This is a genomic window from Pseudomonas monachiensis (assembly GCF_047345015.1).
Lineage (GTDB): Bacteria > Pseudomonadota > Gammaproteobacteria > Pseudomonadales > Pseudomonadaceae > Aquipseudomonas > Aquipseudomonas monachiensis.
The window spans coordinates 1,858,464-1,916,134 of sequence record NZ_CP178857.1 but is presented as its reverse complement, the minus strand read 5'-3'; the positions used below and the strand labels follow the sequence as shown (position 1 = coordinate 1,916,134).

Here is a 57,671-nt window from a genome sequence, read left to right as displayed (position 1 = left end):
GCCCATAGGCCAGCCGAATTTTTCCATGACCTTGTCGATACGGACGAAGTCCACACCGGCGCTGACCAGCTTGGCGAAACCGCCGAAGTACGGGAACAGGACACGGTTGACCAGGAAGCCCGGGCAGTCGTTGACGACGATCGGGTTCTTGCCCATTTTCTTGGCGTAGGCAACGGTGGTGGCAACCGCCAACTCGCTGGACTTCTCGCCACGGATCACTTCCACCAGCGGCATCATGTGCACCGGGTTGAAGAAGTGCATGCCGACGAAGTTTTCCGGACGCTTGAGGGCCTTGGCCAGCAAGGTGATGGAAATGGTCGAGGTGTTGGACGCCAGAATGGTGTCCTCCTTGACCTTGTCTTCGACTTCAGCCAGTACCGCTTGCTTGACCTTGGGGTTCTCGACGACCGCTTCCACCACCAGGTCCACGTGACCGAAATCACCGTAGGACAGGGTTGGACGAATGCCGTTGAGCACTTCAGCCATTTTCGCGGCGGTCATGCGACCTTTATCAACGCGGCCAACCAGCAGTTTGGCGGCTTCGGCCAGACCCTGCTCGATACCGTGCTCGTTGATGTCCTTCATCAGGATCGGCGTGCCTTTGGAAGCCGACTGATAGGCGATACCGCCGCCCATGATGCCGGCGCCCAGTACGGCGGCCTGCTTCACGTCCTTGGCGATTTCGTCGTAGGCCTTGGCCTTTTTCTTCAGTTCCTGATCGTTCAGGAACAAGCCGATCAAGCTCTGCGCGGCAGAGGTCTTGGCCAGCTTGACGAAACCGGCAGCCTCGATTTCCAGCGCCTTGTCGCGACCGAAGTTCGCGGCTTTCTGGATGGTCTTGATCGCTTCAACCGGCGCCGGGTAGTTCGGGCCAGCCTGGCCAGCAACGAAACCCTTGGCGGTTTCGAAAGCCATCATTTGTTCGATGGCGTTCAGCTTGAGTTTTTCCAGCTTCGGCTGGCGCTTGGCCTTGTAGTCGAACTCGCCGGAGATGGCGCGCTTGATCAGTTCCAGCGCGGCGTTCTGCAGCTGCTCAGGAGCTACCACTGCGTCGACGGCGCCGACTTTCAGCGCGTCCTCAGGACGGTTTTCCTTGCCGGCGGCAATCCACTCGATGGCGTTGTCGGCACCGATCAGGCGCGGCAGGCGCACAGTACCGCCGAAGCCCGGGTAGATGCCCAGCTTGACTTCCGGCAGACCGATCTTGGCCTTGGTGGACATGACGCGGTAGTCCGCCGCCAGGCACATTTCCAGACCGCCACCCAACGCGATGCCGTTGATGGCAACAACAGTCGGGACGTTGAGGTCTTCGAAATCGCTGAAAATCTTGTTGGCTTCGAGGTTGCCAGCAACAAGTTCTGCATCCGGCAGCTTGAAGTTGTCGACAAATTCGGTGATGTCGGCGCCGACGATGAACACGTCCTTGCCACTGCTGACGATCACGCCCTTGATCGAAGCATCTGCCTTGATGGTGTCTACGGCCTGACGCAGTTCGTTCAGGGTTAGACGGTTGAACTTGTTGACGGACTCACCCTTGAGGTCGAACTTCAGTTCGACGATGCCACTTTCAAGAGCCTTAACCGTGATGGCTTTACCTTCGTAAATCATCAACTGATCTCCACGATATGGAAGCTGAACAGTACACGTCGGACGCAGGCGAACGGCTTGGCAGGGACGTTGATCGTCAATGCTACGCCCATTCCCCCGGCACACCCGCCAACGCGATAGTCGGGATTCTGTAGGAGCGGTCTGAAATACAAACGCTCAATTCATACGCCCGTTTGATTTGGGTACGTCACCTTCACGGAATTTCCGACAATTGTCAATCGCCCAAAACACGGGTTGAAACGCGACTTTCCGGTCATATCCGTACTGCGAAGACCTTAAACACGCCGAAACATGCAAGGTCATTCATAGAATCAATTGTTAGAAAATTCGCCCTAATTCGCTGCAGCCCGTGTTTAACAAGCTACGCTGGCGAAACCTGGAGGAAAATTGTGAACGCTTTTGGCGAATGCCCAGCGTAAGATCAGCCAACACCGATTACCGGCCTGCCTGGCCAACCCGCCCGATGATTTTGTCGGGCTTTTTATTGCCTGATGATTTTTACTGGCTGCGGTGTCAGGCCAGCGCCTTGAGGGTGGCATCGATCCGTTGCAAAACCTCGGCCTCGCCCTTCTCGCCCCAATACAAGGCGATTATTTGCTTGTCGGCCTCGACCTTGAAGACATTGCCTGGCAATTTTTCGAAATGATCGAGCAACGAACGATCTTCACAGATTTCCTGCCACTGATTGACCCAGACACCCGGTGATTTTTGCCAGTAACTCCAGCACGCCGGCTGACGGCCGCGCCGCGGACGATGGTACTGGGCGCAAGGGCTCGGCGGCTCCTGGCTGAGCCAGTGTGGCCACTCCTGAGGTGCCAATTGCATGGCCAGTCCGATGCGCCGGGCCTCCATCCGCAAGGCTATGCGCCCGCTCTGAACTCGCGACGGCCGCAACCATGCCAGTGGGCTCAGCACCACCAACAGGATTGACACCACTATCCAGACCGTCATATCTGTACTCCCGAATTTGAATGAGCCCATTGTGTCACTTTGGAACCAATGCGCTTGAAACCAGCCATACTTACCAATATTGCATCCCTCAGGAGGAGCACCTCATGCCCTACAACCATATTCTGGTCGCTGTAGATCTGACCGAAGAGTGCGACCCTGTGATTCACCGCGCTCGCGAACTGTCGGTGAGCAACGGTGCGAAATTGTCGCTGGTGCACATTGTCGAGCCGATGGCGATGGCCTTCGGCGGCGACGTGCCGATGGACCTGTCACAACTGCAACAACAGCAGTTCGATCAGGCCAAGGAGCGTCTTGACCGCCTGATCCTGAAATATCCGGAGCTCTCCAGGGAATACAGCCACCTGACCTACGGCCAGCCACGCCAGGAGATCCACCACCTGGCCAAGGAGCAAACCTGCGACCTGATCGTGGTGGGCAGCCATGGCCGGCACGGCCTGGCACTGCTGCTGGGCTCCACCGCCAATGACGTGTTGCATGGCGCGCCTTGCGATGTGCTGGCGGTGCGTCTGCAAAACAAAAGCTGACAACACAAATCATTGTGGGAGCGGGCTTGCTCCCACATTGGATCTACGGCAGCCCGCAGATCGCATTGCATATGAAAAGCCCGGCGTTCATCACTGAGCGCCGGGCTTTTTTATTGCAGGATCAATCAGGCATCCAGCTCGGCCCAACGCTCGACCATGATGTCGAGCTCAGCCTGCAATTGCTCCAACTGAGCAATCACCGCTGCCGTTTCGGCCGCAGGACGCTGGTAGAAACCGGCATCCGCCATCTGCGCTTCAACGGCGGCAATCTGCTGCTCCATGGCTTCGATCTGCCCCGGCAACGCTTCCAGCTCGCGCTGCAACTTGTAGCTGAGCTTTTTCTTCGCCACTGGCGCTTCGACGACTGCTGCAACCGGCGCAGGCTCGGCCTTCACCACGGCGGAGTTCAGGTCGGCCTTGCCGGACTTGCTCTCGGTCACGCCCAGCAGGCGCGGCGAGCCGCCCTGGCGCAGCCAGTCCTGGTAGCCACCGACGTACTCGCGAACCTTGCCTTCACCTTCGAAGACCAGGGTGCTGGTGACCACGTTGTCGAGGAATGCCCGGTCGTGGCTGACCATCAGTACGGTGCCGTTGAAGGTCAGCAAGACCTCTTCGAGCAATTCGAGGGTTTCGACGTCGAGGTCGTTGGTCGGTTCGTCGAGTACCAGCAGGTTCGCCGGCTTGCTGAACAGCTTGGCCAGCAACAGACGGGCACGCTCACCACCGGACAGCGCCTTGACCGGCGTGCGGGCACGCTGCGGGCTGAACAGGAAGTCGCCGAGATAGCTCAGCACGTGGCGGCTCTGACCATCGATATCGATGAAGTCGCGACCTTCGGCCACGTTGTCGATCACGGTTTTTTCCAGGTCCAGTTGATGGCGCAACTGGTCGAAGTAGGCAACATCGATCCTGGTGCCCTCTTCCACTTTGCCGCTGGTCGGCTGCAAGCCGCTGAGCATCAGCTTCAGCAGGGTGGTCTTGCCGGTACCGTTGGCGCCGAGCAGACCGATACGGTCGCCGCGCTGCAGCACCATGGAGAAGTCCTTGATCAGGAACGGCCCGCCCGGGTGAGCGAAGCTCACGTTATCGAGCACCATGACCTGCTTACCGGACTTGTCGGCGGTATCCAGCTGAATGTTGGCCTTGCCGGTACGCTCACGACGCTCGCTGCGCTCGACACGCAAGGCTTTGAGCGCACGTACGCGGCCTTCGTTACGGGTACGACGGGCCTTGATGCCCTGGCGAATCCACACTTCTTCCTGGGCCAGGCGCTTGTCGAACAGCGCATTAGCAGTGGCTTCGGCAGCGAGTTCAGCTTCCTTGTGCACGAGGAAACTGGCGTAGTCGCCGTTCCAGTCGATCAGGCCGCCGCGATCCAGTTCGAGGATGCGGGTTGCCAGGTTCTGCAGGAAAGAACGGTCGTGCGTGATGAACAGCACGGCGCCCTGGAAATCCTTCAGCGCTTCTTCAAGCCAGGCGATGGCACCGATGTCCAGGTGGTTGGTCGGTTCGTCGAGCAGCAGCAGGTCCGGCTCGGACACCAGGGCCTGGGCCAGCAGGACGCGACGACGCCAGCCGCCGGACAACTCGGCGAGGGTCTTGTCGGCCGGCAGTTGCAGGCGGCTCAGGGTGCTGTCAACGAGGGTCTGCAAGCGCCAGCCATCGCGGGCTTCGAGGTCGTGCTGGACGTGCATCAGTTTGTCCAGATCGGCGTCGGTGACGCAGTTCTGGCTCAGGTGGTGATACTCGGCGAGCAAGGCACCGACACCGTCCAGGCCTTCGGCCACCACGTCGAACACTGTCCGCTCGTCGGCCACCGGCAATTCTTGCGGCAATTCGCCGATCTTGAGCCCGGGTGCGCGCCAAACGGAGCCGTCATCGGGCTTCTGGTCGCCCTTGACGAGCTTCATCATGCTGGACTTGCCAGTGCCATTGCGGCCGATGATGCACACCCGCTCACCACGGGCGATCTGCCAGGACACCTTGTCCAACAACGGCATAGCGCCGAAAGCAAGGGACACATCGCTGAATTTGAGCAGGGTCATGAGCTTCTCCAAAAACCGGGCGCGCATTCTACCTGACTTGAGGCTCCAGAAGGCCGGCAATTTCACTCTCGTAGCACTCTGCATGACAAATGTTGCGAACTGACGCGGGAAGACCCGCAAAGCTTTCACCGGCTGCTGGCAAAAGGCTAAGCTACAGACAATTCAGCGCGGGCCTGGCCCGCGCTTGTCATGATTTTTCTCTGCCCGGACGTCTCATGCGCAGTCGCCTTTTCAATCTTTTATCTGCTTTTTTACTGTCTGCCGCTGCCGTCCAATCCGCCCAGGCGGTGGACCTGTCCACCCAACGCCAGTATTACGATGAAGCCAAACGCGCCCTGGCCAAGGGCGATAGCGGCCCGTACTTCCGTTACAGCCAGGCCCTCGCCGATTATCCGCTGGAACCCTACCTGGCGTACGACGAACTGACCGCACGCCTGAAAACCGCGAGCAACGCCGAAATCGAGAAATTCCTTGCCGAGCATGGCGACCTGCCGCAAGCGAACTGGATGAAACTGCGCTGGTTGCGCTGGCTGGCGGACCGGGGCGACTGGGCGACCTTCGTCAAGTATTACGACCCGAAAATGAACTTCACCGAACTGGACTGCCTGAATGCGCAGTACCAGATCAGCCACAACCTCAAGGCCGAAGGTTATGCCAACGCTGAAAAGCTCTGGTTGACCGGAAAATCCCAGCCCGAAGCCTGCGATGCCCTGTTCGGCATGTGGGCCGCCGATGGCCAGCTGACCGAGCAAAAACGCTGGGAACGCGCGAAACTCGCCGCCCAGGCGCGCAACTACCCGCTGGCCAACAGCCTGGTCAACGGCCTGACCACTCTCGCCCCGCGCGGTCGCTTGCTGATCGACGTGGCGCAGAAACCGGAACTGCTCAACCAGCCGTCACGCTTCACGCCGGCCGATGAAGCCATGTCCGACGTGGTCAGCCTCGGCCTGCGCCGCCTGGCTCGCCAGGACCCGGACAGGGCCATGAATCTGCTCGACGGTTACGCCAGCAGCATGCATTTCTCCCGGGATGAAAAAGTCGCGATCGCCCGGGAAATCGGGCTGAGCCTCGCCAAACGTTTCGACGGTCGTGCCCTGGACGTCATGACCAAATACGATCCGGAACTGCGCGACAACACGGTTTCCGAATGGCGCTTGCGCCTGCTCCTGCGCCTGGCGCGCTGGGACGATGCCTATCAGTTGACCCGCCGCCTGCCCCAGGACCTGGCCAACACCAACCGCTGGCGTTACTGGCAGGCCCGCAGCCTGGAGCTGGCGCAACCGCAGAATCCGGAAGCTCTGACACTCTATAAAAACCTGGCCCGCGAACGCGACTTCTATGGCTTCCTCGCCGCCGATCGCTCGCAGTCACCCTATTCGCTGAACAACAAGCCGCTGGTGATGAGCCAGGCGCTGATCAACAAAGTGCGCAACACCCCCGGCATACGTCGCGCCCTGGAGTTCCACGCTCGCGGACAAATCGTCGACGGTCGTCGCGAGTGGTACCACGTCAGCCGCCACTTCAGCCGTGACGAGATGGTTGCCCAGGCGAAACTGGCTTACGACCTGAAATGGTATTTCCCGGCCATTCGCACCATCAGCCAGGCGCAGTATTGGGACGATCTGGATATCCGTTTCCCGATGGCCCACCGCAACACGCTGGTGCGTGAAGCGAAGAATCGCGGCCTGCATCCGAGCTGGGCGTTCGCCATCACTCGCCAGGAAAGCGCCTTCATGGAAGATGCCCGCTCCGGGGTCGGTGCCTCGGGCCTGATGCAACTGATGCCCGCCACCGCCAAGGAAACCGCACGCAAGTTCAGCATTCCCTATAGCTCGCCACAGCAACTGTTCAACCCGGACAAGAACATCCAGCTCGGCGCCGCGTACCTGAGCCAGGTGCACAGCCAGTTCAACGGCAACCGCGTCCTCGCCTCCGCCGCCTACAACGCCGGCCCGGGCCGCGTTCGCCAATGGCTGCGCGGTGCCGATCACTTGAGTTTCGACGTGTGGGTGGAAAGTATCCCGTTCGACGAAACCCGCCAGTACGTGCAAAACGTGCTGTCGTATTCGGTGATCTATGGCGAGAAGCTCAACTCACCGCAGCCGATCGTGGATTGGCATGAGCGGTATTTCGACGATCAATGATTCAAATCGACCCGCAAAAAAAGCCCGCATCACAGCTGCGGGCTTTTTTATTGCTCAGAATTTCTTTGCCGACTTGAGCCGTGCGAAGACCTGTTTTCCAAGTTGGGTCAGGCGATACTTTTGTGCCGGACTACTTGGCGACTCGGGATGGGTCATTTCTATCCATTCGACCGCTAATGCAGGCCTGAGATAGTTAGCCCGAAAGGTCGCCTTGTGCACCAATCCGATGTCAGCCATCAATTCGCTGATCTTTCGCGGACCGTTAAGATGCAGCGCAGAAAGCAACTTCTCTACTGGGTCGGTTACTGGGTCGGTTACTGGGTCGATTTCTGGCTCACCCTGTACCGCCTCCGATAGTGCAAGGCTCATGGCTCGCAACATGAACTCTACGAAAGGCGTTGATTCGGCCAAAAGATCGGCCGCCGACAATGCCGCGTAGTACGCCTCCTGCTGATCCCGAATCACGGCCTCAACCGGCAAATAAGATAATACCGGGCGCCACTGACTGAGTATCAGGGTTTGCCAAAGGCGTCCCATACGTCCGTTACCGTCAGCGAAGGGATGGATGAACTCAAATTCATAATGAAAGACGCAGCTGGTAATCAGCGGATGCCAGTCCGAGGCACCAAGCCACGCCAACAAGTCATCAATCAAGTGCACAACGCGACTCGGCGGCGGCGCCATATGGATCAACTTATCGCCACGATAGATACCCACGCCGGTTCGACGAAACTGCCCGTATTCATCAATCAATCCGCCCACCAGCAATTCATGGGCGCGCAGTAAATCGGTCCGGCTGCTTGGCTGCCAATCAGGCATGGCTTCGTAAGCAGCAAACGCATTTCGTACTTCCTGGATTTCCCGAGGCAACCCCAGCACACGCTGCCCTGCCAGAACGGCAGTCACCTGTTCGATGCTCAGCGTATTGTTTTCGATGGCCAAAGAAGCCTGAATCGTTCGAATCCGATTGCCACGACGTAACTGAGGTGTCTGCAGGCGTTCGTCCATAGCCGTAAGCTGACCGATCTGTTCGCTGATATCGGCGATCAGCGACAACATTTTCGTCGTCAAGGTCAGCGGTGGTTGATAACGGCTCATATCCTCATCCGGGCTCATAACAGAGGACGACATAATGCCCGAACCGGGCGTCATTCATCAGTAGTCATTCATGCCGCTTCATGTCCATCACTAAACTGCAACGCCGCCAACCGCGCATACAACGCATTACTGGCGATAAGCTCCTGATGCGTGCCCACCGCTACCAGCTTCCCCTGATCCATCACTGCGATGCGATCGGCGTTTTTCACCGTGGCCAGGCGATGGGCTATCACCAGGGTGGTGCGGTTTTTCATCAGGCTTGGCAGCGCCTGCTGGATCAGGTGTTCGCTCTGGGCATCGAGGGCGCTGGTGGCTTCGTCCAGGAGCAGGATCGGCGCGTCCACCAGCAACGCGCGGGCGATGGCCAGGCGTTGGCGCTGGCCACCGGACAAGCCGAGACCGCCGTCCCCCAGATGAGTCTGGTAACCGTTGGGCATGGCTTCGATAAAGTCATGGGCGTAAGCGATTTTTGCCGCCTCCTGCACCTCGGCCAAGGTCGCCTGTGGATTGCCGTAGCGAATGTTTTCTTCAATGCTGCCGAAAAACAGCGCCGGGGTTTGCGACACCAGGGCGAAACAGCGGCGCAGGTCCAGCGGGTCGAGTTGAGTCAATGGCACGCCATCGAGCAGGATGCGCCCTTCGGCCGGGTCGTAAAATCGCAGCAGCAAGTCATACACCGTGGATTTACCGGCCCCTGATGGCCCGACCAGCGCCAGCGTCTCACCAGCATTGACGGTCAGGCTCAAGCCGTCGACAGCATAGCTTTGCGGCCGCGACGGGTAGGAAAAACGCACATTGTGCAGTTGCAACTGGCCTTCGACACGCTCGGGCAGTTTCACCGCGCCCGCCACTGGCGCCAGGATGATGTTTTCTGAGCGCAGCAACTCGGCAATCCGCTCGGCCGCGCCGGCTGCCCGCTGCAACTCGCCAATCACTTCGCTCAAGGTACCGAACGCGCTGCCGACGATCAGGCTGTAGAACACGAACGCCGCCAGCTCGCCGGCGGAAATCCGCCCGGCGATGACGTCCATGCCGCCGACCCAGAGCATCACCCCGACCGCGCCCAATACCAGCACGATCACCAGGGTAATCAGCCAGGCCCGCTGGAAGATGCGCTTGCGTGCGGTGTTGAACGCCTCTTCCACGGTCACGGCAAACCGGCGCTCGTCCTGGGCCTGATGGTTGTAGGCCTGCACGGTCTTGATCTGGCCCAGGGTTTCGGACACATAGCTGCCGATATCGGCAATCCGGTCCTGGCTCAGGCGTGAGAGGTTACGCACCCGGCGCCCGAAGATCAGGATCGGCGCGATCACCAGGGGCAAGGCAACCACCACGATGCTGGTGAGCTTGGGGTTGGTGATGAACAACAGGATGATCCCGCCGATCACCATCAACAGATTGCGCAGGAACAACGACAGCGAAGAGCCGATGACCGATTGCAGCAGCGTGGTGTCGGCGGTCAGGCGGGACTGGATTTCCGAGCTGCGATTGTCTTCGTAAAACCCCGGATGCAGGTAAATCAGGTGATTGAACACGTTGCGGCGGATGTCGGCGACGCAGCGCTCGCCGATCCACGACACCAGGTAAAACCGTGCAAAGGTTCCGATCGCCAACCCCGCCACCAGCACCATGAACAGACCGATGGACTGATTGAGCAGGTGCGGTGACTGGGTCATGAACCCCTTGTCCACCAGCAGGCGGATGCCCTGCCCCATGGACAAGGTGATGCCGGCGGTGGCGATCAACGCCAGCAAGGCGCCAATGGCCTGCCAGCGATACGGCGCAATGAAACGGCTGGCCAGGCGAATGGCACGGCGGTGACGGGCAGAGAGCATCGTAATTATCCTGGACAAGGCAGTCATTAGGGTCAGCCTATACCGCTCAATGGGGTGGCTCGCTGCAAATCACAATGAGTCCGGTTGATTATGTCCACCAACACTAGAGGCTAGACGCTATTGGTCTAAAGTTCGGGTAGCCAGGCGAAGGCATTTCTGCTGGACTGGTTCTGTCCCCCCGGAAAGATCGCAGGGAGTTGTCATAGCCCGGTCACCTGGCGGTTCTACAGTGAGCTAACAACCTGATGAGGAGACAGGCCATGTCCTTGCAACACAGCAGCGATGACAAGATTCAAGTGATCCGCACGCAACCAGACCAGTCTCTGGGTTGCTCGATTATTGACGAGCAGGGTCGCGAAGTACCGATCACTGAAGAAATGATCCAGAAAGCTTGCAGCGAACTGGAAAAGCGATTGGTCAAACCTGCCGAACAAAAGTGATATAGCCACCGTCTTCTTGACCCGGCCCATTGTTGGCCGGGTTTTTTATGCCTGCTTATCCAATCCGGGACTGTGGCGCGCCCTTCGCGAGCAAGCCCGCTCCCACAGGGGATCCGGGTCGTACACAACATTTGTATCCAACGCGGCTCCTGTGGGAGCGGGCTTGCCCGCGATAAGGCCAATGCGGTCTTTAAACCAGTGTCGCCCCCAACGCCGCCACAATACGCTGCAACTGCGGCGCATCCCCCTCGATCCGCACCTGCAACCCGTCGATCTCGCGGCGCGACGGGTATTGCTTGCGCAACACATCGAATGCCGCACGCTGCTCGCTGACACTGCCGACAAGACTGCGACGGAAATCGGCATCGTCACGACGCGGGTCATACACGCCACGGCACAGCATCGCCAACGCCCAGGCCGGGTCGCTTTGGGCATTGAGGGTCACGTGCGAAAGCCACGGTGCCGGTAGCAAATCGCCCAGGCTGACGCGGGCCGGTTGCCCGAGGAAATCGCAATACGCCTGATAAATCTGCGCGGTGCCCCGCTGCTTGCCGTCGAGGCTGTAACCGGCAATGTGTGGCGTTGCCAGCACGCAGAGCTCGGCCAGCGCCACGTCGACCTCAGGCTCGCCTTCCCAGACATCGAGCACTGCTTGCAGGTCTTCGCGCTCCAGCAGCACATCGCGCAGTGCCGCGTTGTTGACCACCGGCCCGCGACTGGCGTTGATCAGCCAGGTGCCGGACCGGAGCTGATTCAGACGTTGTTCATCGAACAAGTGCCAGGTCGATTGCTGGCCCTGCTTAGTCAATGGCGTGTGCAGGCTGATGACGTCGCACTCATCGATGATCTGCTCGAGGTTGACGTAATCCCCTCCTTGCGCCGCTTGCCGAGGTGGATCGCACACCAGCACTTTCCAGCCCAGGCCTTGCAGGACCTTGACCAGCCGCCCACCCACTTCGCCAGCACCAACCACCCCGTAAGTACGCCGGGTCAGGTCGACGCCTTCGATTTCGGCCAGGGTCAGCAGGCTGCCGAGCACATAGTCGACCACGCCACGGGCATTGCAGCCCGGTGCGCTGGACCAGGTGATGCCGGCCTGTTTGAAGTAATTCAGGTCCAGATGATCGGTGCCGATGGTGCACGTACCGACAAAGCGCACCTTGCTGCCCTCGAGCAGAGCGCGATTGACGTTGGTCACCGAACGCACCAACAGAACATCGGCCTGCTCGACCGTGGCGCGGTCGATGGCACGACCCGGTACCCGGCGGATTTCGCCGAAACCCTCGAAGAAGGCATCGAGCAGGGGGATATTTTCGTCGGCAACAATCAGCATGGCAGGCTCCTTTGGCGGATCGGCAGTTTAGGCGTAGATGCGGGTGGTGGGCCAGCGGGCATTGTTCACTTGTGTCTGAAGCGCAAGTTACTTTGTGGGAGCGGGCTTGCTCGCGAAAGCAGTGTGCCAGGCAACATTAATGGTGACTGACACTCCCCCTTCGCGAGCAAACCCGCTCCCACAGGTTTTGATTACAAATCGGTAACACGGGTCTTTTCCTGACTGCCGCGTCAACGCGTAGAATGCGCGCCTGTGCATCAATACCTTTTGGACGTTTCGCCATTGAATCCTGTAATTGAGAATACCGCCGCCATTGCTCCGGCGCGGACGACCCCCGTTCGCCTGGAGCTAAAAGGCCTGCTCAGCCTGGCCCTGCCGATCATGATCGCGCAACTGGCCACCACGGCCATGGGCTTCGTCGATGCGGTGATGGCCGGCCGCGTCAGCCCACGGGACCTGGCCTCGGTGGCCTTGGGCAATTCGATCTGGATTCCGGTCTACCTGTTGATGTCCGGCGTCCTGCTGGCCACCACCCCCAAGGTCGCGCAACGCTTTGGCGCCGGGCAACTTGACGAAATCGGCCCGCTGGTACGCCAGGCGCTGTGGCTGGCACTGTGTGTCGGGTTGATCGGCAGTGGCCTGCTGCTCGGCGCCGAGCCAATCCTGCACTGGATGAAAGTCGATCCGCAATTGATCGAGCCGAGCATGGGGTACCTGCACGGGATCGCCTTCGGCTTGCCGGGCATGGCGTTTTATTACGTGCTGCGCTGCTACAGCGATGGCATGGGCCGTACCCGCCCGAGCATGGTCATCGGCTTGTGCGGGCTACTGCTGAACATCCCGTTGAACTACACGTTGATCTATGGCCATTTCGGCGCACCGGCCCTGGGCGGCGTCGGGTGCGGCTGGGCCAGCGGCATTGTGATGTGGTTCATGGCGTTGAGCATGGCCGGCTGGACCTTCTGGGCCCCCTTCTATGCCCGCACCCGTGTGCTGGTACGCTTCGACCGCCCGAAATGGGCCGTGATCAAGCGTCTGGTCAGCATTGGCCTGCCGATCGGTATCGCCGTGTTCGCCGAGTCCAGCATCTTCGCGGTCATTGCCCTGTTGATCGGCAGTCTTGGCTCCACCGTGGTGGCCGGGCATCAAATCGCCCTGAATATCAGCTCGTTGCTGTTCATGATTCCTTATTCGCTGGGCATGGCGGTGACCGTGCGCGTCGGCCAGGCACTGGGAGCCGGTAATCCCTGGCAGGCGCGCTTCGCGGCGAAGGTCGGGCTCGGCGCGGCACTGGTGTTCGCGGCGTTCTCGGCGGCCCTGATCCTGCTCCTGCGCGAACCTATCGCGTCGATCTACACGCCTGACAAGGCCGTGATCCAGATTGCGTCGATGTTGATTGTGTACGCCGCGCTGTACCAGTTTTCCGATGCCATCCAGGTGATCTGCGCGGGTGCGCTGCGTGGATACCAGGACACCCGGGTGACGATGATCCTGACCTTGTTCGCCTATTGGGGCATCGGCCTGCCGGTCGGCTACGTGCTGGGACTGACCGACTTGTTCGGTCCGGCCAGCGGCCCGAGCGGGCTGTGGGAAGGTTTGATTGCCGGTTTGAGCTGTGCGGCGCTGATGCTGTCGATCCGCCTGACGCTCAGTGCGCGCCGACGGATTCGTAACAGCCGCTCGGCGGGTTGATTGCACAAACAAAAAGACCTGCTTTTGCAGGTCTTTTTTTGGCTACCGTTAAACAGACTTCTTGCGAATCCAGTAGAGGTAGGTGCCCTCATCTTCGTGCTGCGCCACCAGTTCATGGTCGAGAAACACGCAGAACTTGGGAATGTCGCGACGGGTCGAGGGGTCAGTGGCGATTACTTTGAGCAGGCCGCCGGGCACCAGGTCACGGATGTGCTGGTGCAGCATCATCACCGGCTCGGGGCAGTTGAGGCCGGTGGCGTCGAGGGTGCCGTCTACCGGCGTATCAAGCATTTCACTCATGATTCACTCCTGAAACTGGCCGGCATTGTCGCGCATTGCCGGGTGTAACGTCATCTATGGCATAACGCCGTACCCTGTGGGAGCGAGCTTGCTCGCGATGGCGTCAGGTCAGTCAACATTGATTTCAACTGACCCACCGCTATCGCGAGCAAGCTCGCTCCCACAGGGACTTGCGTGATCAGCGGGTTTTCGGCTTCTTCACATCCAGCCGGCGCAAATGGCAGGTCACTTCCTCGCGGTCGTGGTACAGCTGCTTGCAGCCGATCTCCACCTTGATGCCCCGGGCCTTGAAGCCATCGGCAATGCGCTCGAGCAAGCGCTTCACTTCGGCATAGCGCTGTTTCATCGGCAGCTTGAGGTTGACCACCGCCTCGCGGCAGTGGCCGTCGCCGATCCACTCTTCCAGCATCGCAGCGTTGCGCGCCGGCTTCTCGACGATGTCGCAGACCATCCAGTCCACCGGTTGCTTGGGCTTGAAGGTGAAACCGTCAGCCATCAAGTGCTGCACCAGACCGGTGTCCATCAGGCTTTCGGCCATCGGGCCGTTGTCGATGGCGGTCACCAGCATGCCGCGGTTGACCAGTTGCCAGGTCCAGCCACCGGGGGCGGCACCCAGGTCAACGCCGGTCATGTCGCCATGCAGGCGTTCGTCCCACTGGTCACGCGGGATGAAGTGGTGCCAGGCCTCTTCCAGCTTCAGCGTCGAGCGGCTCGGGGCCTCGCGGGGGAACTTCAAACGGGGAATGCCCATCGGCCACATCGCCGAGTTGTTCGACTCCGCCAGGCCCATGAACACTTCGCGGCCGCTCTTGAACGTCAACAGCAAACGCGGTTTGTGGGCATCTTCCACCAGCTTGCCGGCCGCCATCAGTGCCTTGCGCAGATGCACTTCGAATTTCTTGCAGAAGTTCGACAGTTCCTTGCCGTCGTTGGTGTCGACCATTTCCAGCCACAGGCTGCCGCACAGAGGAAAGTCCGCCATATGCGCAAGGATCACACTGATGCGGTCGGTTTCCGGCAGATCGATGAAGATCCCCCGAGCCCACTGGCGCGGAAAGATCAGCTCGGCGAAACGCTGCCCGCGCATCAGGCGCTCGGCGCCGTCTTCTTCGGTGCAGACAAACTCGGCGCAGGCAGTTGCCGCCTTGGCCTTGGCATATCCGGCCACGTTCAAGCGCGCGGCGAGGTCGGAAATCTCGGAACAGACTTCGCCTTCGAAGCCCGGCCGGCAATGCATAAAGAGGGTGTTCATTCTTACTCCTGGGCAATGGCGAGGAATTTCGGCCACTGCGCGATGCCCAGGCTTGCGTTGAAGCAAAGCCTGTCACGAAAACCCGCGCATGATAGCCGACTTCGGAACCCCGGACTCAGCGATAGAGTCCAGTTATTAGCCTTAAGCAGCAAAGAGGACTAGGTTTAGTCCTCTGCCCGTCCCCTCTGTCCGTAGCCGTGCGGACTCAAAGGAGTGATCGCAATGCCGTCCCTCGATAGCCTGAATACGCTCAAGACCCTGCAAGTCGGCAACAAGACCTACCACTACTTCAGCCTGCCCGATGCCGCCAAAAGCCTGGGCGACCTGGACAAGCTGCCGATGTCGTTGAAAGTCCTGCTGGAAAACCTGCTGCGCTGGGAGGACGAAAAAACCGTCACCGGCGCCGACCTCAAGGCACTGGCCGCGTGGCTCAAGGAGCGTCGCTCCGACCGCGAAATCCAGTACCGCCCGGCGCGGGTGCTGATGCAGGACTTCACCGGTGTACCGGCGGTGGTCGACCTGGCCGCCATGCGTGCGGCGATGGCCAAGGCCGGCGGCAATCCGCAGCGGATCAACCCGCTGTCGCCGGTGGACCTGGTGATCGACCACTCGGTGATGGTCGACAAGTTCGCCAGCAGCAGCGCCTTCGAGCAGAACGTCGACATTGAAATGCAACGCAATGGCGAACGTTATGCGTTCCTGCGCTGGGGCCAGAGTGCCTTCGACAATTTCAGCGTAGTGCCGCCGGGCACCGGGATCTGCCACCAGGTGAATCTTGAATACCTCGCCCGCACCGTCTGGACCAAGGACGAGGACGGCCGCACCTATGCCTTCCCCGACACCCTGGTGGGCACCGATTCCCACACCACCATGATCAACGGCCTCGGCGTGCTTGGCTGGGGCGTCGGCGGTATCGAGGCGGAAGCGGCGATGCTCGGGCAACCCGTATCGATGCTGATTCCCGAAGTCATCGGTTTCAAACTCACCGGCAGACTCAAGGAAGGCATCACCGCCACCGACCTGGTGCTGACTGTGACCCAGATGCTGCGCAAGAAAGGCGTGGTGGGCAAATTCGTCGAATTCTACGGCGATGGCCTTGCCGACCTGCCCCTGGCCGACCGCGCGACCATCGCCAACATGGCCCCGGAATACGGCGCCACCTGCGGTTTCTTCCCGGTGGACGACATTACGCTGGAATACCTTCGCCTGTCCGGCCGGCCCCTGGAATCGGTGCAACTGGTGGAGGCCTACAGCAAGGCCCAGGGCCTGTGGCGCCTGCCCGGCCAGGAACCCGCCTTCACCGACAGCCTGGCGCTGGACATGGCCAGCGTTGAAGCCAGCCTCGCCGGACCAAAACGTCCACAGGACCGGGTGTCGCTGCCCAACGTCGCGCAAGCATTCAGCGACTTCACCGACCTGCAATTCAAGCCCACCAGCAAGGAAGAAGGCCGCCTGGAAAGCGAAGGCGGTGGCGGTGTTGCCGTCGGCAATGCCGATATGGCCGGCGAAGCGGATTACGACTACGAAGGCCAGACCTATCGCCTGAAAAACGGCGCCGTAGTCATCGCCGCGATCACCTCCTGCACCAACACCTCCAACCCCAGCGTGATGATGGCGGCCGGGCTGGTGGCGAAGAAGGCTGTGGAAAAAGGCCTGAAACGCAAACCCTGGGTGAAGAGCTCGCTGGCCCCCGGCTCGAAAGTGGTGACCGACTACTATAAGGCGGCCGGCCTGACCCAATACCTCGATGAATTGGGCTTTGCCCTGGTCGGCTATGGCTGCACCACCTGCATCGGCAACTCCGGGCCGCTGTCGGAGCCCATCGAGAAAGCCATCCAGCAAGCCGACCTCACCGTGGCCTCCGTACTCTCGGGCAATCGCAACTTCGAAGGCCGGGTGCATCCGCTGGTGAAAACCAACTGGCTGGCCTCCCCGCCGCTGGTGGTCGCCTACGCGCTGGCCGGCACGGTGCGCACCGACCTCACCCGCGAGCCGCTAGGCGATGACAAGGATGGCAACCCGGTTTACCTGCGGGACATCTGGCCAAGCAGCAAGGAAATTGCCGACGCCGTGAATCAGGTGAGCACTGCCATGTTCCACAAGGAATACGCCGAAGTGTTTGCCGGTGACGCACAATGGCAGGCGATCAAGGTTCCGCAGGCGGCGACCTATGTCTGGCAGGACGACTCGACCTACATCCAGCATCCGCCGTTCTTCGACGACATCGGCGGCCCGCCGCCCGTGGTCAAGGATGTCAGCGGCGCCAGGATCCTCGCACTGCTGGGCGACTCGGTGACCACCGACCACATCTCCCCGGCTGGCAACATCAAGGTCGACAGCCCGGCAGGGCAATACCTGCGCGACAAAGGCGTGGAACCGCGAGACTTCAACTCCTATGGCTCGCGGCGTGGCAACCATGAAGTGATGATGCGCGGCACCTTCGCCAATATCCGCATACGCAACGAAATGCTCGGCGGCGAGGAAGGCGGCAACACCCGCTACATTCCCACCGGCGAAAAAATGTCGATCTACGACGCCGCCATGCGCTATCAGGCTTCAGGTACACCACTGGTGGTGATCGCCGGCCAGGAATACGGCACCGGCTCGAGTCGCGACTGGGCCGCCAAGGGCACCAACCTGCTAGGGGTGAAAACGGTCGTCGCCGAAAGCTTCGAACGAATTCACCGCTCCAACCTGGTGGGCATGGGCGTGCTGCCATTGCAGTTCAAGCTGGATCAGAACCGCAAGAGCCTGAACCTGGGTGGCAGCGAGACCCTGGACATCCTCGGCTTGACCGGCGTCGAGCTGACGCCACGGATGAACCTGACGCTGGTCATCACCCGCGAAGACGGCAGCAGCGAGAAGATCGAGGTGTTGTGCCGCATCGATACGCTCAATGAGGTGGAGTACTTCAAGTCCGGAGGGATTCTGCATTACGTGTTGCGGCAGTTGATCGCTTCGTAACGGACGACCGACACAAACACCGCCTTCGGGCGGTGTTTGTATTTGGACTGCGCTTATAATCGCAGCCCTCAGGACACCCCCCATCTGTGGCGAGGGAGCTTGCTCCCGCTCGACTGCGAAGCAGTCGCCAGCCCTGCAGATGCATTTCATCTGGCACACCGGGTTGATTGTTATTGGGGCCGCTTCGCAGCCCAGCGGGAGCAAGCTCCCTCGCCACAAAAGCTATTCATCTCTAAGGACTTCAAATGATTGCCCTGCCATGGACGTTTCTGGCCCTGCTTTCCTTCGGCTACGGCCTGGCGCTGACCTACGGCCATCTCGGCTGGCTCTCGGCAATTTCGGTGTTCCTGTTGCTGGTCGCAGGTGTCGCCGTCCGCCAACGCGACATCCCTTTTGCCCGCTACCTCGGCCACGGCCTGTTCATCGTCCTGGCCCTGGCATTGGCGACGCATTGGCTACCCGGCTTCTATAACGGTCGCGTTATCGATCCCCAGCGTTTTACCGACGATGCCGTGTCATTCGCCATGCACCTGAACCTGGACAAACCGCTGATCGGCTTCTGGCTGTTACTGGTTTGTCCGTGGATTGTCGGTCGCCGTTCACTTCGGTTGTCGCTGTATGCCACCGCCCTGGCCCTGACCTTGAGCGCCATGCTGGCATTGGGCGGTGCGCTCTTGTTGGGGGTCATCGCCTGGTCGCCGAAATGGCCGGATCAAGCCTGGCTGTGGTTGGTGAACAATCTGCTGCTAGTGACGCTGGTCGAAGAAGCGCTGTTCCGTGGCTACATTCAGGGCGGCCTGAGCCGACACCTCAAAGACCGGCCCTACGGTGAACTTCTCGCCCTGCTGCTGGCGTCATTGGTCTTCGGCCTGGCCCATATCGGCGCAGGATGGCAGTGGGTATTGCTGGCAACGCTGGCCGGGGTCGGCTATGGCCTGGCCTACCGGTTCGGCGGGCTGGGCGCCGCCATTGCCAGTCACTTTGGCTTGAACCTGCTGCATTTCGGCCTGTTCACCTATCCGATGCTCGCCGGCTGACGCAAGGGTCATTTTGCGACGCATCGCTGATTATCGAAAAATAAGCTCAACAATCCGCCGGCTTCGCCGATACAGCACTTGAAAGCCTTGCGGATTAAAAAAGCCATGCGTAACAACCAGCCAATTACACAACGCGAGCGGACCTTCCCGGCTCAGCAACGGTTGATTTCCACCACCGATGCCAAGGGCATGATCACCTACTGTAACGACGCTTTCGTCGAGATCAGCGGGTTTTCCCGAGAGGAACTGATCCGTGCACCGCACAATCTGGTCCGTCACCCCGACGTCCCGGCCGCGGTGTTCGCCCACATGTGGGACACGCTGAAACAAGGCTTGCCATGGATGGGCATTGTCAAGAATCGCTGCAAGACCGGTGATCATTACTGGGTGAACGCCTATGTGACACCGGTTTTCGAAGGCAAACAGGTGATCGGTTACGAGTCGGTACGGGTCAAGCCCACCGCCGAACAGATCCGCCGCGCCGAAGCGCTCTACCAACGCATCAACCAGGGCAAGTCGGCCATTCCCTCCTCGGATAAATGGCTGCCGATCCTGCAGGACTGGCTGCCGTTCATCCTGGTCAGCCAATTGAGCTTCATGATCGGTGCATCGCTGAACTCCCATTGGGGGTTTGCCCTGGCTGCCGGTCTTTCGGTGCCGCTGGGCCTGATGGGCCTCCAGTGGCAACAGCGAGGCCTCAAGCGTTTGCTGCGCCTGGCCGAGCAAACCACCTCCGATCCGTTGATCGCACAGATGTACACCGACAGTCGCGGCGCCCAGGCGCGCCTGGAAATGTCCATCCTGAGCCAGGAAGCACGCCTGAAAACCTGCCTGACGCGTCTGCAGGACACGGCCGAACACCTGACCGATCAGGCCAGACAGTCCGACGCCCTGGCGCACAACAGCTCCAGCGGCCTGGAACGTCAACGGGTCGAAACCGAACAGGTGGCCACCGCGGTCAACCAGATGGCCGCCACCACCCAGGAAGTCGCCAGCCACGTGCAACGCACCGCCGACGCCACCCAGGAAGCCAATCGCCTGACCGGTCGCGGTCGTGACATCGCCGGGGAAACCCGCGAAGCCATCCAGCGCCTGTCGGTGGTGGTCGGTGAAACCGGCGTGACCGTGACCCAACTGGCCAAGGACAGCAACGAAATCGGCGGCGTGGTCGATGTGATCAAAGGCATCGCCGACCAGACCAACCTGCTGGCGCTGAACGCCGCCATCGAAGCGGCCCGTGCCGGCGAGATGGGTCGTGGTTTTGCGGTGGTGGCCGACGAAGTCCGTCAACTGGCGCAACGCACCAGCGAGTCCACCGGGCAGATTCATGCGCTGATCGCCAAGCTCCAGCAAACCGCCAGCACGGCCGTGCAAACCATGGAGGCCGGGCACCGTCAAGCTGAAGAAGGCGTGGCGCGGGTACTGGAAGCGGACCAGGCACTGGTGGGGATCAGTGAAGCGGTGGCCAACATCACCGACATGACCACCCAGATCGCCGCCGCGACCGAAGAGCAAAGCGCCGTGGCCGAAGAGATCAGCCGCAACATCAGCAACATTTCGCAACTGGCAGACCAGACCTCGGAACAGGCACAGAACTCGGCGTTGTTGAGTGAAGAGCTGACCAAGACTGCCAATACACAGTATTCGTTGGTGGAGCGGTTTAACCGCTGATTGCTGCTGGAATGATAAAAACCCGGACAGTGAACACTTCCGGGTTTTTTATTGCCAGTCTGAAATGTATATCGCCTGGACAGGCCTCTTCGCGAGCAAGCCCGCTCCCACAGTGATATTTGGTGTGGCTTGAATTTATGTACAGTGCAAAACCCTGTGGGAGCGGGCTTGCTCGCGAAGAGGCCATTTGCAACACCACATCTTTCACTGAAGGAATGAAACCACCTTCCCCGCCGCAGCCGCCAAATGCTGCTCATGGCTAAACCCCGAAGCCTTCAACGGCTTCAAGTCATGATCCCCCGCCACCAGCCAGAACACCTCGATACCCGGTGATAGCGCGTACCCCTCGACCGCCTCCCGATTGCCCAGCGCATCGCGTTCACCTTGCACGATCAAGGTTCGCGTCTTCAGTCCGGCCAAATGCTCAACCCGCGGCTTCTCCGGTTTACCCACGGCATAAAACGGATACCCCAGGCACACCAGCGCATCCGCGCCCAACTCATCAGCCAGCAAACTGGCCATGCGACCGCCCATGGACTTGCCGCCGATGGCCAGCGGCCCAGTGACATGACGTCGCACCTGGGCATACACCCCGCGCCAGCACTCCAGCAGTTTCGGCGCCGGGTTCGGCGGGCGTTTGCCGCCATCGAGGCGCCGCTGCGCCATATAGGGAAACTCGAAGCGCAACACGTTGAGGCCTTGCGCGGCGAGGCGTGCAGCCATGTCGCTCATCCAGTCGCTGTCCATCGGTGCGCCGGCGCCATGGGCGAGGATCAGCGTCGCGGCAGCCTTGCCAGCGGCGGCGTTCCACAACCATCCATGATCCCGCACGCACTGCGCCCATTGATCCCCGTCAATACCGGCATTGTGCCCTTTGTCCATGCTTGCCTCGCTTTTAGTCTGCCTATAACTCCGGCCGAAGGGTGCGCTGCCTTGCGCGAGTGCGCTCACTTCGGCTGAACCGTGGATGGGGAACCATGAACACTTCTATCAGTACCGCCTACAACTACAAGGTGGTCCGCCAATTCGCCATTATGACGGTGGTGTGGGGCATCGTCGGCATGGGGCTCGGGGTTTTTCTCGCTGCCCAGTTGGTCTGGCCCGAACTCAACTTCAATTTGCCGTGGACCAGCTTCGGCCGCTTGCGCCCGCTGCACACCAACGCGGTGATCTTCGCCTTCGGCGGCTGCGCACTGTTCGCCAGTTCGTTTTATTCAGTACAACGTACCTGCCAGACCCGGCTGTTCGCACCGAAAATCGCCGCGTTCTGTTTCTGGGGCTGGCAGTTGGTGATTCTGTTGGCGGCCATCAGCCTGCCGCTGGGCTACACCAGTTCCAAGGAATACGCCGAACTGGAATGGCCGATCGACATCCTGATCACCATTGTCTGGGTCGCCTACGCCATCGTGTTCTTCGGCACGATCATGCAGCGCAAGACCAAGCACATCTATGTCGGTAACTGGTTCTTCGGTGCGTTCATCATCACCGTGGCGATCCTGCACATCGTCAACAACATGGAATTGCCGGTCAGCTTCACCAAGTCCTACTCGCTGTACTCCGGTGCCACCGACGCGATGGTGCAATGGTGGTACGGGCACAACGCCGTAGGCTTTTTCCTCACCGCCGGTTTCCTCGGGATGATGTACTACTTCGTGCCGAAACAGGCCGAGCGTCCGGTGTACTCCTATCGCCTGTCGATCGTGCACTTCTGGGCGCTGATTACCCTGTACATCTGGGCAGGCCCCCACCACTTGCACTACACCGCGCTGCCGGACTGGGCGCAGTCGCTGGGCATGGTGATGTCGCTGATCCTGCTGGCGCCGAGCTGGGGCGGGATGATCAACGGCATGATGACCCTGTCGGGCGCCTGGCATAAGTTGCGCAGCGACCCGGTCCTGCGCTTCCTCGTGGTGTCGCTGGCGTTCTACGGCATGTCGACCTTCGAAGGGCCGATGATGGCGATCAAGACGGTCAACGCCCTCTCCCACTACACCGACTGGACCATCGGCCACGTACACGCGGGTGCCTTGGGCTGGGTGGCGATGATCTCCATCGGCGCGCTGTACCACATGATCCCGAAAGTCTTCGGCCGCGAGCAGATGCACAGCATCGGCCTGATCAACGCGCACTTCTGGCTCGCCACCATCGGCACCGTGCTCTACATCGCCTCGATGTGGGTCAACGGCATCGCCCAGGGCCTGATGTGGCGTGCGGTGAACGAAGACGGCACGCTGACCTACTCCTTCGTCGAAACCCTGGTGGCCAGCCACCCAGGCTTCGTCGTGCGGTTGGTGGGCGGCGCGATCTTCCTCAGCGGCATGTTCCTGATGGCCTACAACACCTGGCGCACCGTGCGGGCCTCGCAGCCTGCCGAAGTCGCCGCTGCCGCGCAGATGGCCTGAGGAGTCCGCCATGAAACACGAAACTATCGAGAAAAACGTCGGCCTGTTGCTGCTGCTGATGATCCTGGCGGTGAGCATCGGCGGCCTGACCCAGATCGTCCCGCTGTTCTTCCAGGACGTGACCAACAAACCGGTGGAAGGCATGAAGCCCTACACCGCACTGCAACTGGAAGGTCGCGACATCTACATCCGCGAAGGCTGCGTCGGCTGCCACTCACAGATGATCCGGCCGTTCCGCGCCGAGACCGAACGCTACGGTCACTACTCGGTGGCCGGTGAAAGCGTGTGGGATCACCCCTTCCTGTGGGGCTCTAAACGCACCGGACCGGACCTGGCGCGGGTCGGCGCGCGCTACTCGGATGACTGGCACCGCGCGCACTTGTACAACCCGCGCAATGTCGTGCCGGAGTCAAAGATGCCGGCCTACCCGTGGCTGGTGGCCAACCAGCTCGACAGCAGTCATACCGAAACCAAGATCAAGGCCATGCGCACCCTGGGCGTGCCGTACACCGACGAGGACATTACCGGCGCCGTCGCTTCCCTCAAGGGCAAGAGCGAGATGGATGCACTGGTCGCCTACCTGCAAGTGCTCGGCACTGCCATCAAGAGCAAGAGGTGAGCAATGTTTGAATTGAGCACTGGAATGATCCGCGGCCTCGGCACCGTCGTGGTGTTCGTGGCCTTCGTCGGCCTGACGTTGTGGGTATTCAACGGCAAGCGCGGCCCGGCATTCGCCGAAGCGCGCCTGCTGCCCTTCGCCGACGAGCCACAACCCGACATCACTGAAGAATCAGCAACAAGGAGTACCCGGCCATGACCACCTTCTGGAGTACGTGGATCTGCGTACTGACCATCGGCAGCCTGATCGGCCTGACCTGGTTGCTGCTCAGCACCCGCAAGGGCGAAACCAAGGGCAGTGTCGACCAGACCATGGGCCACAGCTTCGACGGCATCGAGGAGTACGACAACCCGCTGCCGCAATGGTGGTTCATGCTGTTCGTTGGCACCCTGGTGTTTGCCGTCGGCTACCTGATCCTTTATCCCGGCCTGGGCAACTGGAAAGGCATCCTCCCCGGCTACGAAAACGGCTGGACCGGGGTGCATGAATGGGAAAAGGAAATGGCCAAGGCTGACACGAAGTTCGGACCGATTTTCGCCAAATTCGCGGCGATGCCCGTGGAAGAAGTGGCCAAGGACCCGCAGGCACTGAAAATGGGCGGCCGCCTGTTTGCCTCCAACTGTTCGGTGTGCCACGGCTCGGACGCCAAGGGTGCATTCGGCTTCCCCAACCTGGCCGACAGCGACTGGCGCTGGGGCGCCAGCGCAGAAACCATCAAGACCACCATCATGGGTGGCCGGATGGCGATGATGCCGGCCTGGGGTGAAGTCCTGGGTGAGGAAGGTGTGAAAAACGTCGCCGCTTATGTGCGCCATGATCTGGCCGGCCTGCCGCTGCCCGCCGACAGCAAAGTCGACCTGCAAGCCGGACAGCAAGCCTTCAGCACCACCTGCGTCGCCTGCCATGGCGCAAACGGCCAGGGCACTGAAGCCATGGGCGCGCCGAACCTGACGCACCCGGCCGGCTTCATTTACGGTACAAGCCTGACGCAGCTTGAGCAGACGATTCGGCATGGTCGCCAGGGCCATATGCCGGCGCAGAACGAACTGCTGGGCAATGACAAGGTGCAATTGCTGGCCGCGTATGTGTACAGCCTGTCCCACGGTTTGAATACCGAGCGCCTGCAGGCTGAAGACAACCGCAAATAAATCCCGACCGCTCTGCTGCCGCATTCTCCCGGATGCGGCAGTTCCCTGCCCCTTTGCGACCCATTGTCGCACCCTCCCGCAGACTTTCTTTCGGATCACCGGATTCGGGTCTAAGCTTCCCCCGATGCGGACTGGCCGGTGCCGGTTCCAGGTCGACCCTGAACGATGTGTTCGACGAATCTGCCCGATGAACAGGCCGCAAAGGCTGGTAGATACCGGCTGTCGCGCCAGTTGCCTCCGGTCAGCCAAACGTTGCGTTTGAACACACCCCGTTACATCCGACCTGACCCCCTCGCCTGATCAGTCCGCCGGGACGTTTTGCCCGCGGGCAAATTTGTCCTTACGCGGCGCATGGAAAGGCCGCAGAATCAGCTTTTGAAAGCATTGACCCAGGTCATGGCGCGTTGCAATGACCCCTTGCTTTCTCCATACTTGCGGCCGATTTTTAATCCTAATAAAACACCCAAACCGTGGAACCTTAGAATGAGCACAGCAATCAGTCCGACTGCTTATAACTATAAGGTAGTCCGCCAGTTCGCCATCATGACGGTGGTCTGGGGGATCCTTGGCATGGGGCTCGGTGTCTTCATTGCCTCGCAACTGGTCTGGCCGGAGTTGAACTTCGGTCTGGCATGGACGAGCTTTGGACGCCTGCGCCCGCTGCACACCAACCTGGTGATTTTCGCCTTCGGTGGATGTGCACTGTTTGCCACTTCTTATTACGTCGTGCAGCGAACCTGCCAAACGCGACTGATTTCCGACAGCCTCGCCGCCTTCACCTTCTGGGGATGGCAAGCGGTGATCGTCGGCGCGATCATTACCTTGCCGATGGGTTTCACTACCACCAAGGAATACGCGGAACTGGAATGGCCCCTGGCTATTCTGCTGGCCATTGTCTGGGTCACCTACGGCCTGGTGTTCTTCGGCACCATCGTCAAGCGCAAGACCAAGCACATTTATGTGGGTAACTGGTTCTACGGCGCGTTCATCGTCGTGACCGCGATGCTGCACATCGTCAACCACATGTCGCTGCCGGTCAGCCTGTTCAAGTCCTACTCGGCCTACTCGGGTGCGACGGACGCGATGATCCAGTGGTGGTACGGCCACAACGCCGTGGGTTTCTTCCTGACCACCGGCTTCCTGGGCATGATGTACTACTTCGTGCCGAAACAGGCCGAACGCCCGATCTACTCCTATCGCCTGTCGATCGTGCACTTCTGGGCGCTGATCACCCTGTACATCTGGGCAGGTCCGCACCACCTGCACTACACCGCACTGCCGGACTGGGCTCAGTCCCTGGGCATGGCGATGTCGATCATCCTGCTGGCGCCAAGCTGGGGCGGCATGATCAACGGCATGATGACCCTGTCGGGCGCCTGGCATAAGCTGCGCACCGACCCGATCCTGCGCTTCCTGGTCGTCTCCCTGGCGTTCTACGGCATGTCGACCTTCGAAGGGCCGATGATGGCGATCAAGACCGTGAACTCCCTGTCGCACTACACCGACTGGACCATCGGCCACGTACACGCCGGCGCGTTGGGCTGGGTTGCAATGATCTCAATCGGCGCGGTCTACCACATGATCCCGAAACTGTTCGGTCGTGCGCAGATGCACAGCACCGGCCTGATCAACACCCACTTCTGGCTCGCGACCATCGGTACCGTGCTCTACATCGCTTCGATGTGGGTCAACGGCATCACCCAGGGCCTGATGTGGCGTGCAATCAACGATGACGGCACCCTCACCTACTCGTTCGTCGAAGCGCTGCAAGCCAGCCACCCGGGCTTCATCGTCCGTGCCCTGGGCGGTGCGTTCTTCGCCACCGGCATGTTGTTCATGGCCTACAACGTATTCCGTACCGTACGCGCCTCGAACCCGGCTGAAGCCAAAGCCGCCGAACAGATTGCCGTAGTTGGAGCTCACTGATGAAGCATGAAGCAGTCGAGAAGAATATTGGCCTGCTGGCCTTCTTCATGGTCATCGCCGTCAGCATCGGCGGCCTGACCCAGATCGTTCCGCTGTTTTTCCAGGATGTCACCAACAAGCCGGTCGAGGGCATGAAGCCCCGCACCGCCCTTGAACTGGAAGGCCGGGACGTTTATATCGCCAACGGTTGTGTCGGCTGCCACTCGCAGATGATCCGTCCGTTCCGTGCTGAAACCGAACGCTACGGCCACTACTCGGTCGCCGGTGAAAGCGTCTGGGACCACCCGTTCCTGTGGGGTTCCAAGCGGACCGGTCCGGACCTGGCCCGTGTCGGCGGTCGTTACTCCGATGACTGGCAGCGTGCGCACCTGTACAACCCGCGCAACGTAGTGCCCGAGTCGAAAATGCCGGCCTACCCGTTCCTCGTGGAAAACAAGCTCGACGGCAAAGACACCGCCAAGAAAATGGAAGTCTTGCGCACGCTCGGCGTCCCTTACACCGACGAAGACATCGCCGGCGCCAAGGATGCTGTGAAGGGCAAAACCGAAATGGACGCGCTGGTGGCCTATCTGCAGGGCCTGGGCACCATCATCAAAAGCAAACGGTGATCTGGATGGATATCGGGATGATTCGTGGCCTGGGCACCGTTGTCGTGATGGTGGCCTTCATCGGACTGGCACTGTGGGTGTTCAGTCCCAAGCGCAAGTCGGAGTTTGAAGACGCTACCTTGCTGCCTTTCGCGGATGATCCCGAAGCCATCAAGCACGTCGAGCAAGCTTCTAGGAGTAACAAAGAATGACTACATTCTGGAGTCTGTACGTCACAGTCCTCAGTCTCGGCACCATCTTCGCCCTGACCTGGCTGCTGCTGTCCACCCGCAAGGGTCAGCGCGCCGAGCAAACCGACGAGACGGTTGGTCACTCCTTCGACGGGATCGAGGAGTACGACAACCCGTTGCCGAAATGGTGGTTCATGCTGTTCGTGGGCACCATCATCTTCGCCCTCGGCTACCTGGTGCTGTACCCGGGCCTGGGCAACTGGAAAGGCCTGCTGCCGGGTTACAACTACCTCGATAACGAGAAGCAGACCGCGTTCGCCAACGGCCAGACCGGCTGGACCGGCGTTCACGAGTGGGAAAAGGAAATGGCCAGGTCGGACGCCAAGTTCGGTCCGATCTTCGCCAAGTTCGCGGCCATGCCAATCGAAGAAGTGGCCAAGGACCCGCAAGCCCTGAAGATGGGTGGCCGCCTGTTCGCCTCCAACTGCTCGGTTTGCCACGGTTCCGACGCCAAGGGCGCCTATGGCTTCCCGAACCTGACCGACGCCGACTGGCGCTGGGGCGGCGAGCCGGAAACCATCAAGACCACCATCATGGGCGGCCGTCACGCGGTGATGCCTGCGTGGGCTGAAGTGATTGGCGAGCAAGGCGTGGCCGACGTGGCCGCGTTTGTCCTGACCAACCTCGATGGCCGCAAGCTTCCGGACGGCGCCAAGGCCGACCCGGTTGCCGGGCAGAAACTGTTCGCTACCAACTGCGTGGCGTGCCACGGTCCGGAAGGCAAAGGCACCCCGGCGATGGGCGCACCTAACCTGACTCACCCGGCAGCGTTCATCTACGGTTCGAGCTTCGCTCAACTGCAGCAGACCATCCGTTACGGCCGTCAGGGCCAGATGCCTGCGCAAGAGCAGCTGCAAGGTAACGACAAGGTTCACCTGCTGGCCGCTTACGTCTACAGCCTGTCTCACGGCGAGAAGGCAGCGGACGCCGAGTAAGGCAAACGCTTGAAGCAACAAAAAAGGGCCCCGCCAATGTGAATTGGCGGGGCCCTTTTGTTTGTTCGGCAGTGTCCAATGGTTTCGACCAATGGTAATGCCCGGCACCTACTTCGAGGTTGTCGATCGCCGCACACAGTAGTAACGCTTCTACCCGTGGACCGAATGACCGGCGACATGCGCAAAACCGTCCATAATTCTCAAGTCAATTGATTCAAGTCATTACACCATCAAATGATTTTGCCAAACGTGACCAAAGGTCGCACCCGCAGGCTAGAGCGAGAGGCGTATCATTGCGCCACTGCAACACTCCTTTTTGACCGCGGTCGGCACGTACTGACCGAGGCATTTTTCCACTGCCGTGGGATGCAATGATGAGCAACCAGATTCCGGTACACGACGTCACTCCACCCACAAAGAATGCGAACAATAGCGTCGACCTCTACGCCTCCAGGGAAAAAATCTACACCCGCGCCTTCACCGGCCTGTTTCGCAACCTGCGGATGACCGGCGGAGCCCTGTTGTTCCTGCTGTATTTCGGCACTGTATGGCTGGACTGGGGCGGTCACCAGGCCGTGTGGTGGAACCTGCCGGAGCGCAAGTTCTTCATTTTCGGCGCCACCTTCTGGCCCCAGGACTTCATTCTGCTGTCCGGCATGTTGATCATCGCCGCCTTCGGCCTGTTCTTCATCACCGTGTACGCCGGACGGGTCTGGTGCGGTTATACCTGCCCGCAAAGCGTCTGGACCTGGATCTTCATGTGGTGCGAAAAAGTCACCGAAGGTGACCGCAACCAACGCATCAAGCTCGACAAGGCGCCCATGAGCGCCAACAAGCTCCTGCGCAAACTCAGCAAGCACACCATGTGGCTGTTGATCGGTTTCGTCACCGGCATGACCTTCGTCGGCTACTTCTCGCCGATCCGCGAACTGGTGTTCGAATTCTTCACCGGCCAGGCGGATGGCTGGTCGTACTTCTGGGTCGGGTTCTTCACTCTCGCCACTTACGGCAACGCCGGCTGGTTGCGCGAACAGGTGTGCATCTACATGTGCCCGTACGCACGCTTCCAGAGCGTGATGTTCGACAAGGACACCCTGATCGTTTCCTACGACCCGCGCCGTGGCGAAGGCCGTGGCCCGCGTAAAAAAGGCATCGACTACAAGGCCCAGGGCCTGGGTGACTGCATCGATTGCACCATGTGCGTCCAGGTCTGCCCGACGGGTATCGATATCCGCGACGGCCTGCAAATCGAATGCATCGGTTGCGCCGCCTGCATCGATGCCTGCGACGCCATCATGGACAAGATGGATTACCCGCGCGGGCTGATCAGCTACACCACCGAGCACAACCTGTCCGGGCAGAAAACCCATAAACTGCGTCCGCGCCTGATTGGCTATGCCATTGTGCTGCTGGCGATGATCAGCTTGCTGGTGACGGCATTCTTCATGCGTGCGCTGGTGGGCTTCGATGTCAGCAAGGACCGCGTGCTGTACCGCGAGAACGCCGAAGGGCGGATCGAAAACGTCTACAGCCTGAAAATCATGAACAAGGACCAGCGCGACCATACCTACCTGCTCGAAGCCTCCGGCCTGCCGGATCTCAAATTGCAGGGTCGACGCGAGATCAAGGTCGCGGCCGGCGAGATCGTCAGCCAGCCTGCCGAACTGTCCGTCGCACCGGAAAAACTGCCGTCGAGCACCAACGAGGTGAAATTCATCCTCAAGGACGCCGATGACGACAGCGTCCGCATTGAAGCCAAGAGCCGGTTCATCGGCCCACAGAATCGTTGAGAGAACTGAACATGCCCGCAGCAACTGCCGCAAGTCCCTGGTACAAGCACCTCTGGCCGTGGATCATCATCGGGATCCTGGCCTGCTCGGTGACCCTGACCTTGTCCATGGTGACCATCGCGGTGAAGAACCCGGACAACCTGGTCAACGACAACTACTACGAGGCCGGCAAAGGCATCAACCGCTCCCTCGACCGCGAGCTGCTGGCCCAGACCCTGAAAATGCGCGCCAGCGTTCATCTCGACGGCATGACCGGCGAGGTTGACCTGCGCCTGAGCGGCGACAGTCAGCCCGGCACCCTGGAGCTGAACCTGATCTCGCCGACCCAGCCGGAAAAGGATCGCAAGATCACCCTGACCCGCAGCGAAACCGAACAGGGCCGCTACATCGGCCAGTTGGGCGACAAGGTCGAAGGCCGGCGTTTTGTCGAATTGCTCGGCACCCAGGACGAGCACATCTGGCGCATGTTCGAAGAAGAAATGGTCAGCCATGACAAGGACCTGCTGCTGGGTGACGAACCGCTGCAAGGTGCCGAAGACCTGTAGGAACTGCCGAAGGCTCGGGCCGCGTTCGGACGATCTTTTGATCTTGCATTTTAATCAATCCAGAAAGATCGCAGCCTCGTTTCACTCGTCAGCTCCTACGGAATATTTGATGACTACCCCAACCCCCTGCTACCACTGCGCGCTCCCCGTCCCGGCCGGCAGCCGCTTCACCGCTGCGGTCCTGGGGCAAACCCGCGAATTCTGCTGCCCGGGTTGCCAGGCCGTGGCCGAGGCCATTGTTGCCGGCGGCCTGGAAAGCTATTACCAGCACCGCAGCGAAGCTTCGGCCAACCCCGAAGCGTTGCCGGTGCAACTGGTGGACGAACTGGCGCTGTACGACCGTGCCGATGTCCAGCAACCCTTCGTTCGCCACGACGGTGAACTCGCCGAAACCACACTATTGATGGAAGGCATCAGTTGCGCGGCTTGCGGCTGGCTGATCGAAAAACACCTGCGCACCTTGCCGGCGGTGGACGAAGCGCGCCTGAACCTGTCCAACCATCGCCTGCACGTGCGCTGGGCCGACGGGCAATTGCCGCTGAGCCAGATCCTCAGCGAGCTGCGCCACATCGGTTACGCCGCACACCCGTATCAGGCCGACCAAGCCTGCGAACAACTGGCCAGCGAAAACCGCCTGGCCCTGCGCCAGCTCGGCGTGGCCGGGTTGCTGTGGTTCCAGGCGATGATGGCAACCATGGCCACTTGGCCTGAATTCAACATCGACCTCAGCCCGGAACTGCACACTATCCTGCGTTGGGTCGCGCTGTTCCTCACCACCCCGATTGTGTTCTACAGCTGCGCGCCGTTCTTCAAAGGCGCCATGCGCGATCTGCGCACCCGTCACCTGACCATGGACGTTTCGGTGTCGCTGGCCATCGGCAGCGCCTACATTGCCGGGATCTGGACCTCGATCACCGGGGTCGGCGAACTGTATTTCGATGCCGTCGGCATGTTTGCCCTGTTCCTGCTGGCCGGGCGTTATCTGGAACGCCGCGCCCGCGAACGCACCGCCGCCGCCACCGCACAGCTTGTTAATCTGCTGCCCGCCTCGTGCCTGCGATTGACAGCCGATGGCCAGAGCGAACGCATTCTGCTCAGTGAATTGCGTATTGGCGATCAGGTGCTGGTTCATCCGGGCGCCATTCTCCCGGCTGACGGCAAGATCCTCGACGGCCAGTCGAGTGTCGACGAGTCGCTGCTGACCGGCGAATACCTGCCGCAACCCCGTACCCTGGGCGACGCGGTCACCGCTGGCACAATGAACGTCGAAGGCGCACTGACCGTCGAGGTCCAGGCCCTGGGCCAGGACACTCGCCTCTCGGCCATCGTTCGCCTGCTCGATCGTGCCCAGGCCGAAAAGCCGCGCCTGGCGGAAATCGCCGACCGCGCCGCGCAATGGTTCCTGCTGTTGTCGCTGATCGCAGCTGCCGCGATTGGCCTGTTGTGGTGGCAACTGGACCCATCGCGGGCCTTCTGGATCGTGCTGGCGATGCTCGTGGCGACCTGCCCGTGCGCCTTGTCGCTGGCCACGCCGACCGCCCTCACCGCTGCCACCGGCACACTGCACAAACTCGGTCTGTTGCTGACCCGTGGTCATGTGCTGGAAGGCCTGAACCAGATCGACACAGTGATTTTCGACAAGACCGGCACCCTCACCGAAGGTCGCCTGGCGTTACGCTCGATCCGCCCCCTCGGAGCGCTCGACAGCGATCAATGCCTGGGCCTCGCCGCCGCCCTGGAAAACCGCTCCGAGCACCCGATTGCCCGCGCTTTCGGTCGTGCGCCGATGGCTGCCGAAGAAGTCCACGGCACACCGGGCCTTGGCCTGGAGGGGCTGGTTGACGGGCGCCGCCTGCGCATCGGCCAACCGCGTTTCGTCTGCGAACTCAGCGGTGCAGTGGTGCCGTCGATGCCCGAAGAAGCCGGCCAATGGCTGCTGCTTGGCGACAGCCAGGGACCGCTGGCCTGGCTGGTCCTCGATGATCGCTTGCGGGCCGATGCGCCCGCGCTGTTGGCCGCGTGCAAGGCGCGGGGCTGGCGCACGCTGTTGTTGTCCGGCGACAGCTCGCCGATGGTCGCCAGCGTGGCCGCGGAACTCGGTATCGATGAAGCCCGTGGCGGCTTGCGTCCGGACGATAAACTGCAGGTCCTGCAACAACTGCACAAGGAAGGTCGCAAGGTGTTGATGCTCGGGGACGGGGTCAATGACGTGCCGGTGCTGGCGGCTGCGGATATCAGCGTCGCCATGGGCTCGGCCACCGACCTGGCGAAAACCAGTGCCGATGCCGTGTTGCTGTCCAACCGCCTCGACGCGCTGGTACAAGCCTTCAGCCTGGCGCGGCGCACCCGTCGGGTCATTATCGAGAACCTGTTGTGGGCCGGGCTGTACAATGGCCTCATGTTGCCCTTCGCCGCCCTCGGCTGGATCACGCCGGTATGGGCGGCGGTGGGCATGTCGATCAGTTCGTTGACCGTGGTGTTGAACGCGCTGCGCCTGACTCGCATGCCGAGCGCGCCCGCCGCCAGCACCACGCCAGAAACCCGCCCGCTGCCGGCCTGAGCCGCGCGGGCATGGAGTCCAGATGCCTGCTCTATACGTGATGATCCCCGCTGCATTGCTGATCGTGGCCATCGCCGTCTATATCTTCTTCTGGGCGGTGGACAGCGGTCAGTACGACGACCTCGACGGCCCGGCCCACAGCATCCTGTTCGACGACCAGGACCCGAACCACACCGCCGCCGTCGATGAGGCCAGCGGCCAACCGGCCAAAACGGACGACAAGGCCCCGCCCCATGCTTGAATTGGCGCCTCTGCTGGTGTCTGCGATGATCCTCGGCTTGCTCGGCGGCGGCCATTGCCTGGGCATGTGCGGCGGCTTGATGGGCGCGCTGACCCTGGCGATTCCCAAGGAACAACGCAGCCGGCGCTTCCGCCTGCTGCTGGCCTACAACCTGGGACGGATCCTGAGCTATGCCTGCGCCGGACTGTTGATCGGTCTGGCCGGATGGGCCGTGGCCAACAGCCCGGCGGCGATGTTCCTGCGTATTCTCGCCGGGTTGCTGCTGATTGCCATGGGCCTGTACCTGGCCGGCTGGTGGAGCGGTCTGACCCGTATCGAAAGCCTCGGTCGCGGCCTGTGGCGGCATATCCAGCCAGTCGCCAACCGCTTGCTTCCGGTGTCGAACGTTCCCCGTGCGTTGTTGTTGGGCGCGCTCTGGGGCTGGCTGCCGTGCGGTCTGGTCTACAGCACTTTGCTATGGTCGGCCAGCCAGGGCAACGCACTGGACAGTGCCTTGTTGATGCTCGCGTTCGGGCTCGGCACCTGGCCGGTTTTGCTGGCGACCGGCCTGGCTGCAGAGCGCGTCACCGCAGTGTTGCGCAAGCGCAGTGTGCGGATGGCGGGCGGATTGCTGGTGATGCTGTTCGGCATCTGGACCTTGCCGGGGCCGCATCAGCATTGGTTGATGGGGCACTAGAAGCAAAAGATCGCAGCCTTCGGCAGCTCCTACAGGTGTACGCGATCCATGTAGGAGCTGCCGCAGGCTGCGATCTTTTGATCTTGATGTAAATCAAGATGCCCCACCCCGCCCTCGCATAAAGTGGCTGACACTGCCAGCCTATCCGGGGGGAATGCCCGCATGATGCTCGACGCCATTCGTTGGGACACCGATCTGATCCGCCGTTATGACCTGGCGGGACCACGCTACACCTCGTATCCGACCGCCGTGCAATTCAGCAGCCAGGTCGGCACCTTCGACCTGTTCCATGCCCTGCGCGACAGCCGCAAGGCCCAACGCCCGTTGTCGCTGTACGTGCACGTGCCGTTCTGCGCGAACATTTGCTATTACTGCGCCTGCAACAAGGTGATCACCAAGGATCGCGGGCGGGCGCAGCCGTATTTGCAGCGCCTGGAACAGGAAATCCAGTTGATCGCCTGCCACCTCGACCCTACGCAGAAAGTCGAGCAACTGCACTTCGGTGGCGGCACGCCGACCTTTCTCAGCCACGACGAACTGCGGCAGTTGATGGCGCATTTGCGCAAACACTTCAATTTGCTGGACGACGACTCCGGCGACTACGGCATCGAGATCGACCCGCGCGAGGCCGACTGGTCGACCATGGGCCTGCTGCGCGAACTGGGTTTCAACCGGGTCAGCATCGGCCTGCAAGACCTCGACCCGGCGGTGCAACGCGCAGTCAATCGCCTGCAAAGCCTGGAAGAAACCCGCGCGGTGATCGATGCCGCCCGTACCTTGCAGTTTCGTTCGATCAATATCGACCTGATCTACGGCCTGCCGAGACAGACACCGGAGAATTTCGCCCGCACCGTCGAAGAGGTCATCAACCTGCAACCGGACCGGTTATCGGTGTTCAACTACGCCCACTTGCCGGAACGCTTCATGCCCCAACGGCGCATCAACAGCAATGAACTGCCGACACCCGCGCAGAAACTGGAAATGCTGCAGCGCACCATCGAGCAACTGACCGGCGCCGGCTATCGCTACATCGGCATGGACCACTTCGCCCTGCCCGACGATGAACTGGCGATTGCCCAGGAAGAATCGACCCTGCAACGCAATTTCCAGGGCTACACCACCCACGGTCATTGCGATCTGATCGGCCTCGGCGTGTCGGCGATCAGCCAGATTGGTGACCTGTACTGCCAGAACAGCAGCGACCTGACCGAGTATCAGAACGTCCTTGCCACGTCACAACTGGCCACCAGCCGCGGCCTGCTGTGCAATGCCGATGACCGGCTGCGGCGTGCGGTCATCCAGCAACTGATCTGCAATTTCAGCCTGGAATTTTCCGCGATCGAACAGGCCTTCAACATCGATTTCCAAGGCTACTTCGGCGATCTTTGGCCGCAATTGCAAGACATGGCCAAAGACGGGCTGATCGAACTCGATCGCGACCGGATCACCATCCTGCCCGCCGGGCGACTGTTGGTGCGCTCGGTGTGCATGGTGTTCGACGCGTATCTGGAACAACACAGCCGCCAGCGCTTTTCGCGGGTAATCTAATTCTGCAAGCAAGCGCCTCAGACTGGCCTCGATATCCTATGGTGAGTTACCCTTACGTCTTATGTGTGATTTCCCACAAGGATTGAAGAAATGTCCGAGCCAGTAAAACTGCGCGCTCATAATCAAGCCCATTGCAAGGATTGCAGCCTGGCCCCTCTTTGCCTGCCACTTTCGCTGAATCTGGAAGACATGGATGCGCTGGACGAAATCGTCAAACGCGGCCGGCCGCTGAAAAAAGGCGAGTTTCTCTTTCGCCAGGGCGATACCTTCGATTCTGTCTACGCAGTCCGTTCTGGCGCCCTCAAGACCTTCAGCCTGAGCGACAGTGGTGAAGAACAGCTCACCGGCTTCCACCTGCCCAGCGAACTGGTCGGCCTGTCGGGCATGGACACCGAAAAGCACCCGGTATCGGCACAAGCCCTGGAAACCACCTCGGTGTGTGAAATCCCTTTCGAACGCCTCGACGAACTGGCCCTGCAATTGCCGCAGTTGCGCCGTCAGCTGATGCGGGTGATGAGTCGCGAGATCCGTGACGACCAGCAGATGATGCTGCTGTTGTCGAAAAAGACCGCCGACGAACGCATCGCCACCTTCCTGGTCAACCTCTCGGCACGTTTCCGCGCCCGGGGTTTTTCCGCCAATCAGTTCCGCCTGAGCATGTCGCGCAACGAAATCGGCAACTACCTGGGCCTGGCAGTGGAAACCGTGTCCCGGGTCTTTACCCGTTTCCAGCAAAACGAACTGATTGCGGCAGAAGGCAAGGAAATCCGGATTATCGACCCGATCCAGCTGTGCGCCCTGGCCGGTGGTTCACTGGAAGGCTGAAACAAAACGTTGCGGCTGAGCGAAAGGGTTCAGCCGCCGTTATACTTCGCCCTTTGCAGCCCTGCCAGGACACCACGATGGTCTTCGACTCCTTCGACATCAAATCCCTCATCCGCCCTGTCATCGACTTCCCGAAACCGGGTGTGATCTTTCGCGACATCACCCCGCTGTTCCAGTCGCCCACGGCCCTGCGCCTGGTGATGGACAGCTTCGCCCACCGTTACGTCGAGGCTGACTTCACCCACATCGGCGCGATGGACGCCCGTGGCTTCCTGATCGGTTCGGTACTGGCGTATCAGTTGAACAAGCCGTTGGTGCTGTTCCGCAAGCAAGGCAAGTTGCCAGCTGACGTACTGGCCGAGGGCTATGCGACCGAATACGGCGAAGCCTTCCTGGAAGTGCATGCCGACAGCCTGTGCGAAGGGGATTCGGTGGTGATGTTCGATGACCTGATCGCCACCGGCGGCACCCTGATCGCCGCCGCCAACCTGATCCGCCGAATGGGCGCCCGGGTGCATGAAGCGGCGGCGATCATCGATCTGCCAGAACTGGGTGGCTCGCAGCGTCTGGAAGACATGGGCATTCCGACGTTTTGCCTGACGCAGTTTGCGTTGACTGATAAGTAACAAAGATCAAAAGATCGCAGCCTTCGGCAGCTCCTACATTGGGATGGCTTTGATCCTGTAGGAGCTGCCGAAGGCTGCGATCTTTTGCATTACAGCCCCATCTGCTTGCTGATGATTTCGTTCATCACTTCCCGCGTCCCGCCGCCAATCGACAGGATCCGGTTGTCGCGGTACAGCCGCTCCACCAGACTCTCGCGCATATAACCCAGCCCACCCAAAATCTGCACCGCATCGTTGACGATCCGGTCTGCGGTATCCGTCGCAAAATTCTTGGCCATGGAAATCTCCTTGATCACGCCCTGCCCCGCCGCCATTTTCGCGGCCTGGCGGTAGGTGAATTCCCGGGACACTTCCAGCGCGGTCGCCATCTCGGCCAGGCGATGCTTGATCACCTGAAACTTGCCGATCGGTTTGCCAAAGGCTTCGCGCTGGCGCGCCCACTTCAGGCTCTCTTCCAGCGCCAGTTGTGCGGTCATGTTGGCCATCAACGCCAGGGCCAGGCGTTCGCTCTGGAAATTGCCCATGATGCAGGCAAAGCCCATGTTCTCGGCACCGATCAGGTTTCCTACAGGCACTCGGCAATCATCGAAGAACAACTCAGCGGTGTCTGACGCCCACCAGCCCATTTTCTTCAGCTGCCGTCCTACGGTGAAACCTGGCGTGCCCTTCTCGATCAGCAACAGGCTGATGCCACCGAAACCTGGCTCGCCCGTTCGCACCGCAACCGTATAGAAATCCGCACGCACACCGCTGGTGATAAAAGTCTTGCTGCCACTGACCCGATAGAAATCGCCGTCGCGCACAGCACGGGTTTGCAGGTTGGCGACGTCGGAGCCGCCCCCGGGCTCAGTGATTGCCAGGGCGCTGATCTTCTCTCCCGACAGCACCTGGGGCAGCACACGATCCCGTACATCGGGCCGGGCCCACTTGAGGATGGGCGGCAAGCCGATATCCAGCGACCCCAGGCCGGCAACCAGCCCGCCAGAGCCACAGCGCATCAACTCTTCACTGGCGGCAACCTTGGCGAACAGATCTCCTTCGTGGCTGCCTCCGTAAGCCTCCGGGTAGCCAATGCCGAGAATCCCCGCGGCGCCGGCCTTGAGGTAGAGTTCGCGAGGAAAACTTTCGGCCTCTTCCCACTGCTCGATATCAGGAAGAATCTCGCGCTCGACGAAACGTCTGACGCTGTCGCGGACCAATTGGTGGCTGGGGTCGAAGTATTCCTGAAAGGCAGACATCGGCGAGCTCCACTGAAGGGGTCAGTGAAGTTAACCGAGCGCTTGCTTGGTTTACAAGAGACAGATAGAAGATCAAAAGATCGCAGCCTGCGGCAGCTCCTACAGGGGATCGGTGTCTTTCTGTAGGAGCTGCCGCAGGCTGCGATCTTTTCGGCTTGATGCGATTACAACGAAATCGGCTTACGCCCCGCAAACGAATGCGCCAGCGTCCCGCCATCCACCAGCTCCAGCTCGCCACCCAGCGGTACGCCGTGGGCGATGCGCGAGGCGATCAGGCCTTTACTGCTGAGCAATTGGGCGATGTAGTGCGCCGTGGCTTCACCTTCCACGGTCGGGTTGGTGGCCAGGATGACTTCGGCGAACGTGCCGGCCTCTTCGATCCGCGCCATCAACTGGGGAATGCCGATGGCTTCCGGCCCCAAGCCGTCGAGCGGCGACAGATGGCCCTTGAGCACGAAATAGCGCCCGCGAAAACCGGTCTGCTCCACGGCATAGACGTCCATCGGCCCTTCCACCACGCAGAGCAAGGTGTCGTCGCGACGGGTATCGGCGCATTGCGGGCACAGGTCATCTTCCGTCAGCGTACGGCACAAGCGGCAGTGACCGACCCCTTCCATGGCCTGGCTCAGGGCCAGCGCCAGGCGCGAGCCGCCGCTGCGATCACGCTCGAGCAACTGCAACGCCATGCGCTGGGCGGTTTTCTGACCCACGCCTGGCAAAATTCGCAGGGCGTCGATCAGTTGGCGAATCAAAGGGCTGAAGCTCATGGTGGAAAAGTCCGACAAAACAACGAGACGCGGTTTATACCCGCGCCTCGGTTGAGCGTCAAATTGCAGCGTGAATTACTCAGTCCCGGGAAACCCGGACCACCAGTTTGCCGAAGTTGCGCCCTTCCAGCAGGCCGATGAACGCATCGGGCGCCTGTTCCAGGCCATCGACCACATCTTCGCGGAACTTCACCTTGCCATCGCGTACCCAGGGCGCCATGGCACTGAGGAATTCCGGCTGGCGATCACCATAGTCATCGAACACGATGAAGCCCTGGATGCGCACTCGCTTGGTCAATAGTGTGCGCTGCAACAGTGGCAGGCGATCCGGGCCGCTCGGCGCCTCATGGGCGTTATAGGAAGCGATCAAGCCACACAGCGGAATCCGTGCCTTGGGATTGAGCAACGGCACCACGGCGTCGAATACCTTGCCGCCGACGTTTTCATAATAAATGTCGATGCCCTTGGGACAGGCTTGCGCCAGTTCGTCGGCAAAGTCCGCGCTCTTGTGGTCGATGCAGGCGTCGAAGCCCAGCTCGTCGACCACATAACGGCACTTGTCCGCCCCACCCGCCACACCCACCACGCGCAGCCCCTTGATCTTCGCCACCTGGCCGACCACCGAGCCCACCGCGCCGGACGCCGCTGCAACCACCAGGGTTTCGCCGGCCTTCGGCTGGCCGATGTCCATCAGGCCCATGTACGCGGTCATGCCCGGCATACCCAGTACCCCAAGGGCCATCGAAGGGCTTGGCAGCGCGGGAATAGGAATGATGCTGCGACCGTCATTGATGCTGTGACTTTGCCAACCGGTGGCACCGACCACCAGATCGCCCTCCTGAAACTTCGGATTGAGCGAGCGCTCGACCCGGCTGACAGCGCCCCCGGTCATGACTTCGCCGATTTCCACCGGCGCGGCGTAGGAAGGCGCGTCACTCATACGTCCGCGCATATACGGGTCCAGCGACAGGAAAATGGTCTTGAGCAGCACCTGACCATCGGCCAGGTCCGGCAGCGCCACCCGTTCCATACGGAAGTTTTCCGGCGTTGGCGCGCCCACCGGGCGAGAGGCCAGGACAATACGTTGATTGAGGGTCATGGGGTCGGACATGGCAGCGTCTCCTGTGATCGATGAGGTTCAGTGATATAGGGAGCAGACCTTTGTGGCGGTATGGCGTTCGATGTTTATTCAGGTGAACCGAGGCGACTTCTTCGCGGGCAAGCCCGCTCCCACAAGATTTGCGGCGTTCACAAAACCTGTGGGAGCGGGCTTGCCCGCGATGGCGGCATGTCAGCCACACATATCTGTCAGCCAGAAACAAAAATGCCAGGCGCTATGCCTGGCATTTTTGTAACTCATCTGCCGCCTGAAGGCGAATCAGAATGGCAGCTTCATGCCCGGCGGCAGTTGCATGCCGGCAGTCATGCTGCCCATCTTGTCCTGGCTGTTGGCTTCGATCTTGCGCACGGCATCGTTGACCGCGGAGGCGATGACCGCTTCGAGCATTTCCTTGTCGTCTTCGCTCATGCCTTCGACCAGGCTCGGGTCGATGGTCACGCTCTTGACGTCATGACGACCGGTCATCACCACGGTGACCATATCGCCACCGGCCTTACCGGTGACTTCGGCGTTGGCCAGTTCTTCCTGCATCTTGGCCATTTTTTCCTGCATCTGCTGCGCCTGCTTCATCAGGCCGGCCATGCCACCTTTCATCATGGTAATCACCTCAAAAGTACTTGGATTAAAACAGCGCCCGGCCCATGCGGCCGGGCGCCTTCAGTTATTAGCCCTGAGTGACCAGGGCGTCGACAGGTTCAATAGTATCGTTACGGACCACCGCACCGAACTGCTGCATCATTTGCTGGATGAACGGATCACCGTGGATCGATTCCTCCGCCTCGCGCTGACGGTTGGCGCGGCGGCGCGAAGCCGCTTGTGCCGGGGTTTCCTGCTCGGGCTTGATCAGCTCGATGCTCAGGGTCAGCGTGCGCTGGTGATACTGGTTCAGCGCATCGTTGAGACGGCGCTGTTGCGTGGCGTTGAACAAGGCACTGTGGGCCGGGTCCAGGTGCATCAGCCAATTGTCGCCATCCACCGCGATCAGCGTGCAGTTGGCGGCGATGCTGCCGGTCATGCCGGAGATCGGCAATTTCGGGAACAGTTCCAGCCATTGCAGGGCCAGGCCGGTAGCCGGCATTGCCGCGGGCTCGGGTTCGGGCTCCGGAGCCGGGTCGGCGGCGTGCTCGCTGGCCAGTTCGTCGAGGTAGCTGTAGGCCGAATCCATGTCCGGCTCGATGTAATCCTCGTCCAGCGGCGGTTCGTCATCCAGGTCCATGCCCGGCGTCGCGGCATCGACGGTGGCCACCGAGGGTTCCGGGATCGGCGCGGCGGCCCATTCCGGAGCGTCCGGCACCACACTGTCCGGCGTCGGCAACGGCATCGGCGGCAATTCGGGTTGTTCGCTGGCGGTTTCCAGCACCGGCTCCACCGCCGGTTGCTGAATGGGCGCCGGCTCGACCGGGTCATTCCACGGCAGGTCGACCACCTCTTCGACCACGGCCGCTTCAACCACAGGCGCAGGCGCTGGTTCCGGCGCAGGTTCTGGCACAACGACCGGCACAACCGGTTCCGGTTCCGGTGCAGGCGCTGGGGCTGCCACTGGCGCAGCCGCTACAGGCGCAACGGCCGCAGCGACTACCGGCGCAACAACCGGCGCGGCAGCCACTGAGTTTGCGGAATCAACTGTGGCCTGGCTGATCCCCACTGGCTTTAGCGGTTGCCTCGGGGCATCCGCGGTGTCTGCGGGCCGGAACGCCAGCATCCGCAGCAACACCATTTCAAAACCACCCCGGGGATCCGGCGCCAGCGGCAGGTCGCGGCGACCGATCAGGCCCATCTGGTAGTAGAACTGCACGTCTTCGGCCGGCAACGCCTGGGCCAGCGCCAGCACCCGGTCACGGTCGCCGTGACCGTTGTCGACACCTTCCGGCAGGGCCTGGGCGATGGCAACGCGGTGCAGCACATTGAGAATTTCCGAAAGCACGCCGTTCCAGTCCGGGCCTTGCTCGGCCAGGTGGCGGACGGCTTCGAGCAACGCCTTGGCATCGCCTTCGATCAACGCATGCAGCACGTCGTAGACCTGCCCGTGATCGAGGGTCCCGAGCATCGCACGCACGTCGGCGGCCATGACCTTGCCTTCACCGAAGGCAATCGCCTGGTCGGTCAGGCTCATGGCATCACGCATCGACCCGTCGGCGGCACGGCCCAGCAACCACAGCGCATCGTCTTCGAACGGCACGTTCTCGACGCCCAGTACGTGGGTCAAATGCTCGACCACGCGTTCCGGCGTCATGTTCTTCAGGGAGAACTGCAGGCACCGCGACAGAATCGTTGCAGGAAGTTTCTGCGGGTCAGTGGTCGCCAGGATGAATTTGACGTAGGGGGGCGGCTCTTCAAGGGTTTTGAGCAGGGCGTTGAAGGAATGGCTCGAGAGCATATGCACTTCGTCGATCAGGTAGACCTTGAAGCGCCCACGGCTCGGGGCGTACTGCACGTTGTCGAGCAATTCGCGGGTATCTTCGACCTTGGTGCGGCTCGCGGCGTCGATCTCGATCAGGTCGACAAAGCGGCCTTCGTCGATTTCGCGACACACCGAACACTCGCCACAGGGGGTTGAAGTGATACCTGTCTCGCAGTTAAGGCATTTGGCAATGATCCGCGCGATGGTGGTCTTGCCGACCCCACGGGTACCGGTGAAGAGGTAGGCGTGGTGCAGCCGCTGGCTGTCCAAGGCATTGATCAGAGCCTTGAGCACATGGGTCTGGCCGACCATTTCGCGGAACGAGCGCGGGCGCCATTTACGTGCAAGAACCTGATAACTCATCGAAAACCGTCGCAGCGAAGGAAGCAGAAGCGGCTAATGCTAGCGGAGCAAGGGACAAATTGCATCCGGTGCGCTCGTGTATTGTGGCTAAGCTGCACATCGGGGGCTATTAACGGAGTGTTTATGCGGCTGGCCTTGGGGGCATTGCTGTTGATCAGCCTGGACGGCGTGGCTGCGCAAGCACCGCTGCGCTTCGTGATACCCGACAGCTGGAGCATGCCCATGGTGCAGCTTGAACGGGGCAAACCGACCCAGGGCATCCTGTATGACATGATGCTCAGCCTCGCGACCCAGGTCGGCGTACCGGCCGAATTCCATGTATTGCCGCGCCGGCGCATACAAAGTGCCATGGAGCAAGGCGAGGTCGATGTCCGCTGTTATGTCACGCAATCGTGGCTGCCCGATCAGCCTGATGATTATCTCTGGAGCATCCCGCTCTTCACTCAACCGGACGTATTGATCACCCTGCATGCGCCGCCCGGCGCGGTCAAACCCGCCGACTTGCCGCAACAGTCCATTGGCACCGTGCTGGGCTACAACTACCCGACCCTGCAGCCGCTGTTCGACACCGGCCAACTGCAGCGCGACGACGCACGCAATCAGGAACAAGTGCTGGAAAAGCTCCTGGCCGGCCGCAATCACTATGCCGTCAGCAATCAATGGAGCCTGGACTGGTTCAATCACCGCCTGTTGCCGGAGCAGCAACTGCAGGGCGTGGCAGTGCTGCAGGAAAACCATATCGGTTGCTACGTTCGCAATGACCCGAAGATCCCGGTGCAGAGCATCCTGCGCACCCTGGGGCGGATGAAGATGTCCGGGGAGATCGATGCGATTGTTCGGCTGTATATCGGTGGCGAGCCTGCGGCTGTGGATAAACCGCAAACGACAAAAAACCGCCCCGGACAAGATCCTGGCAGCTAGCGAAAGTCTGATTTCAGAAAGATAACGCGAGAGAACACTCGCGTGGCGTTAAGGTGGTAACCCCACCAGCCACACCCCGGCACACAATGTTCCCGCTGTGGCTGCTTCCTTCCGAATCTGACCAGGTTCACGGGTAATCGTTGCGGGGGGACCGATGGGGTCACCATAACGACGCTCACCTGTCGGCGAGCCGCGCCATTGTACCTATCTGAGACGAAGTTACAACCGTTCGGGGATATTAAAAAATATGAGCTGCTTCAAGGACATGCGCTGGCCTTAAAAGATCGCAGCCTGCGGCAGCTCCTACATGGATCGGCGTACACCTGTAGGAGCTGCCGCAGGCTGCGATCTTTTGATCCTATTGCGCCAACACCTCGTCCGCCCTGCCGCCCTCCTGCTGAATCACCAGGTGAATAAAGTGCAGCTTGGCAATGACCGCTGGCGGCAGGACGAACGGATAGAAATCCGGCTGCCCCATGCTGCGTGACAATTCGTTGAGCATGCCCGCCAGTTCTATCCAGGCATTGACGAACGACAGGAACGCCGCGCCGTCGGGATGCCGCGGATCGTAGAGGGTATCCAGCGGAAACGGCTGATAGTCGAAGTCCATTTCCCGGGCGCTCATGCCAAACCCCAGCGCGGTATCCACTGCGTCCATCATGTGCAGGTAATGCGCCCAGGTTTCGGCCCAGTCTTCCCACGGGTGCATGGTGGCGTAGGCGCTGACGTAGTGCTGCTGCCAGTCGAGCGGTGCGCCCTGCCGATAATGGCGCTCGAGGGCTTCGGCATAGCTGGCGCGCTCATCGCCGAACACTCCGCGAAAAGGCTCAAGCCATTGGCCATTGGCGATCAATCGATCCCAGTAGTAGTGCCCGACTTCGTGACGAAAATGCCCGAGCAGCGTGCGATAGGGTTCGTGCATTTGCACTCGCACCTGTTCGCGGTGGGCATCGTCGGCTTCCTTGATATCCAGGGTGACCAGGCCATTGGCGTGTCCGGTGGTAGGCGGTTTGCCTTCGAGGTCCACGCCGATGAAGTCGAAGGCAAGGCCCGTGTCTTCATCGACGGTTTTGGGAGTCACCTGCAACCCCAGGCTGAGCAGTTGCGCGACCAGACGTCGCTTGGCGGTTTCCACCTTGCGCCAGCGCTCGTGGTTGTCGGTTATCGACAGATCAGGAATGGTGCGATTGAGGCTGCAGGCAATGCACAAGACGTCATGGTCATTGGCCGGCAGCAACCAATTACAGGCCGCCGGGGAGTCGAGGTTGGCACAGCGGCGAAACAGGCCAGCCCCGGGATCGGCATCCAGCAGCCAGGTGTCCGCCTGCACACCCGGTTGCAGCGCAGACAGGCGACTGCGCTCCGGCTGATAACCCAATGCCGCCGAACAGGCCAGGCACTGGCTGTTGCGAAAGAACAGCGACTGCCCGCAACGACAGGACCAGACCTTGCTGTTGCGCGAATTTTCGGCCATGAACGGCGCGGCGATGCGCGAGCTGAGTTGCTCGAAGAACGGGTACATGGCGATCTCTCCCTGAGGCTTGCAGAGACTAGATCATTCCCGAGAGATGATCGTTCCCATGCTTTTTGTGGGAAAAATCAATAGATCGCAGCCTGCGGCAGCTCCTACAGAGAAATGCGTTCTCCTGTAGGAGCTGCCGCAGGCTGCGATCTTGGGTGTCAAACCTGAATACCGTGACCTTTCAAGAACACCACAAACGCCTCTTCATCCAGCACCTTCAGCCCCAGCTCATTGGCCTTGGTCAACTTCGAACCGGCACCCGGCCCTGCCACCACGCAATGGGTCTTGGCCGACACCGAGCCGGCTACCTTGGCGCCGAGGCTTTCGAGTTTGTCCTTGGCGATATCGCGGCTCATCAGCTCCAGCGAGCCGGTCAGCACCCAGGTCTGCCCGGCCAGCGGCAAGCCTTCGACGACTTTCTTCTCGCTCTGCCAATGCATGCCGAAATCGGCAAGTTGCGCCTCAGCAGTGATCGAACGTTGGCGATTTTCTTCGTCCGCAAAGAATTCGCGCACCGAATTGGCCTGTTTCTCCGGCAGCGCCTGGCGCATATCCAGCCAATCCGCGCCAATCACCGCCTGCAACGAACCGAACTTGTCCGCCAGTTTCTGCGCCCCGCCCGGCCCGACCAGGGGGATATGCAGCTTGTCGAGGAAACCGCCCAGGGTGGTGCTCGCCGAAAACTCGGCACCCAACTCGCCCTGATCCTGAATCTGCAGGCCATGCTTGAGCAAATCAGCGATCACCTGCCGGTTATGCGCGTCCTCGAAGAAGCTGTGGATCTCGTGCGCGACTTCCAGGCCAACATCCGGCAAGTACGTCAGTACCTGCGGCAAGGCCTGCTGCACCCGCTCCAGCGAACCCAGGGAGCGCGCCAGGACCTTGGCCGTCTCTTCGCCGACATCGGGAATCCCGAGGGCGTAAATGAACCGCGCCAGGCCCGGCTTCTTGCTGTCTTCGATGGCGCCGAGCAGGTTCTTGCTCGACAGTTCGGCAAAGCCTTCCAGATCGACGATCTGCTCAAAGGTCAGGGCGTACAGATCGGCCGGCGAGCTGACCAGGCCTTCGTCGACCAGTTGCTCGACGCTCTTCTCACCCAGGCCTTCGATGTCCATGGCGCGACGGGAAACGAAGTGAATGATCGCCTGCTTGAGTTGCGCGCCGCAGGCCAGTCGACCGACGCAGCGATACACCGCGCCTTCGCTGACCGTCTCGCGACCCTTGCTGCGCTTGATCAGTTGCGTGCGCTCGACATGGGAGCCGCACACCGGGCACTGCTCGGGAATCTGCACCGGCCGGGCATTTTCCGGACGGCGCTCCACGACCACTTGCACCACTTGCGGAATCACGTCACCGGCGCGGCGGATGATCACCGTGTCGCCGATCATCAGGCCCAGGCGCGCGACTTCGTCCATGTTGTGCAACGTAGCGTTGGCCACCGTGACGCCCGCGACCTTGACCGGTTTCAGACGCGCCACCGGCGTCACCGCCCCGGTTCGGCCGACCTGGAATTCCACATCGAGTAACTCGGTGAGCTCTTCCATCGCCGGGAATTTATGGGCGATGGCCCAGCGCGGCTCACGGGCGCGAAAGCCCAGTTCGCGCTGGGAGGCAATGCTGTTGACCTTGAACACCACGCCGTCGATTTCATACGGCAGCGCGCTGCGACGCTCACCGATGTCGCGGTAGTAATCCAGGCACTCGGCGATACCGTGCGCCAGCTTCAGCTCATGACTGATCGGCATGCCCCAGGCCTGGAGCTGCTGCAAATTGCCGATGTGCGTATCGGCAATGTCCGCCGACACCTGGCCGATGCCGTAGCAGCAGAACTCCAGCGGGCGATTGGCGGTGATCTTCGAATCCAGCTGGCGCAAACTGCCTGCCGCCGCGTTGCGCGGGTTGGCGAAGGTCTTGCCGCCGACTTCCAGTTGCGTGGCGTTGAGCCGCTCGAAACCGGCCTTGGACATGAACACTTCGCCGCGCACTTCCAGGGTCGCCGGCCAGCCAGTACCGTGCAGCTTGAGCGGGATGTTGCGTACGGTGCGCACGTTAACGCTGATGTCTTCGCCGGTGGTGCCGTCGCCACGGGTGGCGCCGCGCACCAGGATGCCATCCTGATACAGCAGGCTGACGGCCAGGCCATCGAGCTTGGGCTCACAACTGTACTCGACGGTTGCGCCGCCACCGAACAGATCGCCGGCCGGCAGATCCAGGCCTTCGCTCACCCGGCGGTCGAACTCACGCATGTCGGTTTCTTCGAAGGCGTTGCCGAGGCTGAGCATCGGCACTTCGTGACGCACCTGGGTAAACGCCGACAGCGCCTCGCTGCCCACTCGCTGGGTTGGCGAGTCGCTGGTGATCAGTTCGGGATTGGCCGCTTCCAGAGCCTTGAGCTCGTTGAACAAGCGGTCGTATTCGGCGTCCGGAATGCTCGGCTCGTCGAGCACGTGGTAACGATAGTTGTGCTGATCCAGCTCAGCGCGCAGCTCTAAAATACGGTTCTTGGCGGCGGTCATGGGTGTTCTCTCATAAAGCAAAAGAGCAGCCGAGGCTGCTCAATCTGTTTTGCCGATTATTCCGCGCACCGCGCGGGAATAACCATTTCAGTCAACGTTTCTGGGTCAGGGCGCGGCGTTCGAATTCCACAATGCGTTGACGATAGTGCTCGATCGTCTGGGCGGTCAGTACGCTGCGCTGGTCGTCCTTCAGTTCGCCGTTGAGCTCCTGGGACAATTTACGTGCCGCAGCCACCATCACGTCGAAGGCTTGCTTCGGATGGCGAGGACCTGGCAGACCCAGGAAGAAGCTCACCGCCGGGGTGCTGAAGTGGTCGATGTCGTCCAGGTCGAAAACGCCAGGCTTGACGGCGTTGGCCATGGAGAACAGCACTTCGCCGTTGCCGGCCATGCTTTCGTGACGATGGAAAATGTCCATCTCGCCGAAACGCAACCCGCTCTCCAGAATGTTCTGCAACAGCGCCGGGCCCTTGAAGCCGGCAGCGTCGCGGCAGATCACGCTGATCACCAGCACTTCTTCGGCTTGCGGCTGATCCTTGTCGTTGACCGCTGGCGCGGACTTGGTGTCGTCCGGGAAATCGTCGTCGCGGCTGCTGAAGCTCGGGCCACCGTCCAGATCCAGGCTGAGGTTCATGTCGCCCTGGGAAGGCTCGCTGTGGCCACGCTTGCCGCGCTTGGAGCCCGACTCGCGAGGCTCGCGGGCCGGCATGCTCACCGAAGGCAGGTCCTGCTCATCCAGTTGCGGCTCTTTATGTGCATCCAGCACGCGCGGCGGGCCCAGCAACTCGGCGCTGCTGTCCTCGTCCGGCAGATTGGACAGATTTCGATCAAGACGGAACTTCAGTTTTCCCTTGCCGCCGCGCATACGGCGCCAGCCATCGAAAAGAATACCGGCAATGACAATAATGCCGATGACGATCAGCCACTCGCGCAGACCGATTTCCATGTAATCCCGTGCCTCTATAAAAAATGCTGAAAAATAAGGGGTTTACAACCTGCAAACCGCTTTAAAACGTGGCGCCAACTCTATGTTCTGACAGGCGTTTTGCCCACGTATACGAAAAATTGACATTAAACTAGCACGACCAAAGGCAACTTTACACCGTCTACCGCCTTGGCTGACGCGAATATGTCGATTGGCCAGCAAGTCGAAGCCAGGAAAAGAGTCCTACACACCGTAAAGCCTCTTTCCTACAACTACGACTCAGGCGTCCACCATCGCCATCGCCTCCTCGACATCCACCGCCACCAGGCGTGAACAACCGGGTTCGTGCATCGTCACCCCCATCAGTTGCTCGGCCATTTCCATGGCGATCTTGTTGTGGGTGATATAGATGAACTGCACTGTCTGTGACATCTCTTTTACCAATCGCGCGTAGCGTCCAACGTTAGCGTCATCCAGTGGCGCGTCAACCTCATCGAGCATGCAGAACGGCGCCGGGTTCAATTTGAAGATCGCAAAAACCAGGGCCAATGCGGTCAGGGCTTTTTCGCCGCCGGAGAGCAAATGGATGGTGCTGTTCTTCTTTCCGGGCGGCTGCGCCATGATTGTTACCCCTGTATCGAGTAAATCTTCGCCCGTCAGTTCCAAATATGCGCGGCCGCCACCGAAAACTTTTGGGAAAAGCGCCTGTAAACCGCCATTGATCTGATCAAAGGTATCCTTGAAACGGTTGCGGGTTTCCTTGTCGATCTTGCGAATCACGTTCTCAAGGGTTTCAAGGGCTTCCACCAGATCGTCGTTCTGGGCATCCAGATAACGTTTACGCTCCGACTGTTGCTGGTACTCATCGATGGCCGCCAGGTTGATCGCGCCCAGACGCTGGATCCTGGCGGCGATGCGCTCGAGCTCTTCCTCGGCATCCTTCTCGCTGGCCTCGGCCGTCAAGGTCGCGAGTACGCCGTGGAGATCGTAGCCGTCTTCCAGCAATTGGTCCTGCAAGGTCTTGCGGCGCACGGTCAGGGCTTGCCATTCCATGCGCTGGGTTTCGAGCTGGCTGCGAATCAACTGCGATTGCTGTTCAGCCTGGCTACGGCGCTTCTCGGCGTCGCGCAATTCGCGGTCGGCGTCTTCAAGGGCGATCTGCGCGGTCTTGAGTTCTTCGTCGACGGTCATGCGCTTGTCGAGCAACTCCTCGAGCTTCAGGCGCAGCTCTTCCAGCGGTGCTTCGCCCTCCTCCAGATTGAGGCTCAGTTGCTCGCGCTTTTCAGTCAGGCGTTCGGACTGCATCTCCAGACGTTCCAGCGCCTGGCGTGTCGAATCATGCTGCGCCTTGAGCGAACCCAGGCGCACCGCCAGCTGGTGGGCGTGATCCTTGTGCTGCCGCGCTTCCTGACGCACACGATCCAGGCGCTCGCGCAGGCTGTCGCGCTGGGCCAGCAGCAACTCACGCTGCTCGGTGTCCTGCGCCATGCTGTCGAGGGCTTCCTGCAATTGCAGGCGCGCCTCACCGATGTTTTCGTGTTCCAGCGCGCGCTGCTCATCGAGTTCGACAAGCTCTTCGTCGAGACGGGTACGGCGCAGGGTCAATTGTTCGGCCTTGGCTTTGCCGGCGGACAATTGCGCCTTCAATTCACCTTGCTGACGCGCTTCGTCCTGCAGCAAACGGCGCAAATGTTCGCGACCGTTTTCCTGCTGACGCTGCTGCGCCCTGAGATTCTGCAGTCGGGTTTCCAGGGTTTCGACAGCGGCTTCGCGCTCTTCACGCTCAAGGCCCAGTTGCTGGATTTCCTGCCCCCGGGCGAGCACGCCGCTTTCCGCCTCACTGGCCCGACGCACCCGCAGAAAATGCCGTCCGACCCAGTAACCGTCACGACTGATCAGGCTCTGCCCGGCAGCCAATTGCCCCCGCAAGGCCAAGGCCTGTTCCAGACTGTCGACCGGCTTGACCTGCCCCAGCCATGGCGACAGATCGAGTTGCGCCTCGACTTTGTCCAGCAAGCTGCCCGGCATCCGGACGCCATCGCTGGCCGGGCTGAGCAAACGCAGATCGCCCTGGGCAAAGCCCGACAGATCGAAATCGTTGAAATCATCCACCAGCACCGCTTGCAGGTCGGCGCCGAGCACGGTTTCCACCGCCAGCTCCCAACCGGCCTCAACCTTCAGGCCTTCGGCCAGGCGTGGGCGATTCGCAAGATTCTGCTCGCGCAGCCATTCGGCGGTGCCGGTGCCCGGATCGAGCGCGGCTTGCTGCAAGGCTTCGAGGGAGGCCAGCCGACCGTTGAGGCGCTGTAAATCGCCTTGTGCCTGCTGCTGCGCGGTCAGCGCCTGCTGCAACTCCTGACGTAACTGCTCGAGCTTTTCGACCTGGGCTTCTTCGCTGGTCTGCAAATCCTCAAGGGTCGCTTCGGATTCGGCGAGCTGCTCGCTGAGCGCCATGATCGCCGCGTCTTCCGGGTCCGCCGAGAGCAAGGCGCGCTCTTCGCCTAAACGCTTCTGGCGGTCGGCCAGGCGCTCGAGGCTGGTTTCCAGCTGCTGGATCCGCGACTGCTGCACTTCGGCCTGACGGCGCGGCTCGGCGGCGGTGAGGTTGAACGTATCCCACTGCTCCTGCCAGCCGTGCATGGTGGTTTCGGACTCTTCCAGCGCGGCGGCGGCCTCTTCGGCGGCGGCGCTGGTGACTTCCTGCTCCGGGGTGAGCATGTCCAGCTCTTCGCCGAGGGTCAGCAGCAACGTGCGGTCGTGGCCCAGGTGCGATTCGGTTTCCAGGCGCGCGCGCTCGGCCTCTTTCAGGTCATCCTGCAACTGGCGCAAACGCTGCTGACCGTGCTGGATGCTCTGCTCGACCCGGGCGATGTCGCCGCCGACCGAGTAGAAGCGCCCCTGCACCAGGTTGAAGCGCTCCGAGAGGTCGTGGTGCCCGTCACGCAGGCGCTCGATGCTTGCGTCGGCATTGCGCTGTTCGGCCACCAGGGCTTCGAAAGAAACTTCCTGGTTGCCGATGATCGCTTCACGCTGGCCGACCTGATCATTCAGCGCCTGCCAGCGCAGGGCCGACAGCTGGGCCTTGAGCTGACGCTCCTCACCCTTGAATTCCTGATACTTCTTGGCGGCCTCGGCCTGGCGGTGCAAGCGTTCGAGCTGCCGCTCAAGCTCTTCGCGCAGGTCGGTCAGGCGCTCGAGGTTTTCGTGGGTGCGGCGGATGCGGTTTTCCGTCTCGCGCCGGCGTTCCTTGTACTTGGAGATGCCCGCGGCTTCTTCGATGAAGTTGCGCAGGTCTTCGGGCTTGGACTCGATCAGCTTGGAGATCATCCCCTGCTCGATGATCGAGTAGCTGCGCGGGCCAAGCCCGGTGCCGAGGAAGATGTCGGTGATGTCGCGGCGCCGGCATTTGGTGCCGTTGAGGTAATAAGTGGTCTGGCTGTCGCGGGTCACTTTGCGGCGAATGGAGATTTCCGCGTAGGCGGCGTACTCCCCGAGCAAGGTGCCGTCGGAGTTGTCGAACACCAGTTCGATGCTCGCCTGGCTCACCGGCTTGCGGCTGGTGGAGCCGTTGAAGATGACGTCGGTCATCGACTCGCCGCGCAGGTTCTTCGCCGAACTCTCGCCCATCACCCAGCGTACGGCGTCGATGATGTTCGACTTGCCGCAGCCATTGGGCCCGACCACCGCCGCCATGTTACTGGGGAAGTTCACCGTGGTCGGGTCGACGAAGGACTTGAACCCCGCCAGCTTGATGCACTTGAGCCGCACCCTCAGGCGTCCGTCAGTGCTGAGATCACCAGATCGCAACTGCGCTGGGCGTAAGCCGTCAGCACTTCACGAATCTGCACAAAGTCACGGGCCAGCACAGCAGCGAGCAAGCGTTCGAACAGCTCGAGGAATTCGCTCATCGACGCTTTGCGCAGGTCCAGCGCGAGGAAATACGCACGGCTCATGGCCGGCTGCAGATTCTCGACGGTCTCCTGCAAGTACGGGTTGTTGGCGAACGGGTACGCGGCGCGCATCACATTGAAGCTGTCGTCGACGAACGTGCGGATGTCCTGACGCTCGTAGCTGGCCGTCAGGCGTTGCTGGATCTGTACGAAAGGCGCCATGTCGGCCTGGGTTTTCCAGCCGCTGGCCACTGAGTTGCCGAGCAGGATATAGAGCTCGCTCATCAGCGTGCACAGGCTCTGCACCTTGTGTGGCGTGAGCTCGGTAACGTGGGCACCGCGTCGCGGCAGGATCGCGATCAAATGGCGACGCTCGAGGATCAGCAAGGCCTCGCGGACCGAACCACGACTGACATTGAGGGCCAGCGTGACCTTCTGTTCCTGGATGCGCTCCCCGGGCTTCATTTCGCCGCGAATGATGCGTTCGGCGAGGTGGTGAGCGATTTGCTCGGCGAGGCTGTCCGGCGCCTTGAACGTCATGGTTGTCCTTCAAACTCTTTGATCTGTACAAGCGGCGCAGTGTAGCGCAATTGCTGCGTCAGGGCGGAGTGCCTGCCCGGAGGTTTTTGGCACGATTCAAGCAAATTCAAGCAAAAAGGCAGGCTATCGAACCAGCGACAATAATTAAGGAACAGGTGGTTGATCGACAAATTGTAATTTCCTGACCTTTAAGTCAGAAAACCATTGACCGAAAAGTCAGACCTGCTAAATTCAGTTCCTATCGGTTAACAACAATAATGAGTCTGCGAGGCCTTCCGTGATCCAGTTTTTACTAAACCAGGAACTCCGTAGCGAGCACGCCCTGGACCCGAACCTGACCGTGCTCAATTATCTGCGCGACCATGTCGGCAAGCCCGGCACCAAAGAAGGCTGCGCCAGCGGTGACTGCGGCGCCTGCACCGTGGTGGTCGGCGAATTGCAGACCGATGATGACGGCCGCGAACACATTCGCTATCGCAGCCTCAACTCGTGCCTGACCTTCGTGTCGTCCCTGCACGGCAAACAACTGATCAGCGTCGAAGACCTCAAGCACAAGGGTGAACTGCACAGCGTGCAGAAAGCCATGGTCGAGTGCCACGGCTCGCAATGCGGCTTCTGCACCCCCGGCTTCGTGATGTCGCTGTTTGCCCTGCAAAAGAACAGCGATGCACCGGATCATGCCAAGGCCCACGAAGCACTGGCCGGCAACCTCTGCCGTTGCACCGGCTACCGGCCGATCCTGGAAGCCGCCGAGCAGTCCTGCTGCGCCAAGCAACCGGACCAGTTCGACGCCCGCGAGGCCGACACCATCGCACGCCTCAAAGCCATTGCCCCGACCGATATCGGCGAACTCAACAGCGGCGACAAACGCTGCCTGGTGCCGCTGACCGTGGCCGACCTGGCCGATCTCTACGACGCTTATCCACAGGCCCGCCTGCTGGCCGGCGGCACTGACCTGGCGCTGGAAGTCACGCAGTTCCACCGCACCCTGCCGGTGATGATCTATGTCGGCAACGTCGCCGAGATGAAGCGCATCGACCGTTTTGACGATCGCCTGGAAATCGGCGCCGCCACGTCCCTGTCCGATTGCTACGAGGCCTTGAATGCCGAGTACCCGGACTTCGGTGAATTGCTGCACCGCTTCGCGTCCTTGCAGATCCGCAACCAGGGCACCCTGGGCGGCAACATCGGCAACGCCTCGCCGATTGGTGACTCGCCGCCCCTGCTGATCGCCCTCGGTGCGCAGATCGTGCTGTGCAAAGGCGAGACCCGCCGCACCCTGGCGCTGGAAGATTACTTCATCGATTACCGCGTCACGGCGCGCCAGGAAAGCGAGTTCATCGAGAAGATCATCGTGCCCCGCGCCAGCGTCGATAAACTGTTCCGCGCCTACAAGGTTTCCAAGCGCCTGGACGACGATATCTCGGCAGTCTGCGCCGCCTTCAACATTCGCCTGGAAAACGGCATCGTCGCTCAAGCCCGCGTCGCCTTCGGCGGCATGGCGGCCATCCCGAAACGCGCCGCTGCCTGCGAAGCCGCGTTGCTCGGCTCGCCATTCAATAACGCCACTGTCGAACGCGCCTGCGCTGCCCTGGCCGAAGACTTCACGCCGCTCTCGGACTTCCGCGCCAGCAAGGAATATCGCCTGCTCAGCGCGCAGAACCTGCTGCGCAAATACTTCATCGAACTGCAAACACCGCACATCGAGACCCGGGTGACCGCTTATGTCTAATCATCACGCCGTAGAGAAGACCCAAGCCGAATTGGCTGAACTGTTCGCCAAGGACCTGACCACCGGTGTCGGCCGCAGCGTCAAGCACGACAGCGCCGCCAAGCATGTGGCCGGTGAGGCGCAATACATCGACGACCGCCTGGAGTTTGCGAACCAGTTGCACGTCTATGCGCGCATGTCGGACCGCGCCCACGCCCGGATCATCAGCATCGACACCTCGCCCTGCTACGCCTTCGAAGGCGTGCGCATCGCCATCACCCACGAAGACGTACCGGGCCTGAAAGACATCGGCCCGTTGTTACCGGGCGATCCGCTGCTGGCCATCGACACTGTGCAGTTCGTTGGTCAACCGGTGATCGCCGTGGCGGCGAAAGATCTGGAAACCGCGCGCAAGGCGGCCATGGCCGCGATCATCGAATACGAAGACCTGGAACCTGTGCTGGACGTGGTCGAAGCCCTGCGCAAGCGCCACTTCGTACTCGACAGCCACACCCATCAACGCGGCGATTCGGCCACGGCGCTGGCCACTGCCGAACATCGCATCCAGGGCACGCTGCACATCGGCGGCCAGGAGCACTTCTACCTGGAAACCCAGATCTCTTCGGTGATGCCGACCGAAGACGGCGGCATGATCGTCTACTGCTCCACGCAAAACCCCACCGAAGTGCAGAAGCTGGTGGCCGAAGTGCTGGACGTGTCGATGAACAAGATCGTCGTCGACATGCGTCGCATGGGCGGCGGTTTCGGCGGCAAGGAAACCCAGGCGGCCAGCCCGGCGTGCCTGTGCGCGGTGATCGCGCACCTCACCGGCCAGCCGACCAAGATGCGACTGCCACGGGTCGAAGACATGCTGATGACCGGCAAGCGTCACCCGTTCTATGTCGAGTACGACGTCGGCTTCGACAGCACCGGCCGCCTGCACGGCATCAACCTGGAACTGGCCGGCAACTGCGGTTGCTCGCCTGACCTGTCGGCGTCGATCGTCGACCGGGCGATGTTCCACTCGGACAACTCGTACTACCTGGGCGATGCGACCATCAACGGTCACCGCTGCAAGACCAACACCGCGTCGAATACTGCCTACCGTGGTTTCGGCGGCCCGCAAGGCATGGTCGCCATCGAAGAAGTGATGGACGCCATTTCTCGCCATCTGGCCCTGGATCCTTTGGCCGTGCGCAAGGCCAACTACTATGGCAAGACCGAGCGCAACGTCACCCACTACTACCAGACCGTCGAGCACAACATGCTCGAAGAGATGACCGCCGAACTCGAAGAAAGCAGCCAGTACGCCGAGCGTCGCGAAGCGATTCGTCGCTACAACGCCAACAGCCCGATCCTGAAAAAAGGCCTGGCGCTGACCCCGGTGAAATTCGGTATTTCCTTCACCGCCAGCTTCCTCAACCAGGCCGGTGCCCTGGTGCACGTCTACACCGACGGCAGCATCCACCTCAACCACGGCGGCACCGAAATGGGCCAGGGCCTGAACACCAAGGTCGCGCAGGTCGTGGCCGAAGTGTTCCAGGTGGAAATGGACCGCGTGCAGATCACCGCGACCAACACTGACAAAGTGCCGAACACTTCGCCAACCGCTGCTTCCAGCGGTGCCGACCTGAACGGCAAGGCCGCGCAAAACGCTGCCGAAACTATCAAGCAACGGCTGGTGGAATTCGCGGCGCGCCAGTACAAGGTCAGCGAAGAAGACGTGGAATTCCACAACGGCCACGTACGGGTCCGCGATCACATCCTGACCTTCGAAGCACTGATCCAGCAGGCGTACTTTGCCCAGGTGTCGCTGTCGAGCACCGGCTTCTACAAGACCCCGAAAATCTACTACGACCGCAGCCAGGCCCGTGGTCGGCCGTTCTACTACTACGCCTTCGGCGCCGCGTGCTGCGAAGTGCTGGTCGACACCCTGACCGGCGAATACAAGATGCTGCGCACCGACATCCTCCACGACGTCGGCGCCTCGCTGAACCCGGCCATCGACATCGGCCAGGTCGAGGGCGGTTTCATCCAGGGCATGGGCTGGCTGACCATGGAAGAGCTGGTGTGGAACAACAAGGGCAAGCTGATGACCAACGGCCCGGCCAGCTACAAGATCCCGGCCGTGGCGGACATGCCGCTGGACCTGCGGGTCAAGCT

At 61.0% G+C, this 57,671-nt stretch carries 45 protein-coding genes and 1 other RNA gene (2 of these 46 cut by a window edge); 26 read left to right on the top strand and 20 right to left on the bottom strand.

Features of this window, described 5'->3' with window-relative positions:
- Together fadB and ACMDB8_RS08620 are read right to left on the bottom strand one after the other, a co-directional pair.
- A protein-coding gene (gene fadB, locus ACMDB8_RS08625) for a fatty acid oxidation complex subunit alpha FadB (protein ID WP_056721995.1) crosses the window boundary here: on the bottom strand, nucleotides 1-1,608 show its 5' portion. Its footprint begins 540 nt before the window's first position; the window shows 1,608 of its 2,148 coding nt (coding positions 1-1,608); the start codon lies at nucleotides 1,606-1,608; its stop codon lies beyond the left edge, outside the window.
- 513 nt (nucleotides 1,609-2,121) lie between these two features.
- Nucleotides 2,122-2,559: a hypothetical protein gene (locus tag ACMDB8_RS08620; RefSeq protein ID WP_056721993.1), complete on the bottom strand. Its 438-nt coding sequence runs from the start codon at nucleotides 2,557-2,559 to the stop codon at nucleotides 2,122-2,124.
- 104 nt (nucleotides 2,560-2,663) lie between these two features.
- On the opposite strand from ACMDB8_RS08620, the gene ACMDB8_RS08615 reads away from it, so the two are divergent.
- Nucleotides 2,664-3,104 (top strand): universal stress protein, encoded by a 441-nt coding sequence (locus ACMDB8_RS08615; protein WP_046041383.1) that lies wholly within the window; start codon nucleotides 2,664-2,666, stop codon nucleotides 3,102-3,104.
- Between the two features lie 125 nt (nucleotides 3,105-3,229).
- Here the strand turns inward: ACMDB8_RS08615 and ACMDB8_RS08610 are convergent, their stop codons facing one another.
- Nucleotides 3,230-5,149, bottom strand: coding sequence for an ATP-binding cassette domain-containing protein (locus ACMDB8_RS08610; protein ID WP_409078443.1), 1,920 nt, complete (start codon nucleotides 5,147-5,149; stop codon nucleotides 3,230-3,232).
- A gap of 215 nt (nucleotides 5,150-5,364) precedes the next feature.
- Here ACMDB8_RS08610 and ACMDB8_RS08605 point away from each other — a divergent pair, with 215 nt between their 5' ends.
- On the top strand, nucleotides 5,365-7,293 hold the full coding sequence (locus ACMDB8_RS08605) for a transglycosylase SLT domain-containing protein (RefSeq protein ID WP_409078444.1): 1,929 nt from the start codon (nucleotides 5,365-5,367) through the stop codon (nucleotides 7,291-7,293).
- Nucleotides 7,294-7,347: 54 nt separating this feature from the next.
- Here ACMDB8_RS08605 and ACMDB8_RS08600 read toward each other — a convergent pair whose 3' ends face one another.
- The gene (locus ACMDB8_RS08600) at nucleotides 7,348-8,391 is read right to left on the bottom strand and encodes a Fic family protein (RefSeq protein ID WP_409078445.1); all 1,044 of its coding nucleotides are present in this window, start codon (nucleotides 8,389-8,391) and stop codon (nucleotides 7,348-7,350) included.
- A gap of 68 nt (nucleotides 8,392-8,459) precedes the next feature.
- A complete protein-coding gene (locus ACMDB8_RS08595) occupies nucleotides 8,460-10,226 on the bottom strand; it encodes an ABC transporter transmembrane domain-containing protein (RefSeq protein ID WP_056721988.1) in 1,767 nt (588 codons plus the stop codon).
- A gap of 260 nt (nucleotides 10,227-10,486) precedes the next feature.
- Here ACMDB8_RS08595 and ACMDB8_RS08590 point away from each other — a divergent pair, with 260 nt between their 5' ends.
- Nucleotides 10,487-10,666, top strand: a complete 180-nt coding sequence (locus ACMDB8_RS08590; protein WP_046041374.1) for a PA1571 family protein — start codon at nucleotides 10,487-10,489, stop codon at nucleotides 10,664-10,666.
- A gap of 190 nt (nucleotides 10,667-10,856) precedes the next feature.
- On the opposite strand, the gene pdxB is transcribed toward ACMDB8_RS08590, so the two are convergent.
- Complete coding sequence (gene pdxB, locus ACMDB8_RS08585; RefSeq protein ID WP_056721986.1) at nucleotides 10,857-11,999, bottom strand: 4-phosphoerythronate dehydrogenase PdxB; 1,143 nt, start codon at nucleotides 11,997-11,999, stop codon at nucleotides 10,857-10,859.
- Nucleotides 12,000-12,281: 282 nt separating this feature from the next.
- Here pdxB and ACMDB8_RS08580 point away from each other — a divergent pair, with 282 nt between their 5' ends.
- Nucleotides 12,282-13,691 carry an MATE family efflux transporter gene (locus tag ACMDB8_RS08580; RefSeq protein WP_056722306.1) on the top strand — a complete coding sequence of 470 codons (1,410 nt, stop codon included), beginning with the start codon at nucleotides 12,282-12,284 and terminating at the stop codon, nucleotides 13,689-13,691.
- Nucleotides 13,692-13,739: 48 nt separating this feature from the next.
- Here ACMDB8_RS08580 and tusA read toward each other — a convergent pair whose 3' ends face one another.
- Entirely contained in the window at nucleotides 13,740-13,991 is a 252-nt protein-coding gene (gene tusA, locus ACMDB8_RS08575) for a sulfurtransferase TusA (RefSeq protein WP_056721984.1), read from the bottom strand.
- A gap of 178 nt (nucleotides 13,992-14,169) precedes the next feature.
- Nucleotides 14,170-15,243, bottom strand: a complete 1,074-nt coding sequence (gene rlmM / locus ACMDB8_RS08570; protein ID WP_056721982.1) for a 23S rRNA (cytidine(2498)-2'-O)-methyltransferase RlmM — start codon at nucleotides 15,241-15,243, stop codon at nucleotides 14,170-14,172.
- Between the two features lie 222 nt (nucleotides 15,244-15,465).
- Here rlmM and acnA point away from each other — a divergent pair, with 222 nt between their 5' ends.
- From acnA to ACMDB8_RS08555, 3 genes are all read left to right on the top strand, one after another.
- Nucleotides 15,466-18,207: an aconitate hydratase AcnA gene (acnA, locus tag ACMDB8_RS08565; RefSeq protein WP_409078446.1), complete on the top strand. Its 2,742-nt coding sequence runs from the start codon at nucleotides 15,466-15,468 to the stop codon at nucleotides 18,205-18,207.
- A gap of 245 nt (nucleotides 18,208-18,452) precedes the next feature.
- Nucleotides 18,453-19,244 carry a CPBP family intramembrane glutamic endopeptidase gene (locus ACMDB8_RS08560; protein ID WP_409078447.1) on the top strand — a complete coding sequence of 264 codons (792 nt, stop codon included), beginning with the start codon at nucleotides 18,453-18,455 and terminating at the stop codon, nucleotides 19,242-19,244.
- Between the two features lie 105 nt (nucleotides 19,245-19,349).
- Nucleotides 19,350-20,915 (top strand): methyl-accepting chemotaxis protein, encoded by a 1,566-nt coding sequence (locus tag ACMDB8_RS08555; RefSeq protein ID WP_056721976.1) that lies wholly within the window; start codon nucleotides 19,350-19,352, stop codon nucleotides 20,913-20,915.
- 204 nt (nucleotides 20,916-21,119) lie between these two features.
- On the opposite strand, the gene ACMDB8_RS08550 is transcribed toward ACMDB8_RS08555, so the two are convergent.
- Nucleotides 21,120-21,797: an alpha/beta family hydrolase gene (locus ACMDB8_RS08550; RefSeq protein ID WP_223542344.1), complete on the bottom strand. Its 678-nt coding sequence runs from the start codon at nucleotides 21,795-21,797 to the stop codon at nucleotides 21,120-21,122.
- 95 nt (nucleotides 21,798-21,892) lie between these two features.
- Between ACMDB8_RS08550 and ccoN (ACMDB8_RS08545) the strand changes: the two genes are divergently transcribed.
- The 16 genes from ccoN (ACMDB8_RS08545) (at nucleotide 21,893) to ACMDB8_RS08470 (ending at nucleotide 37,594) form a co-directional block, all read left to right on the top strand.
- The gene (gene ccoN / locus ACMDB8_RS08545; protein WP_056721973.1) at nucleotides 21,893-23,317 is read left to right on the top strand and encodes a cytochrome-c oxidase, cbb3-type subunit I; all 1,425 of its coding nucleotides are present in this window, start codon (nucleotides 21,893-21,895) and stop codon (nucleotides 23,315-23,317) included.
- A gap of 10 nt (nucleotides 23,318-23,327) precedes the next feature.
- A complete protein-coding gene (gene ccoO, locus ACMDB8_RS08540; RefSeq protein ID WP_008020035.1) occupies nucleotides 23,328-23,936 on the top strand; it encodes a cytochrome-c oxidase, cbb3-type subunit II in 609 nt (202 codons plus the stop codon).
- A 3-nt stretch (nucleotides 23,937-23,939) separates the two neighbouring features.
- Complete coding sequence (locus ACMDB8_RS08535; protein ID WP_056721971.1) at nucleotides 23,940-24,134, top strand: cbb3-type cytochrome oxidase subunit 3; 195 nt, start codon at nucleotides 23,940-23,942, stop codon at nucleotides 24,132-24,134.
- On the top strand, nucleotides 24,131-25,084 hold the full coding sequence (gene ccoP / locus ACMDB8_RS08530; RefSeq protein WP_056721969.1) for a cytochrome-c oxidase, cbb3-type subunit III: 954 nt from the start codon (nucleotides 24,131-24,133) through the stop codon (nucleotides 25,082-25,084). Before ACMDB8_RS08535 ends, ccoP (ACMDB8_RS08530) begins: the two co-directional genes overlap by 4 nt.
- A 483-nt stretch (nucleotides 25,085-25,567) precedes the next feature.
- On the top strand, nucleotides 25,568-27,010 hold the full coding sequence (gene ccoN, locus ACMDB8_RS08525) for a cytochrome-c oxidase, cbb3-type subunit I (protein ID WP_056721968.1): 1,443 nt from the start codon (nucleotides 25,568-25,570) through the stop codon (nucleotides 27,008-27,010).
- Entirely contained in the window at nucleotides 27,010-27,618 is a 609-nt protein-coding gene (gene ccoO / locus ACMDB8_RS08520; RefSeq protein ID WP_009042961.1) for a cytochrome-c oxidase, cbb3-type subunit II, read from the top strand. Before ccoN (ACMDB8_RS08525) ends, ccoO (ACMDB8_RS08520) begins: the two co-directional genes overlap by 1 nt.
- Nucleotides 27,619-27,623: 5 nt before the next feature.
- Nucleotides 27,624-27,809 carry a CcoQ/FixQ family Cbb3-type cytochrome c oxidase assembly chaperone gene (locus tag ACMDB8_RS08515; protein ID WP_003175465.1) on the top strand — a complete coding sequence of 62 codons (186 nt, stop codon included), beginning with the start codon at nucleotides 27,624-27,626 and terminating at the stop codon, nucleotides 27,807-27,809.
- A complete protein-coding gene (gene ccoP / locus ACMDB8_RS08510; RefSeq protein ID WP_409078448.1) occupies nucleotides 27,806-28,783 on the top strand; it encodes a cytochrome-c oxidase, cbb3-type subunit III in 978 nt (325 codons plus the stop codon). The genes ACMDB8_RS08515 and ccoP (ACMDB8_RS08510) overlap by 4 nt, the downstream gene beginning before the upstream one ends.
- A gap of 374 nt (nucleotides 28,784-29,157) precedes the next feature.
- A complete protein-coding gene (gene ccoG / locus ACMDB8_RS08505) occupies nucleotides 29,158-30,573 on the top strand; it encodes a cytochrome c oxidase accessory protein CcoG (protein ID WP_056721965.1) in 1,416 nt (471 codons plus the stop codon).
- 11 nt (nucleotides 30,574-30,584) lie between these two features.
- The gene (locus ACMDB8_RS08500) at nucleotides 30,585-31,118 is read left to right on the top strand and encodes a FixH family protein (protein ID WP_056721963.1); all 534 of its coding nucleotides are present in this window, start codon (nucleotides 30,585-30,587) and stop codon (nucleotides 31,116-31,118) included.
- A gap of 109 nt (nucleotides 31,119-31,227) precedes the next feature.
- Nucleotides 31,228-33,678 (top strand): heavy metal translocating P-type ATPase, encoded by a 2,451-nt coding sequence (locus ACMDB8_RS08495; protein ID WP_056721960.1) that lies wholly within the window; start codon nucleotides 31,228-31,230, stop codon nucleotides 33,676-33,678.
- 22 nt (nucleotides 33,679-33,700) lie between these two features.
- Nucleotides 33,701-33,919 (top strand): cbb3-type cytochrome oxidase assembly protein CcoS, encoded by a 219-nt coding sequence (ccoS, locus tag ACMDB8_RS08490; RefSeq protein ID WP_056721958.1) that lies wholly within the window; start codon nucleotides 33,701-33,703, stop codon nucleotides 33,917-33,919.
- Nucleotides 33,912-34,595: a sulfite exporter TauE/SafE family protein gene (locus ACMDB8_RS08485; protein WP_409078449.1), complete on the top strand. Its 684-nt coding sequence runs from the start codon at nucleotides 33,912-33,914 to the stop codon at nucleotides 34,593-34,595. The genes ccoS and ACMDB8_RS08485 overlap by 8 nt, the downstream gene beginning before the upstream one ends.
- A 165-nt stretch (nucleotides 34,596-34,760) precedes the next feature.
- Nucleotides 34,761-36,143, top strand: a complete 1,383-nt coding sequence (gene hemN, locus ACMDB8_RS08480) for an oxygen-independent coproporphyrinogen III oxidase (protein ID WP_223542401.1) — start codon at nucleotides 34,761-34,763, stop codon at nucleotides 36,141-36,143.
- A 90-nt stretch (nucleotides 36,144-36,233) separates the two neighbouring features.
- Entirely contained in the window at nucleotides 36,234-36,968 is a 735-nt protein-coding gene (gene fnr / locus ACMDB8_RS08475; RefSeq protein ID WP_056721956.1) for a fumarate/nitrate reduction transcriptional regulator Fnr, read from the top strand.
- Nucleotides 36,969-37,045: 77 nt separating this feature from the next.
- Nucleotides 37,046-37,594 (top strand): adenine phosphoribosyltransferase, encoded by a 549-nt coding sequence (locus ACMDB8_RS08470; RefSeq protein ID WP_027921719.1) that lies wholly within the window; start codon nucleotides 37,046-37,048, stop codon nucleotides 37,592-37,594.
- 89 nt (nucleotides 37,595-37,683) lie between these two features.
- Here the strand turns inward: ACMDB8_RS08470 and ACMDB8_RS08465 are convergent, their stop codons facing one another.
- The 5 genes from ACMDB8_RS08465 to dnaX form a co-directional block, all read right to left on the bottom strand.
- Entirely contained in the window at nucleotides 37,684-38,832 is a 1,149-nt protein-coding gene (locus ACMDB8_RS08465) for an acyl-CoA dehydrogenase family protein (protein WP_056721954.1), read from the bottom strand.
- A gap of 164 nt (nucleotides 38,833-38,996) precedes the next feature.
- Nucleotides 38,997-39,599: a recombination mediator RecR gene (gene recR, locus ACMDB8_RS08460; protein WP_008050204.1), complete on the bottom strand. Its 603-nt coding sequence runs from the start codon at nucleotides 39,597-39,599 to the stop codon at nucleotides 38,997-38,999.
- A 79-nt stretch (nucleotides 39,600-39,678) separates the two neighbouring features.
- Nucleotides 39,679-40,710, bottom strand: coding sequence for an NADP-dependent oxidoreductase (locus tag ACMDB8_RS08455; RefSeq protein ID WP_223542342.1), 1,032 nt, complete (start codon nucleotides 40,708-40,710; stop codon nucleotides 39,679-39,681).
- 267 nt (nucleotides 40,711-40,977) lie between these two features.
- Nucleotides 40,978-41,316: a YbaB/EbfC family nucleoid-associated protein gene (locus ACMDB8_RS08450; RefSeq protein WP_007971455.1), complete on the bottom strand. Its 339-nt coding sequence runs from the start codon at nucleotides 41,314-41,316 to the stop codon at nucleotides 40,978-40,980.
- Nucleotides 41,317-41,383: 67 nt separating this feature from the next.
- Entirely contained in the window at nucleotides 41,384-43,483 is a 2,100-nt protein-coding gene (dnaX, locus tag ACMDB8_RS08445) for a DNA polymerase III subunit gamma/tau (protein ID WP_409078450.1), read from the bottom strand.
- 123 nt (nucleotides 43,484-43,606) lie between these two features.
- On the opposite strand from dnaX, the gene ACMDB8_RS08440 reads away from it, so the two are divergent.
- Nucleotides 43,607-44,404 carry a substrate-binding periplasmic protein gene (locus ACMDB8_RS08440; RefSeq protein WP_056721948.1) on the top strand — a complete coding sequence of 266 codons (798 nt, stop codon included), beginning with the start codon at nucleotides 43,607-43,609 and terminating at the stop codon, nucleotides 44,402-44,404.
- 60 nt (nucleotides 44,405-44,464) lie between these two features.
- Here the strand turns inward: ACMDB8_RS08440 and ffs are convergent.
- The 6 genes from ffs to ACMDB8_RS08410 all read right to left on the bottom strand — a co-directional run bounded on the left by ffs (nucleotide 44,465) and on the right by ACMDB8_RS08410 (nucleotide 53,797).
- An RNA gene (gene ffs, locus ACMDB8_RS08435) (signal recognition particle sRNA small type) lies at nucleotides 44,465-44,561 on the bottom strand.
- Between the two features lie 201 nt (nucleotides 44,562-44,762).
- Nucleotides 44,763-45,926 carry a zinc-binding metallopeptidase family protein gene (locus ACMDB8_RS08430; RefSeq protein WP_223542340.1) on the bottom strand — a complete coding sequence of 388 codons (1,164 nt, stop codon included), beginning with the start codon at nucleotides 45,924-45,926 and terminating at the stop codon, nucleotides 44,763-44,765.
- 158 nt (nucleotides 45,927-46,084) lie between these two features.
- Complete coding sequence (ligA, locus tag ACMDB8_RS08425) at nucleotides 46,085-48,442, bottom strand: NAD-dependent DNA ligase LigA (RefSeq protein WP_223542339.1); 2,358 nt, start codon at nucleotides 48,440-48,442, stop codon at nucleotides 46,085-46,087.
- A 91-nt stretch (nucleotides 48,443-48,533) separates the two neighbouring features.
- A complete protein-coding gene (zipA, locus tag ACMDB8_RS08420) occupies nucleotides 48,534-49,388 on the bottom strand; it encodes a cell division protein ZipA (RefSeq protein ID WP_056721941.1) in 855 nt (284 codons plus the stop codon).
- Between the two features lie 258 nt (nucleotides 49,389-49,646).
- Complete coding sequence (gene smc / locus ACMDB8_RS08415; protein WP_056721939.1) at nucleotides 49,647-53,135, bottom strand: chromosome segregation protein SMC; 3,489 nt, start codon at nucleotides 53,133-53,135, stop codon at nucleotides 49,647-49,649.
- A gap of 2 nt (nucleotides 53,136-53,137) precedes the next feature.
- Nucleotides 53,138-53,797: a GntR family transcriptional regulator gene (locus ACMDB8_RS08410; protein ID WP_056721937.1), complete on the bottom strand. Its 660-nt coding sequence runs from the start codon at nucleotides 53,795-53,797 to the stop codon at nucleotides 53,138-53,140.
- A 277-nt stretch (nucleotides 53,798-54,074) separates the two neighbouring features.
- Here ACMDB8_RS08410 and xdhA point away from each other — a divergent pair, with 277 nt between their 5' ends.
- Nucleotides 54,075-55,529 (top strand): xanthine dehydrogenase small subunit, encoded by a 1,455-nt coding sequence (xdhA, locus tag ACMDB8_RS08405; protein ID WP_409078451.1) that lies wholly within the window; start codon nucleotides 54,075-54,077, stop codon nucleotides 55,527-55,529.
- On the top strand, nucleotides 55,522-57,671 hold the 5' portion of the coding sequence (gene xdhB / locus ACMDB8_RS08400) for a xanthine dehydrogenase molybdopterin binding subunit (protein WP_409078452.1). 250 nt of this gene lie beyond the right edge of the window; 2,150 of the gene's 2,400 nt are visible here — the first part of the coding sequence; its start codon is at nucleotides 55,522-55,524; the stop codon falls past the right edge of the window. Before xdhA ends, xdhB begins: the two co-directional genes overlap by 8 nt.

Excerpts from the sequence above, each read along its gene's own strand:
- ACMDB8_RS08620 (WP_056721993.1), bottom strand. The coding sequence starts at position 2,559 with ATGACGGTCTGGATAGTGGTGTCAATCCTGTTGGTGGTGCTGAGCCCA.
- ACMDB8_RS08615 (WP_046041383.1), top strand. The coding sequence starts at position 2,664 with ATGCCCTACAACCATATTCTGGTCGCTGTAGATCTGACCGAAGAGTGC.
- ACMDB8_RS08610 (WP_409078443.1), bottom strand. The coding sequence starts at position 5,149 with ATGACCCTGCTCAAATTCAGCGATGTGTCCCTTGCTTTCGGCGCTATG.
- ACMDB8_RS08605 (WP_409078444.1), top strand. The coding sequence starts at position 5,365 with ATGCGCAGTCGCCTTTTCAATCTTTTATCTGCTTTTTTACTGTCTGCC.
- ACMDB8_RS08600 (WP_409078445.1), bottom strand. The coding sequence starts at position 8,391 with ATGAGCCGTTATCAACCACCGCTGACCTTGACGACGAAAATGTTGTCG.
- ACMDB8_RS08595 (WP_056721988.1), bottom strand. The coding sequence starts at position 10,226 with ATGCTCTCTGCCCGTCACCGCCGTGCCATTCGCCTGGCCAGCCGTTTC.
- ACMDB8_RS08590 (WP_046041374.1), top strand. The coding sequence starts at position 10,487 with ATGTCCTTGCAACACAGCAGCGATGACAAGATTCAAGTGATCCGCACG.
- pdxB (WP_056721986.1), bottom strand. The coding sequence starts at position 11,999 with ATGCTGATTGTTGCCGACGAAAATATCCCCCTGCTCGATGCCTTCTTC.
- tusA (WP_056721984.1), bottom strand. The coding sequence starts at position 13,991 with ATGAGTGAAATGCTTGATACGCCGGTAGACGGCACCCTCGACGCCACC.
- rlmM (WP_056721982.1), bottom strand. The coding sequence starts at position 15,243 with ATGAACACCCTCTTTATGCATTGCCGGCCGGGCTTCGAAGGCGAAGTC.
- acnA (WP_409078446.1), top strand. The coding sequence starts at position 15,466 with ATGCCGTCCCTCGATAGCCTGAATACGCTCAAGACCCTGCAAGTCGGC.
- ACMDB8_RS08560 (WP_409078447.1), top strand. The coding sequence starts at position 18,453 with ATGATTGCCCTGCCATGGACGTTTCTGGCCCTGCTTTCCTTCGGCTAC.
- ACMDB8_RS08555 (WP_056721976.1), top strand. The coding sequence starts at position 19,350 with ATGCGTAACAACCAGCCAATTACACAACGCGAGCGGACCTTCCCGGCT.
- ACMDB8_RS08550 (WP_223542344.1), bottom strand. The coding sequence starts at position 21,797 with ATGGACAAAGGGCACAATGCCGGTATTGACGGGGATCAATGGGCGCAG.
- ccoN (WP_056721973.1), top strand. The coding sequence starts at position 21,893 with ATGAACACTTCTATCAGTACCGCCTACAACTACAAGGTGGTCCGCCAA.
- ccoO (WP_008020035.1), top strand. The coding sequence starts at position 23,328 with ATGAAACACGAAACTATCGAGAAAAACGTCGGCCTGTTGCTGCTGCTG.
- ACMDB8_RS08535 (WP_056721971.1), top strand. The coding sequence starts at position 23,940 with ATGTTTGAATTGAGCACTGGAATGATCCGCGGCCTCGGCACCGTCGTG.
- ccoP (WP_056721969.1), top strand. The coding sequence starts at position 24,131 with ATGACCACCTTCTGGAGTACGTGGATCTGCGTACTGACCATCGGCAGC.
- ccoN (WP_056721968.1), top strand. The coding sequence starts at position 25,568 with ATGAGCACAGCAATCAGTCCGACTGCTTATAACTATAAGGTAGTCCGC.
- ccoO (WP_009042961.1), top strand. The coding sequence starts at position 27,010 with ATGAAGCATGAAGCAGTCGAGAAGAATATTGGCCTGCTGGCCTTCTTC.
- ACMDB8_RS08515 (WP_003175465.1), top strand. The coding sequence starts at position 27,624 with ATGGATATCGGGATGATTCGTGGCCTGGGCACCGTTGTCGTGATGGTG.
- ccoP (WP_409078448.1), top strand. The coding sequence starts at position 27,806 with ATGACTACATTCTGGAGTCTGTACGTCACAGTCCTCAGTCTCGGCACC.
- ccoG (WP_056721965.1), top strand. The coding sequence starts at position 29,158 with ATGAGCAACCAGATTCCGGTACACGACGTCACTCCACCCACAAAGAAT.
- ACMDB8_RS08500 (WP_056721963.1), top strand. The coding sequence starts at position 30,585 with ATGCCCGCAGCAACTGCCGCAAGTCCCTGGTACAAGCACCTCTGGCCG.
- ACMDB8_RS08495 (WP_056721960.1), top strand. The coding sequence starts at position 31,228 with ATGACTACCCCAACCCCCTGCTACCACTGCGCGCTCCCCGTCCCGGCC.
- ccoS (WP_056721958.1), top strand. The coding sequence starts at position 33,701 with ATGCCTGCTCTATACGTGATGATCCCCGCTGCATTGCTGATCGTGGCC.
- ACMDB8_RS08485 (WP_409078449.1), top strand. The coding sequence starts at position 33,912 with ATGCTTGAATTGGCGCCTCTGCTGGTGTCTGCGATGATCCTCGGCTTG.
- hemN (WP_223542401.1), top strand. The coding sequence starts at position 34,761 with ATGCTCGACGCCATTCGTTGGGACACCGATCTGATCCGCCGTTATGAC.
- fnr (WP_056721956.1), top strand. The coding sequence starts at position 36,234 with ATGTCCGAGCCAGTAAAACTGCGCGCTCATAATCAAGCCCATTGCAAG.
- ACMDB8_RS08470 (WP_027921719.1), top strand. The coding sequence starts at position 37,046 with ATGGTCTTCGACTCCTTCGACATCAAATCCCTCATCCGCCCTGTCATC.
- ACMDB8_RS08465 (WP_056721954.1), bottom strand. The coding sequence starts at position 38,832 with ATGTCTGCCTTTCAGGAATACTTCGACCCCAGCCACCAATTGGTCCGC.
- recR (WP_008050204.1), bottom strand. The coding sequence starts at position 39,599 with ATGAGCTTCAGCCCTTTGATTCGCCAACTGATCGACGCCCTGCGAATT.
- ACMDB8_RS08455 (WP_223542342.1), bottom strand. The coding sequence starts at position 40,710 with ATGTCCGACCCCATGACCCTCAATCAACGTATTGTCCTGGCCTCTCGC.
- ACMDB8_RS08450 (WP_007971455.1), bottom strand. The coding sequence starts at position 41,316 with ATGATGAAAGGTGGCATGGCCGGCCTGATGAAGCAGGCGCAGCAGATG.
- dnaX (WP_409078450.1), bottom strand. The coding sequence starts at position 43,483 with ATGAGTTATCAGGTTCTTGCACGTAAATGGCGCCCGCGCTCGTTCCGC.
- ACMDB8_RS08440 (WP_056721948.1), top strand. The coding sequence starts at position 43,607 with ATGCGGCTGGCCTTGGGGGCATTGCTGTTGATCAGCCTGGACGGCGTG.
- ACMDB8_RS08430 (WP_223542340.1), bottom strand. The coding sequence starts at position 45,926 with ATGTACCCGTTCTTCGAGCAACTCAGCTCGCGCATCGCCGCGCCGTTC.
- ligA (WP_223542339.1), bottom strand. The coding sequence starts at position 48,442 with ATGACCGCCGCCAAGAACCGTATTTTAGAGCTGCGCGCTGAGCTGGAT.
- zipA (WP_056721941.1), bottom strand. The coding sequence starts at position 49,388 with ATGGAAATCGGTCTGCGCGAGTGGCTGATCGTCATCGGCATTATTGTC.
- ACMDB8_RS08410 (WP_056721937.1), bottom strand. The coding sequence starts at position 53,797 with ATGACGTTCAAGGCGCCGGACAGCCTCGCCGAGCAAATCGCTCACCAC.